The organism is Streptomyces sp. NPDC127092, from assembly GCF_042722475.1.
GTDB lineage: Bacteria > Actinomycetota > Actinomycetes > Streptomycetales > Streptomycetaceae > Streptomyces.
The window spans coordinates 1-54,012 of sequence record NZ_JBHXFE010000041.1; the positions used below are offsets into that span (position 1 = coordinate 1).

Annotated in this window: 60 protein-coding genes (1 of these 60 only partly in view); 26 read left to right on the forward strand and 34 right to left on the reverse strand. The window is 72.0% G+C overall.

All coding sequences use genetic code 11. The features are described from left to right. Positions 1–198, forward strand: a 198-nt coding sequence (locus ACFWJO_RS28495) for a hypothetical protein (protein WP_386869655.1), incomplete at its 5' end; no start/stop codon positions are given. 172 nt (positions 199–370) lie between these two features. Here the strand turns inward: ACFWJO_RS28495 and ACFWJO_RS28500 are convergent. Continuing rightward, positions 371–1,012 (reverse strand): DNA-3-methyladenine glycosylase, encoded by a 642-nt coding sequence (locus tag ACFWJO_RS28500; RefSeq protein ID WP_384413341.1) that lies wholly within the window; start codon positions 1,010–1,012, stop codon positions 371–373. 104 nt (positions 1,013–1,116) lie between these two features. On the opposite strand from ACFWJO_RS28500, the gene ACFWJO_RS28505 reads away from it, so the two are divergent. From ACFWJO_RS28505 to ACFWJO_RS28515, 3 genes are all read left to right on the forward strand, one after another. Next, entirely contained in the window at positions 1,117–1,899 is a 783-nt protein-coding gene (locus ACFWJO_RS28505; RefSeq protein WP_386869657.1) for a sporulation protein, read from the forward strand. A 42-nt stretch (positions 1,900–1,941) separates the two neighbouring features. Then, on the forward strand, positions 1,942–2,475 hold the full coding sequence (locus tag ACFWJO_RS28510; protein ID WP_386869659.1) for a YbhB/YbcL family Raf kinase inhibitor-like protein: 534 nt from the start codon (positions 1,942–1,944) through the stop codon (positions 2,473–2,475). A 160-nt stretch (positions 2,476–2,635) separates the two neighbouring features. Further along, positions 2,636–3,142, forward strand: a complete 507-nt coding sequence (locus ACFWJO_RS28515; protein ID WP_128976739.1) for an HNH endonuclease — start codon at positions 2,636–2,638, stop codon at positions 3,140–3,142. A gap of 87 nt (positions 3,143–3,229) precedes the next feature. Here ACFWJO_RS28515 and ACFWJO_RS28520 read toward each other — a convergent pair whose 3' ends face one another. The 4 genes from ACFWJO_RS28520 to ACFWJO_RS28535 all read right to left on the reverse strand — a co-directional run bounded on the left by ACFWJO_RS28520 (position 3,230) and on the right by ACFWJO_RS28535 (position 6,446). After that, entirely contained in the window at positions 3,230–4,003 is a 774-nt protein-coding gene (locus ACFWJO_RS28520) for a sulfite exporter TauE/SafE family protein (RefSeq protein WP_386869661.1), read from the reverse strand. 91 nt (positions 4,004–4,094) lie between these two features. Beyond that, positions 4,095–5,045 (reverse strand): SPFH domain-containing protein, encoded by a 951-nt coding sequence (locus ACFWJO_RS28525; RefSeq protein WP_384413326.1) that lies wholly within the window; start codon positions 5,043–5,045, stop codon positions 4,095–4,097. Between the two features lie 96 nt (positions 5,046–5,141). Beyond that, positions 5,142–5,570 (reverse strand): NfeD family protein, encoded by a 429-nt coding sequence (locus ACFWJO_RS28530; RefSeq protein WP_384413323.1) that lies wholly within the window; start codon positions 5,568–5,570, stop codon positions 5,142–5,144. Positions 5,571–5,648: 78 nt separating this feature from the next. Continuing rightward, positions 5,649–6,446, reverse strand: coding sequence for an ABC transporter ATP-binding protein (locus ACFWJO_RS28535; RefSeq protein ID WP_384413320.1), 798 nt, complete (start codon positions 6,444–6,446; stop codon positions 5,649–5,651). Positions 6,447–6,580: 134 nt separating this feature from the next. Between ACFWJO_RS28535 and ACFWJO_RS28540 the strand changes: the two genes are divergently transcribed. Continuing rightward, a complete protein-coding gene (locus ACFWJO_RS28540; protein WP_386869664.1) occupies positions 6,581–7,369 on the forward strand; it encodes a hypothetical protein in 789 nt (262 codons plus the stop codon). Positions 7,370–7,537: 168 nt separating this feature from the next. Here ACFWJO_RS28540 and ACFWJO_RS28545 read toward each other — a convergent pair whose 3' ends face one another. From ACFWJO_RS28545 to ACFWJO_RS28555, 3 genes are all read right to left on the reverse strand, one after another. Next, on the reverse strand, positions 7,538–7,783 hold the full coding sequence (locus ACFWJO_RS28545) for a chaplin (protein ID WP_386869665.1): 246 nt from the start codon (positions 7,781–7,783) through the stop codon (positions 7,538–7,540). Positions 7,784–7,912: 129 nt separating this feature from the next. Next, complete coding sequence (locus ACFWJO_RS28550; protein ID WP_384413312.1) at positions 7,913–8,563, reverse strand: response regulator; 651 nt, start codon at positions 8,561–8,563, stop codon at positions 7,913–7,915. Then, positions 8,556–9,701, reverse strand: coding sequence for a GAF domain-containing sensor histidine kinase (locus ACFWJO_RS28555; RefSeq protein ID WP_386869668.1), 1,146 nt, complete (start codon positions 9,699–9,701; stop codon positions 8,556–8,558). Before ACFWJO_RS28555 ends, ACFWJO_RS28550 begins: the two co-directional genes overlap by 8 nt. A gap of 243 nt (positions 9,702–9,944) precedes the next feature. Here ACFWJO_RS28555 and ACFWJO_RS28560 point away from each other — a divergent pair, with 243 nt between their 5' ends. The 3 genes from ACFWJO_RS28560 (at position 9,945) to ACFWJO_RS28570 (ending at position 12,759) form a co-directional block, all read left to right on the forward strand. Further along, positions 9,945–10,643, forward strand: a complete 699-nt coding sequence (locus ACFWJO_RS28560) for an SDR family NAD(P)-dependent oxidoreductase (RefSeq protein ID WP_386869669.1) — start codon at positions 9,945–9,947, stop codon at positions 10,641–10,643. Continuing rightward, entirely contained in the window at positions 10,640–11,716 is a 1,077-nt protein-coding gene (locus ACFWJO_RS28565; protein ID WP_386869671.1) for an S-adenosylmethionine:tRNA ribosyltransferase-isomerase, read from the forward strand. Before ACFWJO_RS28560 ends, ACFWJO_RS28565 begins: the two co-directional genes overlap by 4 nt. Positions 11,717–12,006: 290 nt before the next feature. After that, on the forward strand, positions 12,007–12,759 hold the full coding sequence (locus ACFWJO_RS28570; RefSeq protein ID WP_386869673.1) for a transglycosylase SLT domain-containing protein: 753 nt from the start codon (positions 12,007–12,009) through the stop codon (positions 12,757–12,759). Between the two features lie 83 nt (positions 12,760–12,842). Here ACFWJO_RS28570 and ACFWJO_RS28575 read toward each other — a convergent pair whose 3' ends face one another. Continuing rightward, positions 12,843–15,404 carry an FHA domain-containing protein gene (locus tag ACFWJO_RS28575; protein ID WP_386869675.1) on the reverse strand — a complete coding sequence of 854 codons (2,562 nt, stop codon included), beginning with the start codon at positions 15,402–15,404 and terminating at the stop codon, positions 12,843–12,845. Between the two features lie 341 nt (positions 15,405–15,745). On the opposite strand from ACFWJO_RS28575, the gene serB reads away from it, so the two are divergent. Continuing rightward, the gene (gene serB / locus ACFWJO_RS28580) at positions 15,746–16,993 is read left to right on the forward strand and encodes a phosphoserine phosphatase SerB (RefSeq protein ID WP_384413294.1); all 1,248 of its coding nucleotides are present in this window, start codon (positions 15,746–15,748) and stop codon (positions 16,991–16,993) included. Between the two features lie 154 nt (positions 16,994–17,147). On the opposite strand, the gene ACFWJO_RS28585 is transcribed toward serB, so the two are convergent. From ACFWJO_RS28585 to ACFWJO_RS28600, 4 genes are all read right to left on the reverse strand, one after another. Further along, positions 17,148–17,666 carry a SixA phosphatase family protein gene (locus tag ACFWJO_RS28585; protein ID WP_386869677.1) on the reverse strand — a complete coding sequence of 173 codons (519 nt, stop codon included), beginning with the start codon at positions 17,664–17,666 and terminating at the stop codon, positions 17,148–17,150. 35 nt (positions 17,667–17,701) lie between these two features. Continuing rightward, positions 17,702–17,905 (reverse strand): hypothetical protein, encoded by a 204-nt coding sequence (locus ACFWJO_RS28590; protein ID WP_386869679.1) that lies wholly within the window; start codon positions 17,903–17,905, stop codon positions 17,702–17,704. A gap of 157 nt (positions 17,906–18,062) precedes the next feature. Next, on the reverse strand, positions 18,063–18,179 hold the full coding sequence (locus ACFWJO_RS28595; protein ID WP_384413285.1) for an SGM_5486 family transporter-associated protein: 117 nt from the start codon (positions 18,177–18,179) through the stop codon (positions 18,063–18,065). A gap of 17 nt (positions 18,180–18,196) precedes the next feature. Next, positions 18,197–19,549 carry a CynX/NimT family MFS transporter gene (locus ACFWJO_RS28600; protein ID WP_386869681.1) on the reverse strand — a complete coding sequence of 451 codons (1,353 nt, stop codon included), beginning with the start codon at positions 19,547–19,549 and terminating at the stop codon, positions 18,197–18,199. A 63-nt stretch (positions 19,550–19,612) separates the two neighbouring features. Here ACFWJO_RS28600 and ACFWJO_RS28605 point away from each other — a divergent pair, with 63 nt between their 5' ends. Further along, complete coding sequence (locus tag ACFWJO_RS28605) at positions 19,613–20,308, forward strand: FadR/GntR family transcriptional regulator (protein WP_386869764.1); 696 nt, start codon at positions 19,613–19,615, stop codon at positions 20,306–20,308. Here the strand turns inward: ACFWJO_RS28605 and ACFWJO_RS28610 are convergent. The 3 genes from ACFWJO_RS28610 to fabG form a co-directional block, all read right to left on the reverse strand. Next, positions 20,296–20,694 carry a hypothetical protein gene (locus tag ACFWJO_RS28610; RefSeq protein WP_386869683.1) on the reverse strand — a complete coding sequence of 133 codons (399 nt, stop codon included), beginning with the start codon at positions 20,692–20,694 and terminating at the stop codon, positions 20,296–20,298. The two genes, ACFWJO_RS28605 and ACFWJO_RS28610, sit on opposite strands and share 13 nt — an antisense overlap. Positions 20,695–20,870: 176 nt before the next feature. After that, positions 20,871–21,647: an enoyl-ACP reductase FabI gene (gene fabI / locus ACFWJO_RS28615; RefSeq protein ID WP_386869685.1), complete on the reverse strand. Its 777-nt coding sequence runs from the start codon at positions 21,645–21,647 to the stop codon at positions 20,871–20,873. Positions 21,648–21,651: 4 nt separating this feature from the next. Continuing rightward, positions 21,652–22,368 carry a 3-oxoacyl-[acyl-carrier-protein] reductase gene (gene fabG, locus ACFWJO_RS28620; protein ID WP_386869686.1) on the reverse strand — a complete coding sequence of 239 codons (717 nt, stop codon included), beginning with the start codon at positions 22,366–22,368 and terminating at the stop codon, positions 21,652–21,654. Between the two features lie 186 nt (positions 22,369–22,554). Here fabG and ACFWJO_RS28625 point away from each other — a divergent pair, with 186 nt between their 5' ends. The 3 genes from ACFWJO_RS28625 (at position 22,555) to tyrS (ending at position 26,884) form a co-directional block, all read left to right on the forward strand. Next, a complete protein-coding gene (locus tag ACFWJO_RS28625; protein WP_386869688.1) occupies positions 22,555–24,087 on the forward strand; it encodes a TldD/PmbA family protein in 1,533 nt (510 codons plus the stop codon). Between the two features lie 82 nt (positions 24,088–24,169). Further along, positions 24,170–25,561 carry a metallopeptidase TldD-related protein gene (locus ACFWJO_RS28630; protein ID WP_386869690.1) on the forward strand — a complete coding sequence of 464 codons (1,392 nt, stop codon included), beginning with the start codon at positions 24,170–24,172 and terminating at the stop codon, positions 25,559–25,561. 54 nt (positions 25,562–25,615) lie between these two features. Beyond that, positions 25,616–26,884, forward strand: coding sequence for a tyrosine--tRNA ligase (tyrS, locus tag ACFWJO_RS28635; protein ID WP_386869692.1), 1,269 nt, complete (start codon positions 25,616–25,618; stop codon positions 26,882–26,884). A gap of 147 nt (positions 26,885–27,031) precedes the next feature. Here the strand turns inward: tyrS and ACFWJO_RS28640 are convergent, their stop codons facing one another. Beyond that, positions 27,032–27,307: a GlsB/YeaQ/YmgE family stress response membrane protein gene (locus tag ACFWJO_RS28640; protein WP_384413261.1), complete on the reverse strand. Its 276-nt coding sequence runs from the start codon at positions 27,305–27,307 to the stop codon at positions 27,032–27,034. Positions 27,308–27,476: 169 nt separating this feature from the next. Between ACFWJO_RS28640 and ACFWJO_RS28645 the strand changes: the two genes are divergently transcribed. Together ACFWJO_RS28645 and ACFWJO_RS28650 are read left to right on the forward strand one after the other, a co-directional pair. Beyond that, on the forward strand, positions 27,477–27,902 hold the full coding sequence (locus tag ACFWJO_RS28645) for a DUF3099 domain-containing protein (RefSeq protein ID WP_386869694.1): 426 nt from the start codon (positions 27,477–27,479) through the stop codon (positions 27,900–27,902). 195 nt (positions 27,903–28,097) lie between these two features. Next, complete coding sequence (locus ACFWJO_RS28650) at positions 28,098–28,319, forward strand: hypothetical protein (RefSeq protein WP_384413255.1); 222 nt, start codon at positions 28,098–28,100, stop codon at positions 28,317–28,319. Here ACFWJO_RS28650 and moaA read toward each other — a convergent pair. The 3 genes from moaA to ACFWJO_RS28665 all read right to left on the reverse strand — a co-directional run bounded on the left by moaA (position 28,302) and on the right by ACFWJO_RS28665 (position 31,485). Then, entirely contained in the window at positions 28,302–29,291 is a 990-nt protein-coding gene (gene moaA / locus ACFWJO_RS28655; protein ID WP_386869696.1) for a GTP 3',8-cyclase MoaA, read from the reverse strand. The genes ACFWJO_RS28650 and moaA overlap by 18 nt on opposite strands. 182 nt (positions 29,292–29,473) lie before the next feature. After that, complete coding sequence (locus tag ACFWJO_RS28660) at positions 29,474–31,114, reverse strand: cation acetate symporter (protein ID WP_386869698.1); 1,641 nt, start codon at positions 31,112–31,114, stop codon at positions 29,474–29,476. After that, the gene (locus ACFWJO_RS28665; RefSeq protein ID WP_386869700.1) at positions 31,111–31,485 is read right to left on the reverse strand and encodes a DUF485 domain-containing protein; all 375 of its coding nucleotides are present in this window, start codon (positions 31,483–31,485) and stop codon (positions 31,111–31,113) included. The genes ACFWJO_RS28660 and ACFWJO_RS28665 overlap by 4 nt, the downstream gene beginning before the upstream one ends. 270 nt (positions 31,486–31,755) lie before the next feature. On the opposite strand from ACFWJO_RS28665, the gene ACFWJO_RS28670 reads away from it, so the two are divergent. Together ACFWJO_RS28670 and ACFWJO_RS28675 are read left to right on the forward strand one after the other, a co-directional pair. Beyond that, positions 31,756–33,297, forward strand: coding sequence for a S8 family serine peptidase (locus ACFWJO_RS28670; RefSeq protein WP_386869702.1), 1,542 nt, complete (start codon positions 31,756–31,758; stop codon positions 33,295–33,297). A gap of 63 nt (positions 33,298–33,360) precedes the next feature. Continuing rightward, complete coding sequence (locus tag ACFWJO_RS28675; protein WP_386869704.1) at positions 33,361–34,662, forward strand: CoA transferase; 1,302 nt, start codon at positions 33,361–33,363, stop codon at positions 34,660–34,662. 13 nt (positions 34,663–34,675) lie between these two features. Here the strand turns inward: ACFWJO_RS28675 and ACFWJO_RS28680 are convergent, their stop codons facing one another. The 6 genes from ACFWJO_RS28680 to ACFWJO_RS28705 all read right to left on the reverse strand — a co-directional run bounded on the left by ACFWJO_RS28680 (position 34,676) and on the right by ACFWJO_RS28705 (position 40,830). Continuing rightward, positions 34,676–35,719 carry a zinc-dependent alcohol dehydrogenase family protein gene (locus tag ACFWJO_RS28680; RefSeq protein WP_386869706.1) on the reverse strand — a complete coding sequence of 348 codons (1,044 nt, stop codon included), beginning with the start codon at positions 35,717–35,719 and terminating at the stop codon, positions 34,676–34,678. Positions 35,720–35,869: 150 nt separating this feature from the next. Further along, on the reverse strand, positions 35,870–36,577 hold the full coding sequence (locus ACFWJO_RS28685) for a VIT family protein (protein WP_386869708.1): 708 nt from the start codon (positions 36,575–36,577) through the stop codon (positions 35,870–35,872). A gap of 24 nt (positions 36,578–36,601) precedes the next feature. Beyond that, on the reverse strand, positions 36,602–37,828 hold the full coding sequence (locus tag ACFWJO_RS28690) for an amidohydrolase family protein (RefSeq protein WP_386869710.1): 1,227 nt from the start codon (positions 37,826–37,828) through the stop codon (positions 36,602–36,604). Beyond that, positions 37,825–39,108: an amidohydrolase family protein gene (locus ACFWJO_RS28695; RefSeq protein WP_386869712.1), complete on the reverse strand. Its 1,284-nt coding sequence runs from the start codon at positions 39,106–39,108 to the stop codon at positions 37,825–37,827. Before ACFWJO_RS28695 ends, ACFWJO_RS28690 begins: the two co-directional genes overlap by 4 nt. A gap of 37 nt (positions 39,109–39,145) precedes the next feature. After that, positions 39,146–40,030 (reverse strand): SDR family NAD(P)-dependent oxidoreductase, encoded by an 885-nt coding sequence (locus ACFWJO_RS28700; protein ID WP_386869714.1) that lies wholly within the window; start codon positions 40,028–40,030, stop codon positions 39,146–39,148. Continuing rightward, positions 40,030–40,830 carry an acetoacetate decarboxylase family protein gene (locus ACFWJO_RS28705; protein ID WP_386869716.1) on the reverse strand — a complete coding sequence of 267 codons (801 nt, stop codon included), beginning with the start codon at positions 40,828–40,830 and terminating at the stop codon, positions 40,030–40,032. The genes ACFWJO_RS28700 and ACFWJO_RS28705 overlap by 1 nt, the downstream gene beginning before the upstream one ends. 103 nt (positions 40,831–40,933) lie before the next feature. Between ACFWJO_RS28705 and ACFWJO_RS28710 the strand changes: the two genes are divergently transcribed. The 6 genes from ACFWJO_RS28710 to ACFWJO_RS28735 all read left to right on the forward strand — a co-directional run bounded on the left by ACFWJO_RS28710 (position 40,934) and on the right by ACFWJO_RS28735 (position 46,443). Further along, positions 40,934–41,587, forward strand: coding sequence for a TetR/AcrR family transcriptional regulator (locus ACFWJO_RS28710; protein ID WP_386869718.1), 654 nt, complete (start codon positions 40,934–40,936; stop codon positions 41,585–41,587). Positions 41,588–41,633: 46 nt separating this feature from the next. Next, positions 41,634–42,608 (forward strand): DEDDh family exonuclease, encoded by a 975-nt coding sequence (locus ACFWJO_RS28715; RefSeq protein WP_384413219.1) that lies wholly within the window; start codon positions 41,634–41,636, stop codon positions 42,606–42,608. An 81-nt stretch (positions 42,609–42,689) separates the two neighbouring features. Beyond that, complete coding sequence (locus tag ACFWJO_RS28720; protein WP_384413216.1) at positions 42,690–42,923, forward strand: hypothetical protein; 234 nt, start codon at positions 42,690–42,692, stop codon at positions 42,921–42,923. Positions 42,924–43,016: 93 nt separating this feature from the next. Further along, a complete protein-coding gene (locus tag ACFWJO_RS28725) occupies positions 43,017–43,820 on the forward strand; it encodes an SURF1 family protein (protein ID WP_386869721.1) in 804 nt (267 codons plus the stop codon). Between the two features lie 72 nt (positions 43,821–43,892). Continuing rightward, positions 43,893–45,683: a glycoside hydrolase family 15 protein gene (locus ACFWJO_RS28730; RefSeq protein WP_386869723.1), complete on the forward strand. Its 1,791-nt coding sequence runs from the start codon at positions 43,893–43,895 to the stop codon at positions 45,681–45,683. Between the two features lie 4 nt (positions 45,684–45,687). Further along, a complete protein-coding gene (locus ACFWJO_RS28735) occupies positions 45,688–46,443 on the forward strand; it encodes an SDR family oxidoreductase (RefSeq protein ID WP_386869724.1) in 756 nt (251 codons plus the stop codon). A gap of 45 nt (positions 46,444–46,488) precedes the next feature. Here ACFWJO_RS28735 and amaP read toward each other — a convergent pair whose 3' ends face one another. Genes amaP through ACFWJO_RS28760 form a run of 5 tightly spaced genes read right to left on the reverse strand, consistent with a single transcriptional unit; the run spans position 46,489 to position 48,762 of the window. After that, positions 46,489–47,076 carry an alkaline shock response membrane anchor protein AmaP gene (amaP, locus tag ACFWJO_RS28740; protein WP_386869725.1) on the reverse strand — a complete coding sequence of 196 codons (588 nt, stop codon included), beginning with the start codon at positions 47,074–47,076 and terminating at the stop codon, positions 46,489–46,491. Positions 47,077–47,080: 4 nt separating this feature from the next. Beyond that, positions 47,081–47,713, reverse strand: coding sequence for a DUF6286 domain-containing protein (locus ACFWJO_RS28745; protein WP_386869727.1), 633 nt, complete (start codon positions 47,711–47,713; stop codon positions 47,081–47,083). Further along, the gene (locus ACFWJO_RS28750; protein WP_386869729.1) at positions 47,710–48,078 is read right to left on the reverse strand and encodes an Asp23/Gls24 family envelope stress response protein; all 369 of its coding nucleotides are present in this window, start codon (positions 48,076–48,078) and stop codon (positions 47,710–47,712) included. The genes ACFWJO_RS28745 and ACFWJO_RS28750 overlap by 4 nt, the downstream gene beginning before the upstream one ends. A 6-nt stretch (positions 48,079–48,084) precedes the next feature. Continuing rightward, positions 48,085–48,276, reverse strand: coding sequence for a hypothetical protein (locus ACFWJO_RS28755; RefSeq protein ID WP_384413197.1), 192 nt, complete (start codon positions 48,274–48,276; stop codon positions 48,085–48,087). 30 nt (positions 48,277–48,306) lie between these two features. Then, positions 48,307–48,762: an Asp23/Gls24 family envelope stress response protein gene (locus ACFWJO_RS28760; protein ID WP_384413195.1), complete on the reverse strand. Its 456-nt coding sequence runs from the start codon at positions 48,760–48,762 to the stop codon at positions 48,307–48,309. Between the two features lie 94 nt (positions 48,763–48,856). Here ACFWJO_RS28760 and ACFWJO_RS28765 point away from each other — a divergent pair, with 94 nt between their 5' ends. Next, positions 48,857–49,498: a hypothetical protein gene (locus ACFWJO_RS28765; protein WP_386869731.1), complete on the forward strand. Its 642-nt coding sequence runs from the start codon at positions 48,857–48,859 to the stop codon at positions 49,496–49,498. 115 nt (positions 49,499–49,613) lie between these two features. Here the strand turns inward: ACFWJO_RS28765 and ACFWJO_RS28770 are convergent, their stop codons facing one another. The 3 genes from ACFWJO_RS28770 to ACFWJO_RS28780 form a co-directional block, all read right to left on the reverse strand. Further along, the gene (locus tag ACFWJO_RS28770; protein ID WP_386869732.1) at positions 49,614–50,423 is read right to left on the reverse strand and encodes an enoyl-CoA hydratase/isomerase family protein; all 810 of its coding nucleotides are present in this window, start codon (positions 50,421–50,423) and stop codon (positions 49,614–49,616) included. Positions 50,424–50,564: 141 nt separating this feature from the next. Then, positions 50,565–50,786: a helix-turn-helix domain-containing protein gene (locus ACFWJO_RS28775; protein WP_006123601.1), complete on the reverse strand. Its 222-nt coding sequence runs from the start codon at positions 50,784–50,786 to the stop codon at positions 50,565–50,567. A gap of 353 nt (positions 50,787–51,139) precedes the next feature. Continuing rightward, positions 51,140–52,738, reverse strand: a complete 1,599-nt coding sequence (locus tag ACFWJO_RS28780; protein WP_386869734.1) for an ABC-F family ATP-binding cassette domain-containing protein — start codon at positions 52,736–52,738, stop codon at positions 51,140–51,142. A gap of 257 nt (positions 52,739–52,995) precedes the next feature. On the opposite strand from ACFWJO_RS28780, the gene ACFWJO_RS28785 reads away from it, so the two are divergent. Further along, on the forward strand, positions 52,996–53,886 hold the full coding sequence (locus ACFWJO_RS28785; RefSeq protein ID WP_386869736.1) for a neutral zinc metallopeptidase: 891 nt from the start codon (positions 52,996–52,998) through the stop codon (positions 53,884–53,886). 96 nt (positions 53,887–53,982) lie between these two features. Beyond that, positions 53,983–54,012, forward strand: the 5' end (the start) of a protein-coding gene (locus tag ACFWJO_RS28790; RefSeq protein ID WP_386869738.1) for a VOC family protein. It continues 372 nt past the right edge of the window; 30 of the gene's 402 nt are visible here — the first part of the coding sequence; its start codon is at positions 53,983–53,985; the stop codon falls past the right edge of the window.

The window sequence follows — 54,012 nt, forward strand, 5'->3', positions numbered from 1 at the left end:
GCGTTGATTTTTGGCACGCTGTTGAGTTCTCAAGGTGCGGACGCTTCCTTTGTACTCACCCTCGCGGGCTTTCCTCCGGGCGCTTCCTTCGTTCTCGCGTTTCCGACTCTATCAGATCTTTCCGATCCGATTTCCTCGGTGCTTTCCGGTCCCTTTCGCTTTCGCTTTCGGGCCCTTCCGGCGTGTCCACTACTTTAGCGGATTTCCCTGGCGGCTCATAATCGAGCCATTTGGAACAGATTTCGGCATGCCGAAACAGGCCCCGTTGGGAGATCGTTCTGAGTAGTTGGATGACCGCTCCCGGGAGGCTTCAGTGAGCACTGCCCGTCTCAAGCGGCTCGGGCTACATTACGCACCTCAGGAGGCCGAGTCAAGACGACCGCTTGCGTGGCACGTGAGCGCGGTACGGGCTCACCGTGTGGTCGCCGTCGATCCAGAAGCGCCAGGGGTGCGGGGCGCCTTCGCCGCCCACTCCCGTACGGGGGCCGGTGCGGATCTGTTCGGGTGCGGGCGGGGTGCCCGTGAGCACGGCAAGAGGGGCGTCGGGGCCGGCGCAGGCGTCGGTGCCGTTCATCGTGCGGGCCACGTCCAGGGCGGTGGCCAGACGGGCCGGGCCCTTGGCGAGCTCGGAGTCGTAGCGGGCGGAGAGCCGGCGCTTTCTGGCCTGCTCGGCTCCCGTGAGGATCTCCCCCGCGCGCAGGAGTACTCCGCTCGCCTCGCCCTCTGGGCCGCACACCAGGTTCAGGCAGTGCCACATGCCGTAGGTGAAGTAGACGTACGCGTGTCCGGGCGGTCCGAACATGACGGCGTTCCTGGGGGTGCGGCCGCGGAAGGCGTGGGAGCCCGGGTCGAAAGCGCCGGCGTACGCCTCCACCTCGGTGAGGCGCAGCTCCATGCGGCCCTCCGGGGAGTTCCGTACGAGGGTGCGGCCGAGCAGGTCGGGGGCCACCTCCAGGACGGGCCGGTCGAAGAAGCTCCGCGGGAGCGGCGTACGGTCGGGGCTCTCGCTCATGGCGTCCGAGCGTACTGGGGGTCCGTCGGGGACGGTCAGGAACCGGCTACGGTCGTCACGCGTATGTAGGGGTCAGGACAGCGCAGGACTGTAAGGAGTCGTCGATGGGGTTCAAGAAGCTGCTCGCGAGCCTTGGTGCGGGCGGAGCGTCGGTGGAGACCGTGCTCACCGAGGAGAACGTGGTTCCGGGCGGTGTCGTCCAGGGTGAGGTGCGGATCCAGGGCGGTTCGGTCGCCCAGCAGATCGAGGGTCTGTCCGTCGGGCTGCAGGCCCGGGTCGAGGTCGAGGGCAACGACCAGGAGTACAAGCAGGACATCGAGTTCCTGAAGGTGCGACTCGGCGGGGCCTTCGAGGTGCAGGCGGGGGCGGTGCACGTGGTGCCGTTCGGTCTGGAGATCCCGTGGGAGACGCCGGTCACCGCGATCGCGGGCCAGCAGCTGCGCGGGATGCACATCGGCGTGACCACGGAGCTGGAGATCGCCCGTGCGGTGGACTCGGGCGACCTGGACCCGATCAACGTGCACCCGCTGCCGGCGCAGCAGGCGATCCTGGACGCCTTCATCCAGCTGGGCTTCCGGTTCAAGAACGCGGACATGGAGCGCGGTCACATCCGGGGCACGCGGCAGAAGCTGCCCTTCTACCAGGAGATCGAGTTCTTCGCGCCGCCTCAGTACCGGGGTCTGAACCAGGTCGAGGTCAGCTTCGTCGCGGACGACCGGGAGATGGACGTCGTCCTGGAGATGGACAAGAAGCCGGGTCTGTTCGTCGAGGGCAGCGACTCGTACCGGGCGTTCACGGTGGGGCTGCACGACTTCCACACGACCGACTGGGCGGCGTATCTGAACCAGTGGCTCGCCGAGGTCGGCGGCCGTCGCAACTGGCTCTAGGCTCGGCCCGGTAAGGCCGGTCAGCGATACGGAGGTTCAGACGTGGCCGAGGGCAAGAGGGCACCGCTTCCCCATGACTTCCACCCGCCGGTGGCGTCGTTCACGGTGGTGAGCGACGACGTCGTCGAGGGCGGGGTGCTGAAGGACGCGCAGGTGTACGCGGCGGGGAACACGTCGCCGCAGCTGCGCTGGGAGGGCTTCCCGGCGGGGACGAAGAGCTTCGCCGTGACGTGCTTCGACCCGGACGCGCCGACCGGCAGCGGGTTCTGGCACTGGGTGCTGTTCGACATCCCGGCGTCGGTGACCGAGCTGCCCGCCGGTGCGGGTTCGGGCTCGTTCGAGGGACTGCCGGCGGGTGCCGTGCACGCGCGGAACGACTACGGCTCGAAGGACTTCGGCGGGGCCGCTCCGCCGAAGGGCGACGGGCCGCACCGGTACGTGTTCACGGTGTACGCCGTGGATCAGGAGAAGCTGGGTCCTGACGCGGACACCTCGCCCGCCGCGGTCGGCTTCAACCTGCGCTTCCACACCCTGGGGCGTGCGCAGCTGGTGGCGGAGTACGAGAACCCCGCGTAAGGCTGATCGTTCGCTTGTTGTTTGCCCGCTTCTGGTCTTGGAGAGATCAGAAGCGGGCATCTTTCTTTACGCGGATATTGCGTTGTCCTACCCGGCGCGCCCGGCCAGAGTTGATCCAAGCCCGCCACGGGGGTGGGCCGGCACACGGGAGGTGGGCAACATGCGGGACACGCTGGTACTGAACGCGAGCTTCGAGCCGCTTTCGACGGTCACACTCAACCGTGCGGTGGTGCTTGTCCTGCAGGACAAGGCCGTCGTGGAGCAGGAACACCCCGGTCTTCGTGTGCGGGCCGCGGCCGTGGACATGCCGGTGCCGAGGGTGATCAGGCTGTGCAGGTACGTACGGGTGCCGTTCCGAAGACAGGCCCCGTGGTCGAGGCGGGGTGTGCTGGTGCGGGACCAGCACCGGTGCGCGTACTGCGGGAAGCGCGCCACGACCGTGGACCACGTGGTGCCGCGGGCGCAGGGGGGCGGGGACCACTGGCTGAACACGGTCGCCTCGTGTGCGGAGGACAACCACCGCAAGGCGGACCGGACGCCGGAGCAGGCGGGGATGCCGCTGCTGCACCAGCCGTTCGTGCCGACGCCGCAGGACGCGATGCTGCTGGCGTTGAAGGCGGCCGAGCGGTCGGAGCTGCCGGACTGGCTGGCCGGGCAGGCCGCGTAGACCGCGTGGACCGCGCATGAGATCTTCGCGTGCGGCGTGAGGGCCCGTCCCCTGTCAGGGGGCGGGCCCTTCGTCATGCGGTCGTCGTCAGTTCAGGGTGAGTTGGAGGATGGCGACGATGCCGACGGCGATGATCACTCCGCGCAGGACGGTGGGCGGGAGGCGCCTGCCGACCTTGGCGCCGATCTGGCCGCCGATGGTGGAGCCGACGGCGATGAGGAGGACGGCGGTCCAGTCGAAGTCGGCGACGAAGAGGAAGAAGACGGCGGCGACTCCGTTGACGACGGCGCCGAGGATGTTCTTGACGGCGTTGATGCGCTGGAGGCTGTCGTGGAGCAGCAGGCCCATCAGCGAGATGTAGAGGACGCCTTGGGCGGCGCCGAAGTAGCCGCCGTAGATGCTGGCGAGGAAGAGTCCGACGAGGAGGGCGGCACCTCCGTCGGGGTGGGCCTCGGTGCCGCTGGCCTCGCGGCGGCGCTGGACGGCGGCGGCGATGCGGGGCTGGAAGAGGACGAGGACCAGGGCGATGCCGATGAGGACGGGGACGATCGCGTCGAAGGCCTCGGAGGGCAGGGCGAGGAGCAGGATCGCGCCGACGAGTCCGCCGAGGAGGGCGGCGCCGCCGAGGCGGAGGACGCGGGTTTTCTGGCCCTTGAGTTCGCTGCGGTAGCCGATGGCTCCGCTGATGGATCCGGGGACGAGGCCGAGGGCGTTGGAGACGTTCGCGGTGATGGGTGGGAGGCCGGTGGCGAGGAGGACCGGGAACGTGATGAGCGTTCCCGATCCGACGATGGTGTTGATGGTGCCTGCGGCGGTGCCGGCCGCGAAGACCGCGAGCATTTCCCAGATGGACAAAGCCATCTCCTAACGGGTTCGGTGAGTCGCCTCCCCGCTCCGGGGTCGCCGGGGTCGAGGGGCTCGCACCGATCATGCACGAGGTTACGTGTACGTGTCAGTCAACGGTGGGTTCTTCGCGGCGGGCGGGGATGTCGGCGGAGGGGGCGCCCTTGGTGTTGAAGCCGGGGACGCCGGGTGCGACGTTGCCGAAGGCGCCGGAGAGGCCCTTGAGGGCGTCGCCGATCTCGCTGGGCACGATCCAGAGCTTGTTGGCGTCGCCTTCGGCGATCTTCGGGAGCATCTGGAGGTACTGGTAGGAGAGCAGCTTCTGGTCGGGGTCGCCGGCGTGGATGGCCTCGAAGACCGTGCGGACGGCCTGGGCCTCGCCCTCGGCCTTGAGGGCGGCGGCCTTGGCCTCGCCCTCGGCGCGCAGGATGGCGGACTGCTTCTCGCCCTCGGCGGTGAGGATCTGCGACTGGCGGATGCCCTCGGCGGTGAGGATGGCGGCGCGCTTGTCGCGGTCGGCGCGCATCTGCTTCTCCATCGAGTCCTGGATGGAGGTGGGCGGTTCGATCGCCTTGAGCTCGACGCGGTTGACGCGGATGCCCCACTTGCCGGTGGCCTCGTCGAGGACTCCGCGGAGGGCGGCGTTGATCTCCTCGCGGGAGGTGAGGGTCCGCTCCAGGTCCATGCCGCCGATGATGTTGCGGAGGGTGGTGACGGTGAGCTGCTCGATGGCCTGGATGTAGCTGGCGACCTCGTAGGTCGCGGCGCGGGCGTCCGTCACCTGGTAGTAGATGACGGTGTCGATGTTGACGACCAGGTTGTCCTGGGTGATGACCGGCTGCGGCGGGAAGGGGACGACCTGTTCGCGCAGGTCGATCCGGTTGCGGATGCGGTCGATGAACGGGACGACGATGTTCAGTCCGGCGTTGAGCGTGCGGGTGTAGCGGCCGAAGCGCTCGACGATGGCGGCGCTCGCCTGCGGGATGACCTGGATCGTCTTGATCAGGGCGATGAAGACAAGCACCACCAGAATGATCAGGACGATGATGACTGCTGACATCGCGTTCCCTGTGCCCTTCGCTGCCGGTTGATAGACCAGATGATGATCTCGATGATCGAGTTTCCCAGACCGCGCGGGGTCATGGGCGAGGTTCGGTCACATCACGACGGCGGTCGCTCCGTCGATGTCGACGACGTCGACCTGTTCTCCGGGTTCGAAGCTGAGTCCGGAGTCGAGGGTGCGGGCGGACCAGACCTCGCCGGCCAGCTTGATGCGGCCTCCGTTGCCGTCCACCCGTTCCAGGACGACGGCTTGACGGCCTTTCAGGGCGTCGACGCCGGTGGCGAGTCCCGGTCGGCCGTCGCGGTGCCGGGCGGCGATGGGGCGCATCACGGCGATGAGGGCGACGGAGACGACGGCGAAGACGACCACCTGGGCGACGACACCGAAGCCGAGGGCCGCGGTCACCGCTCCGGCGACGGCGCCGACGGACAGCATGCCGAACTCGGGCATCGCGGTGAGGACCAGGGGAATGCCGAGCCCCACCGCGCCGATCAGCCACCAGATCCATGCGTCGATGTCCACATGGTCATGGTAGGGCGGTGGGGTCTCCGGTGACAGGGCGCGACTCTGTGCGGTAGTTGCGCCGGGTTGGCCGGTCGGCTACTTGAGCGGAAGACCCTGGGCGGTGTAGCGGTCGCCGACGTGCTCGACGATGAGCGGCAGGCCGAAGCAGCGGGAGAGGTTACGGGAGGTCAGCTCGGTCTCCATGGGACCGGCGGCGAGGACCTTGCCCTGACGGATCATCAGGACGTGGGTGAAGCCGGGCGCGATCTCCTCGACGTGGTGGGTCACCATGATCATGGAAGGCGCGAACTGGTCGCGGGCGAGCCGGCCGAGGCGGCGGACCAGGTCCTCGCGGCCGCCGAGGTCGAGCCCGGCGGCGGGCTCGTCGAGGAGCAGCAGCTCGGGGTCGGTCATCATCGCGCGGGCGATGAGGGTGCGCTTGCGCTCGCCCTCGGAGAGGGTGCCGAACCTGCGGTCCAGGTAGTCGCTCATGCCGAGGCGGTCGAGGAAGGCCTTGGCGCGCTCCTCGTCGACCGGGTCGTAGTCCTCGTGCCAGGTGGCGGTCATGCCGTACGCGGCGGTGAGGACGGTCTGGAGGACGGTCTGGCGCTTGGGCAGCTTCTCCGCCATGGCGATGCCGGCCATGCCGATGCGGGGGCGGAGGTCGAAGACGTCGGTGCCGACGCCGCCGAGGCGCTCGCCGAGGACGGTCGCGGTGCCCTTGGTCGGGAAGAGGTAGCTGGAGGCGATGTTGAGGAGGGTGGTCTTGCCCGCCCCGTTGGGGCCGAGGATGACCCAGCGCTCGCCCTCCTTGACCGACCAGGAGACCTCGTCCACCAGAGCGCGTCCGTCGCGGACCACGGATACGTCCACCAGCTCCAGTACATCGCTCATGAGCGCGTTGTCTCCCCTTGCGGTCGAGTCGTGTCGTCGCCTTCGCCTGTGGGCGCGGCGTCCAGGGAAAACCTACGCCACCGGTGGGCCGGGCCGGTCCCTAGGGCCTTCCTTTTGTCCCTACGCTGGGGGGCATGCTTTCGGAACCACGCTCAGGACGTCTCGCCGCCTGGGGCAATGCCCTGCTGGCCGGGGCGGTGTCGCCGGACGATGCGGCGCAGGCCATTGTCGGACAGGACGCGGTACACCGCGTCGAGGGACTGCCGGGCGAGGCGGGGCCGGTGGGGCTGACGCTGGCGCTGGGGCGGCTGCGGCGGCTCGGGGTGACCGGGTGGCGGGTGGCGCTGCCGGCGCCGGGGCATCCGCTGGGACTGAGCGGTCCGCCGGAGTTCAACGCGCGGGCGGTCGAGGCGGAGGAGGCGGTGGTCGGTTTCGGCGCGCCGTACGGTCTGGTGCCGGAGGTCTCGGAGGTGGGGCCGGCGGGCGATCTGCACGTGGAGGTGGTCTGGCACTGCCTCCCGGTGCGGGAGGCGCCGCCGGCGGACGTGCCGTCGCTGGGTGAGGCGGAGCGGGAGCTGGCGGAGGCGCTGCGCGAGGCGACGACGGTGCTGACCCGGCTCGACGTCGCCGCATCCGGCCCCGCGGCGGACGCGGCCCGCGACGCCTACCGGGCCCGCGCGGAGGCGGGCCGCGAGATCCTGGCCCCCGGCTATCCGCCCCGAGCGGTCCGCGTCCTGGAGCTGGCCCAGCGCGTCGGCCTCCTCGTCGACCTCGCGTACGACGGCCACGGCGGCGCGGTGAGCGCGGCGGAGATGTCGGCGCGGGGTGCGGCCCTGCGGCCGGTGGAGCGGGTGGCGCGGCGGGCGCAGGTCGCCGCTTACAACGCGTACGTGGAGGAACGGGAGCGGGAGCGGGGCTTCTAGCTTCCGGGCCCGGGCCGGCCGCCGCGGCGGGGCGAAGCCCGGGAGGCGCCGTGGCGCCGAGCGGTGCGAGCCGCGCGTCGAGGGGCAGGGGCGCAAAAGTCGAGGGGCAGGGATCGCAAAAGGCCCGGCCCCCGGGGGATCGTCCGGGGGCCGGGAGTGTTGCGGGCGTCAGTGGTTGACGGCGCCGTTGCCGAAGGCCGGGTTGAGCAGGCCGACCACGTTGACCGTGTTGCCGGAGACGTTCACGGGGACGTGGACCGGGGCCTGCACCAGGTTGCCGGAGGCGACGCCCGGCGAGTTGAGGGCCTGCCCGTGGGCGTGCGCACCGCCGTGGGCGGAGGCGACACCCGCACCGGCGGCGACGATGCCTCCGGCGACCATGGTCAGGGCGGCGGCCTTCTTGAGGTTGTTCACTTCGGGATCCTCCTGGTCATCGCTGCGGCCGGTCCGCCGCAGCACGCCTTGAAGAACGCCGCCGCCCCCGCCGGGTTGCGCCGAACGGGGGACATACACACGACGGTATGAAAAAGGGAACGGCCGTGCCTACGGGGTCAGGCCGTGCCGTACGGCCCAGAGCGCGGCCTGGGTCCGGTCGGCGAGGTCCAGCTTCATGAGGATGTTGGAGACGTGCGTCTTGACCGTCTTCTCGGAGAGGACGAGCGCGCGGGCGATCTCCCGGTTGGACCGGCCGTCCGCGATCAGGCCGAGGACCTCCCGCTCCCGCTCGGTCAGCGTGGAGCCGCGGCCCGTCCCGCCGCCTCCCTGCCCGTGCTCGTCCTGACTGAGGAGGGCCTCGGCGACCTCGGCCTGGAGCAGGACGTGCCCGGCGTGGACGGAGCGGATGGCGGCCGCCAGCGCGTCCGGGTCGATGTCCTTGTGGACGTAGCCCCGCGCGCCGGCGCGGAGCGCGGGCACGACCGTGCGCTGCTCGGTGAAGCTCGTGACGACGAGGACGCGGGCCGGGTTGGCCAGCTCGCGCAGCCGGCGCAGCGCCTCGATGCCGTCGGTGCCCGGCATCTTCACGTCCATGAGGACGACGTCCGGCCGCAGCTCCTCCGCGTGGGCGACGCCCTCGGCGCCGTCGGAGGCCTCCCCCACGACCTCTATGTCCTCCTGCACCTCCAGGAAGGTGCGCAGACCGCGGCGGACGACCTGGTGGTCGTCCACGAGCAGCACGCGGATCTTCTCAGCCACCGGGGACCTCCATCTCGATCGTGGTGCCCCGCCCCGGGGCCGATGTCACGGTGAGGCTGCCGCCCACGCCGCCGGCCCGGTCGCGCATGGACACGAGGCCGAGGTGGCGGCCGGCGCTGCGGACGGTCGCCGGGTCGAAGCCCGTGCCGTCGTCGGTGACGGTGAGCCGGGCGCCCTGGCCGCTGCGGGTGAGGGCGACGGTGACGAGCCCGGCGCCGGAGTGCCGCAGGGCGTTGTGCAGGGCCTCCTGGGCGACCCGGAGCAGCGCTTCCTCCTGGGCGGCGGGCAGGGCGCGGACGCCGGCGCCCTCGAAGGTGACGCGGGCGCTGTGCGCGCGGTCGAGGACCTGGATCTGGGTGCGCAGGGTGTGGACGAGGCCGTCCTCGTCGAGGGCGGCGGGCCGCAGCTCGACGACGGCGGCGCGCAGCTCGTCGGCGGCCTCGGCGGCGAGCGCGGCGACCTGCTGGAGCTCGCCCTTGGCGCGGTCGGGGTCGCGGTCCACGAGGGCGGCGGCGGCCTGGGCGGTGAGCCGCAGGGAGAACAGCTTCTGGCTGACGGCGTCGTGCAGCTCGTGGGCGAGCCGGGAGCGCTCCTCGGCGATGGTGAGCTCGCGGCTCCGCTCGTACAGCCGGGCGTTGGTGAGCGCGATGGCGGCGTGCTGGGCGAGGAGGGTGAGCAGCTCCTCGTCCTGTGCCGTGAAGCCGCAGCTGCCGCTCTCCTTGGGGCAGCGCTTGTTGGCGAGGAAGAGGGCGGCGAGGATCTCGTCGCCGTCGCGGACGGGCAGGCCGAGGAAGTCGGACATCTCGGGGTGGGCGGCGGGCCAGCCCTCGAAGCGCGGGTCCTTGCGGACGTCGGCGAGCCGCTCGGGCTCGGCCTTGTGCAGCATGGCGGCCAGGATGCCGTGCTGGCGGGGCAGCGGGCCGATGGCGCGCCACTGCTCGTCGGTGACGCCGTCGACGACGAACTGGGCGAAGCCCCCGTGGTCGTCGGGGACGCCGAGCGCCGCGTACTCGGCGTCGAGGAGCTCGCGCGCGGAGGCCACGATCGTCTTGAGGACGTCGCGGACCTCCATCTGGCGGTTCATCGCCAGCAGGGCGCTGCTCACGGCGGCGAGGCCGGAGCTCGGTCGATGGCTCATGTGTTTCACCGTACCGGTGGGATGTGACGGTCCGTATCCGCCTGTGGACGGCGGAGGACCGGGACCGGGGGCCTAGGTCCAAGTTCCCTGGCGGGTCGGGGCCCCGGGACGAGGCGGCGGGGCGGGGCGGGTCACGAGGCTGGAGGGCATCGGGCGCCGGATCGCGGCGCCCGGAAGCCGTGCCGAAGCCGGACCGTGCCGAAGCCGGACACCGTGCGGAAGCCGCAAGCAAAGGGGACGGACATGCCTGTCGCGATCGTCACGGGGGCTTCGAGGGGTCTGGGGCGCGCCCTGGCGGCGGGGCTCGCCGCGCGGGGCTGGGATCTGGTGCTCGACGCCCGCGGCGCCGCAGCGCTGGAGGAGAGCGCGGAGGCGGTGCGCGCGCTCGGCGCGCGGGTGCTGGCCGTGCCTGGGGACGTGACGGATCCCGGGCACCGGGCGGAGCTGGTGGCGGCGGCGCGGCAGCTCGGTGGTCTCGATCTTCTGGTGAACAACGCGGCGGTCCTGGGTGCCGCGCCGCTGGTGCCGCTGGGCAGCCACTCCCTGGACGGCTTCCGCGCGGCCCTGGAGGTGAACGTGGTGGCGCCGCTGGGGCTGCTGCAGGAAGCGCTGCTGTCGCTGCGCGAGGCGCCGGCCGGGGCGGTGGTCAACCTGAGCTCGGACGCCGCGGCGGAGCCGTACCGCACGTGGGGCGCGTACGGGGCGACGAAGGCGGCGCTCGACCAGTTGTCGGCGGTCCTGGCGGTGGAGGAGCCGGGGCTGCGGGTCTGGTGGGTGGACCCGGGCTCGATGCGGACGGACATGCTGGCCGCGGCGGAGCCCGACGAGGACCTGTCGGGCACGCCCACGCCGGACGAGGTCGTTCCGGTCTTCCTGCGGCTGCTCGACGAGCGGCCCGCTAGCGGCCGGTACGCGGCGCCTGCCTTCCTGGAGGTGCGATGACGCTGATGACGCGGGTGCCCGCGGAGCTGTCGGCCCGGGTGCCGGCCGAGCAGCGGGGTCCGGGGCGGGGCCGGGACGACGTACGACTGCTCGTGTCGCGGGGCACCGAGGTGACGCACCGGGCGTTCCGGGAGCTGCCGGGGCTGCTGCGGGCGGGGGACGTGCTGGTGGTGAACACGTCGGCGACGCTGGCGGCGGCGGTGGACGGGCGGCTGGGGCCCGAGCCGGGAGGTGTGCCGGTGGTCGTGCACTTCTCGACGGAGGGTGACGACGGCCGGTGGGCGGTGGAGCTGCGGGAGCCGGACGGGGCGGGGACGACCCGGCCGCGGGCGGGCGGGCCCGCGGGGGCGGTGGTGCGGCTGCCGGGCGGCTCCCGGCTCGTGCTCGACGAGCCGCTCGTGGCGGGGGCGGCGCGGCTGTGGTGGGCGCGGCCGGACGCGGACGTGCCGGCGCTGCTGTCGGGGTACGGGCGGCCGATCCGGTACGGGTACACGGAGCGGGACCAGTCCCTGGCCGCGTACCAGACGGTGTTCGCGCTGCCGTCGCCCGACGGGCGGGGTTCGGCGGAGATGCCGAGTGCGGGCCGGCCGTTCACGGCGCGGCTGGTGGCGGAGCTGGTGAGCCGGGGGGTGCAGTTCGCTCCGGTCGTCCTTCATACGGGGGTGGCGTCGGCGGAGGCGCACGAGCCGCCGTACCCGGAGCGCTTCGAGGTGCCCGCGTCGACGGCGTGGCTGGTGAACGCGGCCAGGGCCGGCGGGGGCCGGATCGTCGCGGTGGGCACCACGGCGGTCCGGGCGCTGGAGTCGGCCGTGGCGGAGGGCGTGGTGCGCGGTGCGGCGGGGTGGACGGATCTCGTCGTGACGCCCGAGCGCGGGGTGCGGGTCGTGGACGGGCTGCTGACCGGGCTGCACGAGCCGGAGGCCTCGCATCTGCTGATGCTGGAGGCGGTGGCGGGGCGGCCCGCGCTGCGGCGGGCGTACGCCGCCGCGGTGGGCGCGCGCTACCTGTGGCACGAGTTCGGGGACGTCCATCTCCTCCTCCCGGAGGAGGGCCCTCACCGTGTGCATTGCTGATGCAACTCGCGGTGAGGTTGTTACATGACCGATGTGAGCCCGCGCATAGGACCCACATCACTTACGACTCGCCCTAGTGGATACCTAAAGGCGAGATGAGCGCCGCCGGAACTGGTCCTGGACCGGTCCGGCGGCCCGCGCGTGGGGGCCCTGATCCACTACCCGGGATCGTACGTCACACCTTTGCCACGAGATTTTGCTGCCGCTAAGAATTGCGTCCGTCGCCGCCGAGCAGGCGCAGCGCCGCCCCGGCCCGAGCGACCCCCAGCGATTCGAAGAGGTAGTCCTGCATGTCTGCGAACACCCCTGGCCACAGTCGTGGTCTGAAGAAGACCCACAAGGCCGCGATCGCCGGCGTCGCCGCTCTGAGCGCCGCGGCGCTCGGCCTCTCCCTCGTCCAGGGCAACGGCGGTTCCACCGAGGTGGAGCCCCAGGCCCTGGCCCACACCCAGCAGGTCGCGTGGGCGTACGACGCGAACAGCCCGCAGGCGAAGGCGCTCGCCGCCAGCCTGGACCAGCAGACCTCGGCCTTCGCCCTCAAGGCGAAGCAGGAGGCCGACGCCAAGGCCAAGGCCGCCGCCGAGGCCGCGAAGAAGCAGGCCGCCGCGAAGGCCGCCGCCGCCAAGGCCGCCGCCGCGAAGAAGAAGGCCGAGGCCGAGGCGAAGAAGCGCGCCGCCGAGAAGGCCGCCGCCAGCCGCGCCGCCGCCCGCAAGCCGGTCTTCGCGAACAACCTCGACGGCTGGATCCGCGAGGCGCTGTTCATCATGGACAAGCACAACATCCCGGGCACGTACAACGGCATCTACAAGAACGTGATGCGCGAGTCCAGCGGCAACCCGCGGGCCATCAACAACTGGGACATCAACGCCATCAACGGCGTGCCGTCCAAGGGTCTGCTGCAGGTCATCTACCCGACCTTCAAGGCGTACCACATCCCCGGCACCAAGTTCGACCAGTACGACCCGGTCGCCAACATCGTCGCCGCCTGCAACTACGCGGCCGACCGCTACGGCACCATCGACAACGTCAACAGCGCGTACTGATCCGGCCACGACCGGTCCGGCGCAGACATGCCGAAGGGCGGCACCCGTGCGGGTGCCGCCCTTCGGGCGTGGGCCGGGAGGCCTTACTTGCGCATGACCTCGGGCTCGTGGCGGCGCAGCAGCCGCGCGACGAGGAAGCAGCAGACGGTGGCCATGAGCAGCTGGATGCCGAGGTCCAGGCTCCACTGGCCGACCGTGTGCTCCCACAGCGGGTCGGTGTTCAGGGGGTCCTTGTGGTCCCACGGCGGCATCAGGTGCGCCAGGTCGAGCGTGGTGCCGGCGCCGGCGATGCCCCAGCGCGAGGGCATCAGCCAGGCGAACTGCTCCAGGCCGGGCGAGCCGTAGACCTGGAAGAGGATGCCGGTGAACACGACCTGGATGATCGCGAACATGACGAGCAGCGGCATGGTCTTCTCGGCGGTCTTCACCAGCGAGGAGATGACCAGGCCGACCATCATCGAGGTCAGGCCGAGCGCGATGACCTGGACGCAGAGCTCGACGGCCGGCGGCATGAACAGGCCCTCCTCCGGCAGCTCGCGGGTGGAGAAGCCGATGCCGCAGATGATCACGCCCTGGAAGGCGGTGATCAGGCCGAGCACGATGACCTTGGACATCAGGTACGCGGAGCGGGACAGGCCGGTGGCGCGCTCCCGCTCGTAGATGACCCGTTCCTTGATCAGTTCTCGTACGGAGTTGGCGGCGCCCGAGAAGCACATGCCGACCGCGAGGATCAGCATGATGGTGCCGGCGTCGCCGTTGAAGCGGGACGGCGGCTTGGGCTTGCCGAGGCCGAAGTCGGCCGGGATGACCACGGACACCGCGCCGAGCACGGCCGGGAGGATCACCATGAGGGCCAGGAAGCCCTTGTCGGAGGCGATCACCGACACGTAGCGGCGGATCAGCGTCCACAGCTGGGAGCCCCAGCCCTGCGGCTTGGGCGGGCGGGCGAGCGCCTGCTGCGCCTGGTGCGGCAGCTGGACCGGCTGCGCGGCGACGGCGTCGATCTCCGCCGCGTACATCTGGTAGTGCTGCGAGCCCTTCCAGCGGCCCGCCCAGTCGTAGTCGCGGTAGTTCTCGAAGGCCGAGAAGACGTCGGCCCAGGTGGAGTAGCCGAAGAAGTTCAGCGCCTCCTCCGGCGGGCCGAAGTACGCCACCGAGCCGCCGGGCGCCATCACGAGCAGCTTGTCGCACAGGCCGAGCTCGGCCACCGAGTGGGTGACGACGAGGACCGTGCGGCCGTCGTCGGCGAGGCCGCGCAGCAGCTGCATGACATCGCGGTCCATGCCCGGGTCGAGGCCGGAGGTCGGCTCGTCCAGGAAGATCAGCGAGGGCTTGGTGAGGAGCTCCAGCGCGACGGAGACGCGCTTGCGCTGGCCACCGGAGAGGGAGGTGACCTTCTTCTCCTTGTGGATGTCGAGCTTGAGCTCGCGCAGCACCTCGTCGATCCGGGCCTCGCGCTCGGCCTCGGCGGTGTCGCCGGGGAAGCGGAGCTTGGCCGCGTAGCGCAGCGCCTTCTGGACGGTCAGCTCCTTGTGCAGGATGTCGTCCTGCGGGACCAGACCGATGCGCTGGCGCAGCTCGGCGAACTGCTTGTAGAGGCTGCGGTTGTCGTAGAGGACGTCGCCCTGGTCGGCGGGCCGGTAGCCGGTGAGCGCCTTGAGGAGGGTCGACTTGCCGGAGCCGGAGGGGCCGATGACGCCGATGAGCGACTTCTCGGGGACGCCGAAGGTGACGTCCTTGAGGATCTGCTTGCCGCCTTCGACCGTCACCGTGAGGTGGCGGGCCGAGAAGGAGACCTCGCCGGTGTCGACGAACTCCTCGAGCTGGTTGCCGACGATCCGGAAGGTCGAGTGACCGACGCCCACGATGTCGTTGGGGCCGATGAGGACCGTGCTGCCCTTGGCGATCGGCTGACCGTTGACGTACGTGCCGTTGTGCGAGCCGAGGTCGCGGATCTGGAAGCGCCCGTCGGGCGTCGCGTGGAACTCGGCGTGCAGGCGCGAGACCTGGAGGTCGGAGACGACCAGCTCGTTCTCCAGCGCACGACCGATGCGCATCACCCGGCCGAGGTTGAGCTCGTGGAAGGTCGTGGGGCTGCGGTCGCCGTGCATCGGCGACGCGCCCTGCGGGCCCGCCTGCGGCACGGCCTGCTGGTGCGGGACCTGCGGCGGCGCCTGGTGCGGCTGCTGCTGCCAGCCCTGCTGCGGGGCGTGCTGCGGCGGCGCCTGGTGCTGCGGCGGGGCCTGGTGGGTCATCTCCTGATGCAGCCCGTGGTGGGCGGGCTGCTGCGCGGCGTGCGGCGCCGCCTGCTGGTGCGGCACCTGCTGCTGGGCCGGCGCGCCGGCGGCGGCGAGGTTCAGCCGCGGGCCGTCGGTGGCGTTGCCGAGGTTGACGGCCGAGCCGGGCCCGATCTCCACCTGGTGGATCCGCTGGCCCTGGACGAACGTGCCGTTGGTGGAGCCGTGGTCCTCGATGACCCAACTCCGGCCGCCCCAGCTGATGGTGGCGTGTCGCCACGAGACCCTGGCGTCGTCGATCACCAGGTCGCCCTGGGGATCACGGCCAAGGGTGTACGACCTGGACGGATCGAGGGTCCAGGTCCTTCCATTCAATTCCAGTACGAGTTCTGGCACTCCATGCCCCACTACTTGTCCCCCGATGCACCCCCGTCGTCGGGAGCCCAGGGATGGTGAACATCCTGGGGAACTATTTCAGGCCCCGGCCCGTATTCGAAAGTCGGGCCGCGTGAAGAGCTTGCGCATGCCGGACAGATCACGTACGCCCGACCGCCGCCGGACTCCGGACACGGCAGCCGGCACGGCCGTCGGCGCTGCCCGGGGCGCACCGCCCGTCCGCCGGAAGCGCCGACCGCGGCGCTCGCCCGTGTCCTGGAGGCGCGCCTGTGGCCGGTCTGCGGCCAGGCGGGTGTCCGGCAGGCGGGACGGGGGGTGGAGTGGCACCCGGTGCCCGATACGGTGGAAGCACCATGAGCGCATCGCAGACCCCAGACGTTCCCACCACGGGCGTGCCCGCCTCGGACGTTCCGACTCTCCTCGTCAAGATCTTCGGGAAGGACCGTCCCGGGATCACGGCAGGACTCTTCGACACCCTCGCCGCTTACTCCGTCGACGTCGTGGACATCGAACAGGTCGTGTCCCGCGGCCGGCTCGTCCTGTGCGCGCTCGTCACCGAGCCGACCGTCGCAAGCCAGGGCGAGCTGCGGGCGACCGTGCACAGCTGGGCCGAGTCCATGAAGCTGCAGGCCGAGATCATCTCCGGCACCGGTGACAACCGGCCGCGCGGCGAGGGCCGCTCGCACGTCACGGTGCTCGGCCACCCGCTGACCGCCGAGCAGACGGCGGCCATAGCGGCCAGGATCGCGGAGGCCGGCGGCAACATCGACCGCATCTTCCGGCTCGCCAAGTACCCGGTGACGGCGGTCGAGTTCGCCGTCTCCGGCTGTGAGACGGAGCCGCTGCGCACCGCGCTCGCCACCGAGGCCCACTCGGTCGGCGTCGACGTGGCCGTGGTCTCCGCCGGGCTGCACCGCCGGGCCCAGCGGCTCGTGGTCATGGACGTCGACTCGACGCTGATCCAGGACGAGGTCATCGAGCTGTTCGCGGCGCACGCCGGCTGCGAGGACAAGGTCGCCGAGGTGACGGCGGCGGCGATGCGCGGCGAGCTGGACTTCGAGCAGTCGCTGCACGCCCGTGTGGAGCTGCTCGCCGGTCTCGACGCGTCCGTGGTGGACAAGGTCCGCGACGAGGTACGGCTGACGCCCGGGGCCCGGACCCTGATCCGCACCCTCAAGCGGCTCGGCTACCAGGTGGGCGTCGTCTCCGGCGGCTTCACCCAGGTCACTGACGACCTCAAGGAGAAGCTGGGCCTCGACTTCGCCCAGGCGAACACCCTGGAGATCGTGGACGGCAAGCTGACCGGCCGGGTGACCGGGATGATCGTGGACCGGGCGGGCAAGGCGCGGCTGCTGCGCCGGTTCGCCGAGGAGGCCGGTGTGCCGCTGGCACAGACGGTCGCGATCGGTGACGGTGCGAACGACCTGGACATGCTGAACGCGGCCGGGCTCGGCGTGGCCTTCAACGCGAAGCCGGTGGTGCGCCGGGCCGCGGACACCGCCGTCAACGTGCCGTTCCTGGACACCGTGCTGTACCTCCTGGGCATCACCCGCGAGGAGGTCGAGGCGGCCGACGGCGGGACGGGCGAGCTGCTGCACTAGGGCCCGTCCGGCTGGACCAGGGCCTGTCTGCTGCACCAGGGCCTTGTCCGGCCCTGATCCGCCGGGCTGGCCCTGGCCCGGTACCCCCGGTACGGAGAGGGGCCCGGTCGTCGGAGGACGGCCGGGCCCCTTCGCGTACGGGCGAGAGGGTTGCTCAGTCGTGCGGCGTCCAGAAGTCGACCAGGGCGGCCACGCCGGGCTCGACGGACTTCCAGGTGCCGTCGAAGGCGAGGACGGCGAAGGCGGAGGTCGGGAAGCCGGAGCGGTTCATACGGGCCTGGGCGTCGCCCTCGGCCTCGCCGGCGAGGATCTCCGCGAGGCCGTGCATCCCGGGGTTGTGACCGATGAGCAGCAGGTCGTTGACGCTGTCCGGGGTCTCGTTGATCACGGCGATCAGCTCGCCGGGCGAGGCCTCGTAGATCCGCTCCTCGTACACCGTCTTCGGGCGCTCGGGCAGCTCCTGGACGGCGAGCTTCCAGGTCTCCCGGGTCCGCACGGCGGTCGAGCAGAGGGCGAGGTCGAAACCGATGCCGGTGTCGGCGAGTCTGCGGCCCGCGACGGGGGCGTCGGTGCGGCCACGCTCGGCGAGCGGGCGCTCGTGGTCGGAGGTCTGGGGCCAGTCCGCCTTGGCGTGTCGGAGCAGCACGATCCTGCGGGGTGTGTCGACGCTCATGCTGGACAGCTTCGCATGAAACGGCCCGGGTTGACTCAGGGAGAGAGCGTCTGCTGGAGGTGCTGCAGGATGCCGCCGATGCCCGGGTCACCGCCCGCCGCCTGGGCGTCTCCCGACCCGGTGATGAGCAGGAAGAGGGCGACGAACGCGGCCACGGGAAGAGCGAGTGCCCACCAGGGCAGCCGGGTGTCGACGCCGGTCCGCCGGACCTGTGCACCGGTGTGGGTTCGCGCCGTCATGGCCGCCTCCGTGGGATGGGATCGCCGCGTTTTCCGCGGTGACACCAACGTACGGAGCGGAACGGCTCCGGCCCATCAGGTGATCCACCCACTTGACCCTGACACTCACCCCCTAGGGGATGGGGGGACAGCCCTACCCCCGGGAGGGAACTGGAGGTCAGGGGGAGGCGATGGACGCGATGACGGCGATGACGACGGTGATGCCGATCATCGCGCCGAAGACCATGAGGAGCTTCTTCTGGCCGTTCGGGGGGTTCGGTTCGAGTACGGGCATGGGATCAGTCTCGCATCTCAGCATTCGTCCTCGACGGTCCGGTCCCTGCCCGCGAGGGAGCCGACGATCATCTGCGGGATCATCAGGCCGCCCATGAGCGCGACGGGCAGGCCCCAGCCGCCGCTGTGCTGGTAGAGGACGCCGACGAGGAGCGGGCCGGGGATGGAGATGAGGTAGCCGACGCTCTGGGCGAAGGCGGAGAGCCGCACGACGCCCGCGCCGGTGCGCGAGCGCATGCCGATCATGGTGAGGGCCAGCGGGAAGGCGCAGTTGGAGACGCCGAGGAGCAGGGCCCAGAGCCAGGCGCCGCCGGCCGGGGCGAAGTAGAGGCCGGTGTAGCCGCCGAGGCCGCACAGGCCGAGGGCGACGACGATGGGGCCCTGGTTACGCATCCGGGTCGCGAGGCCGGGGATGACGAACGCGAGCGGCACGCCCATGACCATGGTGACCGCGAGGAGCACGCCCGCCGTGGAGGCGGGGACGCCGGCGTCGCGGAAGATCTGCGGCATCCAGCCCATGGTGATGTACGCGCCGGTGGCCTGGAGGCCGAAGAAGCAGGCGAGGGCCCAGGCGGTGCGGCTGCGGGTGATGCGGGGCGCGGGCTCGGCGGCACCGCGTGCCCCGTCGCCGCGCTGCGCCGGGACGGCGCCGCCACCCTGCGCCGAGACCTTGTCGCCGCCGCCCTGCGCAGGGCTGCCGCCGGCCGGCGCCGCTCCGGTGGCGCGGGAGCGCAGCAGCGGGAGCCAGGGCAGGACGGCGAACGCCGCGAGGACCGCCCAGACGCCCAGGCCGAGGCGCCAGTCGCCGCCGAGCAGATCGGTCACCGGCACGGTCGCGGCGGCGGCCAGGGAGGTGCCCAGGGCGAGGGCCATGGAGTAGAGGCCGGTCATGCTGCCGATGCGGTCCGGGAAGTACGTCTTGACGAGGACCGGCATGAGGACGTTGCTGAGCGCGATGCCCATGAGGGCGAGGGCGCTCGCGGCGAGGAAGGCCGGGGTGCCGCCGGCGAAGGAGCGCAGCACCAGGCCCGTGAGGATCGCGGCCATGCCGGCGCACACCACGGCCACGGGGCCGAAGCGGCGGGCGAGGCGCGGGGCGGCGATGCCGAAGACGGCGAAGCACAGCGGCGGTACGGAGGTGAGGACGCCGGCCACGGTGCCGCTCATGTGGAGGCCCGCGCTGACCTCCTCGAGCAGCGCGCCCAGGCTGGTGATGGCCGGGCGGAGGTTGAGGGCGGCGAGGACGAGCCCGACGGCGACCAGCCGGGTCACCCAGCGGGCGGGGCCGGAGGCTGCGGGAGAATCGGCGGCGCCCGTGGCGCGCGGCTGCTTCCCGGCGGTCGGGGTGAGGGTCTGGGGCTCGTCACGCATGGGCCCATCATAGAATCATGGGATGATTGGTTGTCCAATCTCGAACGAATGGGTAGGTGCAGCATGGCCCTCGGCCATCCCCGGCGCAGCGGGCTCTCCGACCAGGTGATCTCCCAGCTGCGGAACCAGATCACCTCGGGCGAGTGGCCGGTCGGCACCCGGATCCCGACCGAGCCCGAGCTGGTGGAGCAGCTCGGGGTGGCGCGCAACACCGTCCGCGAGGCGGTGCGGGCCCTCGCCCACAACGGACTGCTCGACATCCGCCAGGGCTCGGGCACCTATGTGGTGGCGACCAGCGAGCTCGCCGGGGTGATGCACCGCAGGTTCGCCGGCTCCGACCCCCGGGACGTGGCCGAGCTGCGCTCCACCCTGGAGTCCTCGGCCGCCCGGCTCGCCGCGCGGCGCCGCACCGACCGGGACCTGAAGCAGATCGACGCACTGCTGCTGCGCCGCGAGGCGGTGTGGGCCACCGGCGACGCCGAGGAGTTCGTGACGGTGGACGCGGCGTTCCACCACGCCGTCGTGGTGGCCTCGCACAACGAGGTGCTGACCGAGCTCTACGCGGACCTGGGACACGTGCTGCGTGACTGGCTGCGCGGCGACGTGGGCCGGGAGCTGCGGCCGGAGAACCACATGGACCACGCGCGTCTGGTGGAGGCGATCCGCGAGGGCGACGCCGAGCGGGCGGCGGCGGAGGCGGCGAGCTATCCGTTCCTGTGCCTCAGGAGCCCGGCGCCGGCCGCGCCTCAGGAGCCCTGAGCGGCCGGCTCGTGGGTGATCCAGGCCGAGCGGACCTCCTTCCAGCAGCGGCCGGTCACCTGGGCGTAGTCGGCGGGGCCGACCTCGACGGGGGCGCTGTCGGAGTCCACGTCCCACCAGCGGTCGCACTCCACGTGGAGCCGGACGCGGTCGGTGCGCGGATAGGGGTTCTGGCAGTGGGCGGTGACGGTCGAGCCCTGGACGAGGGTGCGGCAGGAGGCGCCGAAGTTCTCGGGTTCCGCGGCCGCCGGGGCGGTGGCGGGGACGTCCTCCCGGGGAGCGGGTGCCGCACGGACCTCGGCGGCGACGCCGAGAGCGGTGAGGCCCGCGAGGAGTGCGGCGGCCGAGGCGACTGCGGCGAACGGGTGGTGCTGCGACCCGCGCATGTCCGCACCTCCTCCCCATCAGTAGCCGGAACATCACGCTCTGACCCAGTCTGATGCGATTCGCCCGACTTTTCGACTCGGGGCGCCGGAAGCCCCGTACAAAGCCACGAGGGCCGTGCCACCGCTCCCCCGAGGAGCAGGCGCACGGCCCTCGCGAGCCCTACGGAAGACGGGCGTCAGGCGCCGATGGCGTGCAGGCCGCCGTCGACGTGGACGATCTCGCCGGTCGTCTTCGGGAACCAGTCGGAGAGCAGCGCCACGATGGCGCGGCCGGCCGGCTCCGGGTCGGACAGGTCCCACGTGAGCGGGGAACGGCTGTCCCAGACGCTGGCCAGGTCCGAGAAGCCCGGGATGGACTTCGCGGCCATCGAGCCGAGCGGGCCGGCCGAGACCAGGTTGCAGCGGATGTCCTGCTTGCCGAGGTCGCGCGCCATGTACCGGCTGGTGGCCTCCAGGGCGGCCTTGGCCGGGCCCATCCAGTCGTACTGCGGCCAGGCGAACTTCGCGTCGAAGGTGAGGCCGACGACCGAGCCGCCCTCGCTCATCAGCGGCAGCAGCGCCATGGTCAGGGACTTCAGGGAGAAGGCCGAGACGTGCATGGCGGTGGCCACGGACTCGAACGGCGTGTTGAGGAAGTTGCCGCCGAGCGCGTCCTGCGGGGCGAAACCGATGGAGTGGACGATGCCGTCCAGACGGTCGCCGAGGTGCTCGCGGACCTGGCCCTCCAGACGCGCCAGGTGCTCGTCGTTGGAGACGTCGAGCTCCAGGACCTTCACCTTGTCGGGCTGGGGCAGCTTCTTGGCGATGCGCTCGGTGAGCGTCGGCCGCGGCCACGCGGTGAGGATGATCTCCGCGCCCTGCTCCTGAGCCAGCTTGGCGGCGTGGAAGGCGATGGAGGACTCCATCAGCACACCGGTGATCAGGATGCGCTTGCCCTCGAGAATTCCGCTCATGTGATCAGTGACCCATGCCCAATCCGCCGTCAACCGGGATGACGGCTCCAGTGATGTACGAGGCGTCGTCCGAGGCGAGGAACTTCACCGTGGCGGCGATCTCCTCCGGCTGCGCGTAGCGGCCCAGCGGAACCTGGGAGACGATGCCGGCGCGCTGCTCATCGGTGAGCACCGCGGTCATGTCGGTGTCGACGAAACCGGGCGCGACGACGTTGAAGGTGATGTTGCGCGAGCCGAGCTCCCGGGCGAGGGACCGCGCGAAACCGACCAGACCCGCCTTGGAGGCGGCGTAGTTCGCCTGGCCCGCCGAGCCGAGCAGGCCGACGACGGAGGAGATCAGCACGACGCGGCCCTTCTTGGCGCGCAGCATGCCGCGGTTGGCGCGCTTCACGACCCGGAAGGTGCCGGTGAGGTTGGTGTCGAGGACGGACGTGAAGTCCTCCTCGGACATGCGCATGAGGAGCTGGTCCTTGGTCACGCCGGCGTTGGCCACGAGGACCTCGACCGGGCCGTGCTTCTCCTCGATCTCCTTGTAGGCCTGCTCCACCTGCTCGGAGTCGGTGATGTCGCACTTGACGGCGAGGAAACCGGCCTTCTCGAGCTCCGCCGGGTCGCCCGAGCGGTACGTGATCGCGACCTTGTCGCCGGCCTCGGCGAACGCGCGGGCGATGGCGAGGCCGATGCCCCGGTTGCCTCCGGTGACGAGAACCGAGCGGCTCAACGGATCACCCTTTCGATAGCGGTCTGGTATGCCGAAAACCTATCGGTCCCTTCCGGGATACGGAGAATCGGGCCCTGACAGTGGCGTCCGGGCGTCGCTGTCGGGTCCCTACAGAAAGGCCTGGGCATCACGCCCGAAAGCACGACATGATCGGAGGCGACCGGTCTCACACGACAGGAGACAGCTGTGCAATCTGGGACCCATTCCCTCGACGAAGCCTTCACCCAGCTTCCGTTGCGGGCGCTGGCCGACGCGGCGCTCGCGCGGGCTCGGGCGCTCGGCGCCGAGCACGCCGACTTCCGCCTGGAGCGGGTGCGCAGCGCCGCGTGGCGGCTGCGGGACGCCAAGCCCTCGGGCTCGTCGGACACCACGGACCTCGGCTACGCGGTGCGGGTGGTGCACGGCGGCGCGTGGGGCTTCGCGTCCGGGGTGGACCTGACCATGGACGGGGCCGCGCGCGTCGCCTCGCAGGCGGTCGCCATGGCGAAGCTGTCGGCGAAGGTGATCGCGGCGGCCGGATCGGACGAGCGGGTCGAGCTCGCCGACGAGCCGGTGCACGCGGACAAGGTGTGGATCTCCTCGTACGAGATCGACCCGTTCACCATCTCCTCCGAGGAGAAGACCGGGCTGCTCGCCGAGTGGAGCGCCCGGCTGCTGCGCGCGGACGGCGTGGCGCACGTGGACGCCTCGCTGCTCACCGTCTTCGAGAACAAGTTCTACGCGGACACGGCGGGCACCGTCACCACCCAGCAGCGGGTCCGGCTGCACCCGCACCTCACGGCCGTCGCCGTGGACCCCACCAGCGGCGAGTTCGACTCGATGCGGACGATCGCGCCGCCGGTCGGCCGGGGCTGGGAGTACCTGACGGGGACCGGCTGGGACTGGGACAAGGAGCTGGACGAGATCCCCGAGCTGCTCGCGGAGAAGATGCGGGCGCCGAGCGTCGAGGCCGGCCGCTACGACCTGGTCGTGGACCCGTCCAACCTGTGGCTGACCATCCACGAGTCGATCGGCCACGCCACCGAGCTGGACCGGGCCCTCGGCTACGAGGCGGCGTACGCGGGCACCTCCTTCGCCACCTTCGACCAGCTGGGCAAGCTGGCGTACGGCTCCTCGATCATGAACGTGACCGGTGACCGGACCGCCGAGCACGGGCTGGCGACCATCGGCTACGACGACGAGGGCGTCGAGGCGCAGTCCTGGGACCTGGTGAAGGACGGCACGCTCGTCGGCTACCAGCTCGACCGCCGCATCGCGAAGCTGACCGGCCTCGGCCGCTCCAACGGCTGCGCCTTCGCCGACTCGCCCGCCCACGTGCCGGTGCAGCGGATGGCCAACGTGTCGCTCCAGCCGGACCCGGGCGGTCTGTCGACGGAGGACCTGATCGGCGGCGTGGAGCGCGGCATCTACGTGGTCGGCGACCGCTCCTGGTCGATCGACATGCAGCGCTACAACTTCCAGTTCACCGGGCAGCGCTTCTTCCGCATCGAGAACGGCCGCCTGGCGGGCCAGCTGCGGGACGTCGCGTACCAGGCGACGACCACCGACTTCTGGGGCTCCATGGAGCAGGTCGGCGGCCCCCAGACGTACGTCCTCGGCGGCGCGTTCAACTGCGGCAAGGCCCAGCCGGGCCAGGTCGCCGCGGTCTCCCACGGCTGCCCGTCCGCCCTGTTCCGGGGTGTGAACATCCTCAACACGACGCAGGAGGCCGGTCGATGAACGCGCGCCACAACCTTTGCTGGGGGTCCGGGGGTCGTCCCCCGGGTAAGCACAGCCTCAACACGACGCAGGAGGCCGGTCGATGAGCCGCGTCAGCAAGCCGTACGAGATCGTCGAGCGGGCCCTGGAGCTGTCCCGCGCCGACGGGTGTGTCGTCATCGCCGACGAGCAGTCCTCGGCGAACCTGCGCTGGGCCGGGAACGCGCTCACCACCAACGGCGTCACCCGGGGCCGCACGCTGACCGTGGTCGCCACCGTGGACGGCGGCCAGGGCACCGCCTCCGGTGTGGTGTCGCGCTCGGCGGTGACCGCCGACGACCTGGAGCCGCTGGTGCGGGCCGCCGAGGCGGCCGCGCGGGCGGCCGGTCCGGCCGAGGACGCGCAGCCGCTGGTGGAGGGCGTGCCCGCGTCGCCCGACTTCACCGACGACCCGGCCGAGACCGCCTCCGCGGTCTTCGACGCCTTCGCGCCGGCACTGGGCGAGGCCTTCGCCCGCGCCCGGGCGGGCGGCCGGGAGCTGTACGGCTTCGCCAACCACGAGCTGACCTCCACCTACGTGGGCACCTCCACGGGCCTGCGGCTGCGCCACGACCAGCCGAACGGCACCCTCGAGCTCAACGCCAAGTCTCCGGACCGCACCCGCTCCGCGTGGGCCGGGCGCGCGACCCGGGACTTCACGGACGTGGACCCGGCGGCGCTGGACGCCGAGCTCGCCACCCGGCTCGGCTGGGCGGAGCGCCGGATCGACCTGCCGGCCGGGCGCTACGAGACGCTGCTGCCGCCGACCGCCGTGGCCGACCTGATGATCTACCAGCTGTGGTCCTCGGCGGCCCGGGACGCGGTGGAGGGCCGGACGGTCTTCTCCAAGCCCGGCGGCGGCACCCGGATCGGCGAGACGCTGTCGCCGCTGCCGCTGACCCTGCGCAGCGACCCGCACGCGCCGGGCCTGGAGTCCGCGCCGTTCGTGATCTCCCACGCCTCGGGCGACGAATCCTCGGTCTTCGACAACGGTCTGCCGGTGCCGCAGGTGGACTGGGTACGGGACGGGAAGCTGCACCGGCTGCTCACCACCCGGCACACCTCGGAGCTCACGAAGCTGCCGATGGCGCCCACGGCCGGGAACCTGATCCTGGACGGCGGCGGCGAGCGCTCCCTGGACGAGATGGTCGCCGCCACCGGGCGCGGACTGCTGCTGACCTGCCTCTGGTACATCCGCGAGGTCGACCCGGCGACGCTGCTGCTCACCGGCCTCACCCGGGACGGCGTCTACCTGGTCGAGAACGGCGAGGTGGTCGGCGAGGTGAACAACTTCCGGTTCAACGAGTCGCCGGTCGACCTGCTGTCGCGGGCCACCGAGGCGGGCCGGACGGAGAACACCCTGCCGCGCGAGTGGAGCGACTGGTTCACCCGGGCCGCGATGCCCGCGCTGCGGGTGCCGGACTTCAACATGAGCTCGGTCAGCAAGGGCGTCTGACCCGCCTAGACTGGCTGATGAGATTGTCCCCATGAGCATGAGGAGACGGACGACGTGACCGACATCGTCGACGAGCTGAAGTGGCGCGGGCTCTTCGCCCAGTCCACCGACGAAGAGGCCCTGCGCAAGGCGCTCGCGGACGGTCCCGTCACGTTCTATTGCGGCTTCGACCCGACCGCGGCCAGTCTCCACGTCGGCCACCTGGTCCAGGTGCTCACCGTCCGCCGGCTCCAGCAGGCCGGGCACCGGCCGCTGGCGCTGGTGGGCGGGGCCACGGGTCAGATCGGTGACCCGCGGCCGACCGCCGAGCGCACCCTGAACGACCCGGAGACGGTCGCGAACTGGGTGAACCGGCTGCGGTCGCAGATCGAGCCGTTCCTGTCCTTCGAGGGCGAGAACGCCGCGATCATGGTGAACAACCTGGACTGGACCGCCGGTCTGTCGGCGATCGAGTTCCTGCGGGACATCGGCAAGCACTTCCGGGTCAACAAGATGCTGACCAAGGACTCCGTCGCCCGCCGTCTGGAGTCCGAGCAGGGCATCAGCTACACCGAGTTCAGCTACCAGCTGCTCCAGGGCATGGACTTCCTGGAGCTGTACCGGCGCTACGGCTGCACGCTGCAGCAGGGCGGCTCCGACCAGTGGGGCAACCTGGTGGCGGGGCTCGACCTGATCCACAAGCTGGAGCCGGAGGCGCACGTCCACGCGCTCGCGACGCCGCTGATGGTGAAGGCCGACGGGACCAAGTTCGGCAAGACCGAGAGCGGCGCCGTCTGGCTGGACCCGGAGATGACCACGCCGTACGCGTTCTACCAGTTCTGGCTGAACGTGGACGACCGTGACATCTCCACGTACATGCGGATCCTGTCCTTCAAGTCCCGCGAGGAGCTGGAGGAGCTGGAGAAGCTGACGGCCGAGCGGCCGCAGGCCCGTGCGGCCCAGCGGGCGCTCGCCGAGGAGCTCACCACCCTGGTGCACGGCGCGGACCAGTGCCGGGCCGTGATCGACGCCTCCAAGGCGCTGTTCGGTCAGGGCGAGCTCGCCGAGCTCGACGAGGCGACGCTGGCCGCGGCGCTCTCCGAGCTGCCGCACGCGCGCGTGACGGAGCTGGGTCAGGTCGTGGACCTGTTCGCCGAGGTGGGCCTGGTGGCGAGCAAGTCGGCGGCCCGCCGCACCGTGAAGGAGGGCGGCGCCTACGTGAACAACGTCAAGGTGACCGCCGAGGACGCCGAGGTGTCGGCGGACGACCTGCTGCACGGGCGCTGGCTGGTGCTGCGCCGCGGCAAGAAGAACCTGGCGGCGATCGAGGTCGTCGCCGGCTGATCCCGTACGGCCCGAGCTCGTACGGCCCGGGTACGGGAATCCCGTACGGGACCGGGTACGGCATGACCGGAGGCCCGGTACGCGCGCTCTGCGCCGTACCGGGCCTCCGGTGTGTCGTGCGTCGGGGCGGGTGCCCCGGTCAGGCCCTCAGGCCCGCTGTCTGGTGCCCTTGATCGAGGCCCACAGCATGTCGCCGACCCCGACGACGGCGACCGCGCCGATGAGCTGGAAGAGGTGACGGGTCCAGTCGATGCCCTTGGTGTCGTTGACTCCGATCCAGGTCGCCACCGCGTTGCCGAGCACGCTGCCCAGAATGCCGAACACGGTCGTCAGCCAGAGTGGGATCTGCTGCTTGCCCGGCAGGATCGCCTTCGCGATCAGGCCGAGGACCAGGCCCACAATGATCGCCCACAACCAACCCATCGTCGCCTCCTCGTGCGGGTGTGTGCCCAGTCTCGGCCCCTCGGCCATACGGCGCATGTCGGACGGCGCCATACGTGCCCCGGCCTCCTGCGGCCGGGACGGCGGGCGTACCGTGGAAGGAGGTCCGGACCGGGGAGGGTCCGGCACGGCCGTCGGGTGGTGGAATGTGATGCGGAAGCGTGGCGGGACCGAGGTCTTCCGGATCACCGGTGCCCGGCAGGGCCTCGCCGACGACGTGCGGGGCCGGCAGCGTCGTTACGTCGTCTCGATGTCGATCCGTACCCTGTCCGTGATCGCCGCCGCCTCGTTGTGGAACGTGGAGCGGCACGTCGCGATCGTCGCGCTGGTGCTCGGAGCTGTGCTCCCGTACATCGCCGTGGTGATCGCCAACGCCGGCCGGGAGAGCGCGCCCTCCCTCCCGTCGACCTTCATCCCCACGCCGGTGCTGCCGGCGCTCGGCCCCGGCGAGCGGGCCGCGCAGGGCCCGGAGGGCGAGGAGAAGGCGGAATCGCGGGCGAATATGACGGCGGAAACGGAAGCCGGAGCGGAATCGCGGGCGGAAAGCCCGTGCATCCGCAATGATCACGCAGGGTGAAGCAATGGCCAGCGGAATGCTCAGGAAAAGCTCAGATCAATCATGAAGTTCCGCTGCACCGCACCCCATTTCCCGTGACATACTGCCTACGCGCTCCGCATCCCCCGTCGGAGCGACGGACCGATGCCGGGCAGCTCCCCCCGTGGCTGCTCGGCATCGCCCTTGCTGGACAATGATCAGGTGATTCTGGGTCCAGTGAGCGAAGAGAAGCCGATCTGTTCCGCGAAGGGCTGCCGGGCGGATGCCGTCTGGGTCCTCGCCTGGAACAACCCCAAGCTGCACACGCCGGAGCGGCGCAAGACCTGGCTCGCGTGCGAGGAGCACCGCGAGCACCTCTCCCAGTTCCTGGGCGTACGGGGTTTCCTGAAGGACGTCGTGCCGCTCGCCGAGTGGGACGAGTCAGCCGCCGATCGCTGACATCGGACGCTCGGGCTGGAGGAAGCTCGGGTCGTCCAGACCCGAGCCGGCCTTCTTGCCCCACATGGCCTTCCGCCAGATCTCGGCGATCACGGCGTCCGGCGCGTCCGAGCGCAGCGCCGCCCGCAGGTCCGTCTCCTCGGTGGCGAACAGGCAGGTGCGCACCTGGCCGTCGGCGGTGAGCCGGGTCCGGTCGCAGGCCCGGCAGAACGGGCGGGTGACGGAGGCGATGACGCCGACGGTGTGCGGGCCGCCGTCGACGACCCAGCGCTCGGCCGGCGCGGAACCGCGCTCCTCGGACCCCTCGGGAGTCAGCTCGAAGCGGGTGCGGAGCGACTCCAGGATGTCGCCGGCGGTGATCATGCCGTCGCGCTTCCAGCCGTGCTGGGCGTCCAGCGGCATCTGCTCGATGAAGCGCAGCTCGTAGTCCTGCTCGATCGCCCAGGCCAGGAGGTCGGGGGCCTCGTCGTCGTTGAGCCCCGGCATGAGGACCGCGTTGACCTTGACCGGCGTGAGGCCGGCGTCGCGGGCGGCGGCCATGCCGTCGATCACGTCGTGGTGGCGGTCGCGGCGGGTGAGGGTCTTGAAGACCTCGGGGCGCAGGGTGTCGAGGGAGACGTTGACCCGGTCGAGGCCGGCCGCCTTGAGGGCGGCGGCGGTGCGCTTGAGCCCGATGCCGTTGGTGGTCAGGGACATCTTGGGCCGGGGCTCCAGCGCGGCGCAGCGCTCGACGATGCCGACGAGGCCGGGGCGGAGCAGCGGCTCACCACCGGTGAAGCGGACCTCGGTGACGCCGAGGTCGGTGACGGCGATGCGGATCAGGCGGACGATCTCGTCGTCGGTGAGCAGGTCGGGCTTGGCCAGCCACTGCAGGCCCTCTTCCGGCATGCAGTACGTGCAGCGCAGGTTGCACCGGTCGGTGAGGGAAACACGCAGGTCGGTGGCGACTCGGCCGTAGGTGTCGATGAGCACTGGGCCCCTCCCCCTTCTTCCGGTGGGCTTTCCGTCCGCCGGTCGGCGTTCCGGTTCGCTTCTCGTTCGAGCCTACGTGACCCCTATGACATCGGGCACGGGCCGATTGTCACGAGGACCGGGACGGCCGCGTCGTAGAACTCTACGACGCGGCCGCCGGACGGAAGCGGAACGTATACGACTCAGTGCGCTCCGACGCCGGTGAGGGACTTGACCTCGAGTTCCGCGTACTTGCCCTTGTCCGGCTCCTCCTTGGAGAGGACCGAGCCGAGCCAGCCGAGCAGGAAGCCGAGCGGGATGGAGACCAGGCCCGGGTTCTCCAGCGGGAACCAGTAGAAGTCGACGGTCTTGAACATGGAGGTCGGCTTGCCGGAGACGACCGGCGAGAACAGCACCAGGACGACCGCGGAGATCAGACCGCCGTAGATCGACCAGAGCGCTCCGGTGGTGGTGAACCGCTTCCAGAAGAGGCTGTAGAGGATCGTCGGCAGGTTGGCGGAGGCGGCGACGGCGAAGGCGAGCGCGACCAGGCCGGCGACGTTGAGGTCGCGGGCGAGGGCGCCGAGCGCGATCGAGACGACGCCGATGAGGACGGTGGCCCAGCGGGCGGCCCGTACCTCCTCCTGCTCGGTGGCCTTGCCGCGCCGGATGACGTTGGCGTAGATGTCGTGCGCGAACGACGAGGACGAGGCCAGGGTGAGGCCGGCGACGACGGCGAGGATGGTCGCGAAGGCCACGGCGGAGATGACCGCGAGCAGGATCGCGCCGCCGGTCGAGCCGGCGCCGCCGCCGATCTCCAGGGCGGCGAGCGGGGCCGCGGTGTTGCCGGCCTTGTTGGAGGCGATGATGTCGCTGTTCTTGAGCAGGGCTGCGGCACCGAAGCCGAGGACGATCGTCATCAGGTAGAAGGCGCCGATGATGCCGATGGCCCAGTTGACGGACTTACGGGCGGCCTTGGCGGTCGGCACCGTGTAGAAGCGGATGAGGATGTGCGGCAGGCCGGCCGTGCCGAGGACGAGCGCGATGCCGAGCGACAAGAAGTCCAGCTTCGAGGTGGCGGTGGCGCCGTACTTGAGGCCGGGCTCCAGGAAGGCGTCGCCCTTGCCGCTGTTGGTGGCGGCCGCGCCGAGCAGCTCCGAGACGTTGAAGTGGAACTTCCACAGGATGAGGAAGGTGATCAGGAGCGTGCCGGCGATGAGCAGCACGGCCTTGACCATCTGCACCCAGGTGGTGCCCTTCATGCCGCCGATCGTCACGTACACGATCATCAGGACGCCGACGAGGGCGACGATGGCGACCTTGCCGCCGTCGCTGGTGATGCCGAGCAGCAGCGAGACGAGGACGCCGGCGCCGGCCATCTGGGCGAGCAGGTAGAAGATCGAGACGACGATGGTGGAGGTGCCGGCGGCGGTGCGGACGGGCCGCTGGCGCATCCGGTACGCGAGGACGTCGCCCATGGTGAACCGGCCGGAGTTGCGCAGCGGTTCGGCGACCAGGAGCAGCGCGACCAGCCAGGCGACGAGGAAGCCGATCGAGTAGAGGAAGCCGTCGTAGCCGAACAGGGCGATGGCGCCGGCGATGCCGAGGAAGGACGCGGCGGACATGTAGTCGCCGGAGATCGCCAGGCCGTTCTGGAAGCCGGTGAACTGCCGGCCGCCCGCGTAGAAGTCGGCGGCGCTGCGGGTCTGCCGGCCGGCCCAGACGGTGATGACGAGGGTGGCGACGACGAAGGCCGCGAAGAGCGTGATGATCAGCGGGCGGTGCTCGCTGGTGGCGCTGCCCGCGGCGAGGGGGACGGCCACCGCCTGGAGGGTGCTGCTCATGCGTCGGCCTCCATGCGGTCCTTGATGGCCTCGGCCTTCGGGTCGAGCCGGTCGGCGGCGTGGCGGGAGTAGAGCCACGCGATGAGGAACGTGGTGGCGAACTGGCCGAGGCCGAGGACCAGGGCCATGTTGACGTTGCCGAACACCTTGGTGCCCATGAAGCCGCCCGCGTAGTTCGAGAGCAGCACGTAGAGCAGGTACCAGGCGATGAAGGCGATGGTCAGAGGAAAGGCGAAGGAACGGTACGTACGGCGCAGTTCGCCGAATTCCGCGCTTTCCTGGACCTCGACGAACTGTTCCGTCGTGGGCTGGACGGGACCGCTGTGGGTCCCGCCTCCGTCTCTCGGCGGCGGCGGTGCTTCGGTAGCCACGGACTCTCCTCGTGACGCGGGGGCGGACGACTGGGTCAAGGGGGCCTCACCAGGGGTGCGGAACCGGGGCTCCGATCGGAGCTCCTCCCCTGCTCAACGGCACGGAACGCACCGCGAAGTGGTTCACGAGAGTGGTTTTCTCTTCCATGATCTTCATCAAGTCCTCTCAACTCATTGAAGGCCGGGGAAGATCGGCGATAACTTCACTCGTCATGCCTGCCCGCGCGCAATCGGCGCCCGGGCGGTACATACGGATGATGTGGAGAACCCATGGCTCATCTGGGATCGAGGCGCGGCCGAGTACTCGCTCTGCCGGCCGGCCTCGCGCTCACGGCCTCGCTCGGCTTCCTGCCCGCCGGCGCCGCGTCCGCCGCGGAGCTGAGCGACCTCCCGACGGCCGCCGTCGTCACGAACGGCCCGAAGCTGTCGTACGTCGTCAACATCGACAACAGCCCCTGGACGGGCGCGTCGGTGAAGAAGGCGATAGCCGCCGCCGGCGGCGAGGTGGTCGTGTCGTACGACCGGATCGGCGTGATCGTCGTCCACTCGCAGAACCCGGAGTTCGCGCAGACGATCCGCACGGTGCGCGGCGTGGTGTCGGCCGGCGCGACCCGTACGGCGCCGCTGTCCGCCGCGACGGACACCTCCGTGGACGAGGGCTCGCAGGAGCTCACCCCGGCCGAGGTGAAGGCCGCCGCTGCCGCCGCCACGGACGGTCAGGACCCGATGGAGCCCCTGCAGTGGGACCTGCCGGCCATCAAGGCCGACCAGGCCCACAAGAAGACCCTCGGCAGCAAGAACGTCACGGTCGCCATCATCGACACCGGTGTCGACGACACCCACCCGGACCTGGCGCCGAACTTCGACGCCGCCGCCTCCGCCAACTGCGTGAGCGGCAAGGCCGACACGACGCCCGGCTCGTGGCGCCCCATGAAGGGCGAGAGCGACCACGGCACGCACGTCGCGGGCACCATCGGCGCCGCCAAGAACGGCATCGGCGTCACCGGTGTCGCGCCGGGCGTGAAGCTGGCCGGCATCAAGGTGTCGACGCCCGACGGCTTCTTCTACACCGAGGCCGTGGTCTGCGGCTTCGTGTGGGCGGCCGAGCACGGCATCGACATCACGAACAACAGCTACTACACCGACCCGTGGATGTTCGCCTGCAAGAACGACGAGGACCAGAAGGCCCTCGTCGAGGCGGTCACCCGCGCGACCCGCTACGCGGAGAAGAAGGGCACCGTCAACGTGGCGGCGGCCGGCAACTCCAAGTTCGACCTGGCGGCCGACACGATCAGGGACACGACCAGCCCGAACGACACCACGGCGGTCACCCGTGACATCGACCCGCGGGAGTGCTTCGACTACCCGGCGATGCTGCCGGGCGTGGTGACGGTCTCCGCGACCGGCGCCAAGGACCTGAAGGCGTCCTACTCCAACTACGGTGCCGACGTCATCGACGTCGCGGCACCGGGCGGCGACCGCACCGAGTACCAGACCCCCGACGCGCCGGCGGTCAACGGCCGCATCCTGTCGACCACGGTCAACGGCGGCTACAACTACAAGGCCGGCACGTCGATGGCCTCGCCGCACGCGGCGGGCGTCCTGGCGCTGCTGAAGTCGACCCACCCGTACGCGAGCCCGGCGGCGCTGAAGGCGCTGCTGTACGCGCAGGCGGACGAGCACGCGTGCACCAACCCGTACGACATCAACGGCGACGGCACCGTCGACGCCGTGTGCGAGGAGGGCGCGGACAAGAAGAACGGCTTCTACGGAGCCGGCATCGTGGACGCGCTGGACGCCGTCCGGAAGTAAGCGGACAGGTCTTGGACGAACCGCCCGTGGCACTGAGTGCCACGGGCGGTTCATAGTTTCCCCATGGACAGCACAGTGCGTACGGGTACGGAGTCGTTGTGGTCGGCCCTGGGCGGCGATCCCGCCCTGCTCGACCGGGTGGACTACGGCGGGGTCTCGGGACTGCTGCCGGCCCGCCTGCCGGTGATGGACCTGGCGCGGGCGACGGTCGCGGTCTGCTCGCTGGCCGCGGTGGAACGGGCCGGGCTGCCGGGCCGGGTCCGGGTGGACGACGGGGCGGTGGCGACGGCCTTCGTGAGCGAGCGGCACCTGCGGGTGGACGGCCGGGTGCCGGTGTCCTTCGCGCCGCTCTCGCGTTTCTGGCGGGCGGCCGACGGCTGGGTGCGCACCCACGCCAACTACCCGTATCACCAGGCGGCGTTGCAGGCCGCGCTGGGCACGGACGACTCCGTGGAGGCGGTGGCGGCGGCGATCGCCGAGCGGAAGGCGGTCGAGGTCGAGACGGCGGTGTACGCGGCCGGAGGCCTGGCGGTCGCCCTGCGCACGCCCGCGGAGTGGGCGGCGCACGAGCAGGGCCGGGCGGTGGCGGCGCGCCCGCCGGTGAGCCGGGAACGGCTCGACGAGGCGGCGCCGAGGCGGCGTTCCGGCGGGCCGCTGCGGGTGCTCGACCTCACGCGGGTCATCGCGGGCCCGGTGGCCACCCGGACGCTCGCCCTGCTGGGCGCGGACGTGCTGCGGATCGACCCGCCGGGCCGTCCCGAACTGCCCGACGCGCACGCGGACACCGATGTCGGGAAGCGGACGGCGGCCCTCGACCTGGACAGCCCGTCCGACCGGCGCACCTTCGGCGAACTCCTCGACGCGGCGGACGTGCTGGTGACCGGCTACCGCCCGGGCGCGCTCGACCGCTTCGACCTGCACCGGCCCGGCCTGGTCGTCGCCCGGCTCTCGGCCTGGGGCGACTACGGGCCCTGGGGGGAGCGGCGCGGCTTCGACAGCCTGGTGCAGGTGGCGACGGGCATCGCGGCCGTGGAGGGCTCGGCGGCCGAGCCGGGCGCGCTGCCCGCGCAGGCCCTGGACCACGGCACCGGCTATCTGCTCGCGGCGGCGGTGCTGCGCGCGCTGACCGAGCAGGACCGGGACGGCGGCACCCGCCTCGTACGCCTGGCGCTCGCGCAGACCGGGCACTGGCTGACGCACGGCCTGCCCCGGTACGAGCCGGAGCACCACCTCCGGGAGTCGGACGGCCCGCTGGGCCGGCTGCGGTACGCGCTCTCCCCCGTCTCGTACGAGGGCGGCCCGGCGGACTGGTCGCGCCCGCCGGGCGTGGCGGGCGCGGACGCCCCGGAGTGGACCACGGCGTGAACCGCGGCCCGGGTCACGGCGTGACGAGGACCTTCAGGGCGGTGCGCTCGTCCATCGCCTTGTAGCCGCCGGGGACGCCGTCGAGGCCGACGGTGAGGTCGAACACCGGGGAGGGGTCGATCGTGCCGTCGAGGACGTCCGGCAGCAGCTCGGGGATGTAGGCGCGGACCGGGGCGACGCCGCCGCGCAGGGCGATGTTGCGGTCGAACATGACGGACAGGTCGAGGCCGGTGTGGCTGCCGTGCGGGACGCCGACGTAGCCGACGGAGCCGCCGTCGCGGGTGATGTTCACGGCGGTGCGCATGGACTGCTCGGTGCCGACGGCCTCGATCACGGCGTGGGCGCCGTGGCCGCCGGTGAGCTCGCGCACGGCGGCCTCGGCTGCCTCGCCGCGCTCGGCGACGACGTCGGTGGCGCCGAAGGCCCGGGCGATGTCGGTGCGGGCGGTGTGGCGGCCGAGGGCGATGATCCGCTCGGCGCCGAGCCGCCGGGCGGCGAGGACGCCGCACAGGCCGACCGCGCCGTCACCGACGACGGCGACGGTGACGCCCTCGCGCACGCCGGCGCCGAGGGCGGCGTGGTGGCCGGTGCCCATGACGTCGGAGAGCGCGAGCAGCGCGGTGAGCAGGTGGTCGTCGGAGGCGGCGTCGGCGGGCAGCTTCACGAGGGTGCCGTCGGCGAAGGGCACCCGTACGGCCTCGCCCTGCCCGCCGTCGGAGCCGACGGAGCCCCAGAAGCCGCCGTTCGGGCAGGAGGTCTGCAGGCCCTCGGCGCAGTAGTCGCAGGTGCCGTCGGACCACACGAAGGGCGCGACGACGAGGTCGCCCCTGGCGAAGCCGCGGACGTCGGCGCCCGTCTCCTCCACGATCCCGAGGAACTCGTGGCCGATCCGCTGTCCGGGCTTCCGAGCGGACTCGCCGCGGTAGGCCCACAGGTCACTGCCGCAGATGCAGGCGCGCACGACGCGGACGACGACGTCCGTGGCCTCCTGGACCACGGGGTCGGGCACGTCCTCCACGCGCATGTCGAAGGGGGCGTGAATGGTGGTGGCGCGCATGGGTCCTCGCTGGCTCAGCTCTTCGTACGACGTTCACCGTACATCGCGCCGAGAACTCCGCCGGCCGGCGGGCACCGCACCGCGACACAGGCCAGCATGCCCCGGAAACGGAGCGGGGGCAGCCGGAGCGGTTCCAGGGCCGGACAGGCCCTAGACCCCCGCCGCCCCCAGCAGTGATCCCGCCGCGTACGTCACCGCCATCGCGAGGGCGCCGCCGCAGGCGTTGCGGAGGATGGCGGGGGTGGTGGGGGCGGCGCCGAGGCGGGCGGAGGACCAGCCGGTGAGGGTCAGGGCAGCCAGGACGGAGAGGACCGTGATCCACAGGCGGTGGGCGGCCGGGGGCAGGACGATCGCCAGGAGCGGGAGGAGCGCGCCGGCGGTGAAGGCGAGGAAGCTGGCGCCGGCCGCGTGCCAGGGGTTGGTGAGTTCGTCGGGGTCGATGCCCAGTTCGACGCGGGCGTGGGCGCGCAGGGCGTCGCGTTCGGTGAGCTGCTCGGCGGCCTCGCGGGCGACGTCCGGGGACAGGCCGCGGCGGGCGAGGAGCTGGGTGAGTTCGGCGAGTTCGACCTCGGGCTGCTCGCGCAGCTCGCGGCGTTCCTGGGCGAGCGCGGCCTTCTCGGAGTCGCGCTGGGTGGAGACGGAGACGTACTCCCCCGCCGCCATGGACATGGAGCCGGCAAGGAGACCGGCGAGGCCGGCGGTGAGGAGGGCGGACCGGGACTCGGTCGCGCCCGCCACGCCGACGACGAGGCCCGCGGTGGAGACGACTCCGTCGTTGGCTCCGAGCACGGCGGCCCGGAGCCAGTTGAGCCGGGAGCCGAGGCCGTGGGCCTCGTCGTGTGCGGGGGCTTCAGTCACCCCTGGAGGGTCGCACCCGGTGCGTCACCAGACGCGGACCGACCCGCCCGGGGCGAAGGCGGGGCTGGTCGCGCCTTCGGGGACCTTCTCCAGCGGCCGGGCGATCTCCTCGACGGACGGGCCGTGGACGGCGGCCAGGCCGTCGAGGAGGGTGAGGTCGAAGCCGTAGACGCGGGCCGCGTTGCCGCCGACCATGGCGGCGACCTCGTCGCGCGGCAGCCCGGCGTAGGCGATGCGCAGGCCCTCGCGGGAGTACGGGGTGGTGCCCTCGTCGTGCGGGTAGTCGCTGCCCCACATGATCTTGTCGAGGCCGATCCGCTCGCGCAGCGGCACCTCGTGCGGGCGCATGAAGCTCGCGCCGACGAAGCAGTTGTCCCGCCACACCTCGCTGGGGCCCTTGCCCATGGACTCGGCGAGTCCGGCGCCGAACTTGGACTCCGCGGTGGCGGCCCGGGCCGAGGCCGCGACGAGGCGTCCGTGGTAGTAGTCCAGCATGTCGAGCACGCCCGGGATCCAGCCCGAGCCCTGCTCGGTGAGGACCAGCTTCAGGCCCGGGTGGCGGCGGAAGGCCCCGCCGAAGATCAGGTGCCACAGGGCCCGGTGCGAGAACCAGGTGGTCTCCACCATGAACACCGCCCGCGCGGCGGGTTCGTCGCCGAGCGGCGGTGAGGCGGAGCCGCCGTGGTGGTTGACCGGGACGTCGAGTTCCGCGCAGACCGCCCAGATCGGGTCGTACGCCCGCGAGTGCAGCTCCGGTACGGGCGAGCCGGGCGGCGCGCCGGGGAGCATGATGCCGCCGGTGAGCCCGGCCTCGCGGGTCCGGCGGATCTCGGCGACCGCCGCGTCCACGTCGTTGAGGAGGATCTGCGCCACGCCCGCCCGCCGCCCCGGCGCGTCCGCGCAGAAGTCGGCGAGCCAGCGGTTGTGCGCCTGGAGGCCGGCCCAGCGCTGCTCGAAGTCGGCGCGGCTCGGCGGCTGCGCCATCAGCGAGGCCTTGGGGAAGAACGGCGGGATGGTGTTGGGGAAGACGACCTCGGCGACGATGCCGTCCGCCTCCAGTTCGCGCAGCCTGCGCCGCGAGTTCCAGTTGCGGTCGGCGGTGTCGGCGAGAAGGTCCTCGTACGGGTTGACGTAGGTCGCCGCCCAGGCGTCGAAGTCGTCGTGGTGCTTCTTCGCCAGGTACGGCTTGTAGTCGAGCAGGTCCGCGCCGGCGTGGCAGTCGGCGGAGATGACGGTGTAACGGTCGGTCATGAGGTGACTCCGATCGCCGGGAAGTCGTGCTCGGTGAGCCAGTGCCGCCCGACCTCGCGGGACCGGGCCCAGGACGCCTCGACGGCGGACTGGTCGGCGCTCTGGCCGAGTTCGGCGGGCGTGGGGCCGATGCGCCGGGCGATCGGGTCCAGCTTCGCGACGTCGAAGCCGAAGACCTCGGCGGCGGCCAGGCCGAGGATCCGCCGGGTCTCCGCCACCGGGATGTCGTGGAAGGTGTTCCGCAGCCAGGCGCGCGTGCTGGGCCAGGTGCCCTCGGGGTGCGGGAAGTCGGAGCCCCACAGGATGTTGTCGACGCCGATCTCGTAGCGCTGGGCGAGCTCGCGCCGCTTGGTGTTGGTGGCGCAGACGAAGACCTGCCGGTCGAGGTACTCGCTCGGCGGGCGCTTCAGCTCGGCGAACGGCGACAGCTTCTTGCCGCCGTGCGCGCCCAGGTAGAGCCGGTCCATGAACCACAGCAGGTTCGGCAGCCACCAGCAGCCGGACTCGGCGACGCCGAAGCGCAGCCCGGGGTGGCGTTCGAAGACGCCGGACCAGAGCAGGAACCACAGCGGCCGGGCCGGCCACCAGGTGACCTCGGAGACGTAGATGCCGAGGTGGTCGCCGTACTCCTCGCGCGGCGCCGCTCCCGAGTGGGTGACCAGCGGCATGCCGGTCTCGGCCGCGGCGGCCCACACCGGGTCGTAACGCCGGTCGTGGTAAGGCGCCTTGTCCACCCACATGGAGGGGATCATCAGCGCGCCGAGCCCGGACTCCCTGGCCCGGTGGATCTCGGCGACCACGACGGCCGGTTCGGCGGTGACCGGCAGCAGGGCGACGCCGCAGTGCCGCTCGGGATGCCGGGACACGAACTCGGCGAGCCAGCGGTTGTGCGCCTGCGCGCCCGCCATGCCGAGCTCCGGGTCCTGGTCGCCGGAGAGGCCGAGGCCGACGCCGAAGGGCGCGGCGGTCCGGCTGTCGACGGCGTCCGCGTCCGGGAAGACGACCTCGGCGGCCACGCCGTCGCCGTCGAGCTCCTTGATGCGCTGCGCGGCGTCCCAGCCGCCCCGCAGCCCTTCCTCGTTGTCGTGGAACCACTTGTCAGCGAAGGCCTCGTTGCGCACCCCGAGCCGGGTCATGGCCTCGCGGCGGGCGTCCCGGCCGGCCAGGAACTCGTCGAAGTCGCGGTGGAAGCGGGAGTCGAGATAGGGCCGGTACTCCTCGGTGGGAAGCCCGGCGTGGCAGTCGGACGAGATGATCAGATACGGATCCTCGTAGCTCATCGTGCAGCCCCCTCGGGCCGGTCAGTCGCCGGCCCAGTCAGTCGAGGATGAAGCTCTCCAGGTAGGACGGGTCGGCGCGGTCGAGCATCGACTGCGAGCGCGCCCTGATCTGCCGGTCGCTGTGCTCGCTCGCCGGCAGCATCCAGAACCGGTCGGCCCTGATCCCGTCGACGACGTGCCCGGCGACCTCCTCGACCGGCGTGAAGGCGACCTCGTGCCCGGCCTCCTTCATCGCGGCCTCCCACTGGTCGAGGCTGCGGTACGGGGTCCTGCGCGGGCGCTCCTTGGCGAAGCGCGCGGGCCGGTTGCGGTGCGACTCCCACAGGCCGGTGCGCAGCATGTGCGGGCCGGGGAAGAGGACCGAGGCGCCGACGCGGGCCCGTTCGGCCTTCAGGTGCGCGTAGAGCGACTCGGTCATGGTGACGACGGCGGACTTGGTGACGGCGTAGACGGAGGCCGTGGGCAGCGGGGCGATGCCGCCGTCGCCGGAGGAGGTGTTGACGACGTGGCCCGGCTCGCCGCCGGCGAGCATGCGCGGCACGAAGGCCTGGATGCCGTGGAAGACGCCCCACACGTTGACGGCGAAGGCCCACTTCCAGTCGTTCGGCTCGTGCTCCCACATGCGGCCCTCGGCGCCGGAGCCGACGCCCGCGTTGTTGCACAGCACGTGGACGGCGCCGAAGGTCTCGTACGCGGCGTCGGCGAAGGCGCGTACGGAGTCGGGCTCGCTGACGTCGACGGTGCGGGCGAGGATCTGCGCCCCTTCCTCCATCAGCTCCTCGGCGGCCCTGGCGAGCGGCGCCTCCTCGATGTCGCCGAGGACCACCGCGAGGCCCTCGGCGGCGAAGCGGCGGGCCATGGCGAGGCCGATGCCGCTCGCCGCGCCGGTGACGACGGCGACCTGTCCCTCGCGGAGTTCCATCAGCCGGCGCTCCCTTCCGGCGGCGCGTCGAGCGCCTGCCGCGGGTCGTCGTAGCGCTGGTGGAGGTAGGGCAGGAGGTCCTGGGCGCTGACGCGTTCGACGACCCGGCCCTTCTGGTCGGTGGTCTTCTCGCCGATGGTGATCTCGACGAGCCGGTGCACCGCGAGGTCGGCGACCGGGTCGTACATCGACTCGCGCAGCACGACGTCGCCGGTGATCCTCTCCAGTTTCCGCACCTTCTCGTTGCGCACGCAGTGGACGAGGACGGGGTCGCCGTCGAAGCCGGAACCGTCCACGGCGGGCAGGAACTTGAAGTAGAAGTCGGTCTTCTCGGCGGGCTCGGGCGGCGGCAGTTCGCCGGAGACCGCGCCGCGCACCTCGACGAAGGCGATGCCGTGCCGGGCGAGCGAGGCGCGGACCACCAGGCCGTCGCGTTCGACGAGGACCTCGCCGAGCTTCTTCGGCTCGCCGAAGACCTCGCGCCCGCCGGTGAGGGCGCGCTCGTGGGTCATCGGCATGACCAGCGGGTACCAGCCCTCCTGGTCGCCGTGGGCGGCGGCGACGGCGACGGATCCGGCGCCGAGCGGGTAGCCGGGCAGGTCGACCTTGCTGACGCTGACGCGGACCAGCGGGCGTCCGGTGGGTTTGAGCGGCGGCGGCAGCACGGCCGCCACGACGTCCGGGTCGGTCTCCCAGACGGCGACGACCCCGGTGGACCAGATGTCGGGAAGCCCGGCGCTGCGTGCACGGGTCGCGGCGATCTCCGCCTCGGTGCGCGCCCCGTACCGTACTCGTGCCATGACGTACCACCCTTCGGGAAGGCATCGGCCTGTAACACAGTTACACCGGGGTGCCGGAAGGGTAAAGGCCCGTGCACACAGGAGAGTTGGGGGACCAGAACCGATGGCACGCAGCGCGCTGACCCGCGACGAGGTCCTGGACGCGGCCGCCGCCCTGGTCAGGGAGCACGGCCCGGCCGCCCTCACGATGCGCCGCCTCGCCGCCGAGCTCGGCACCGCCGTCACCTCGATCTACTGGCACGTCGGCAACCGCGAGTCGCTGCTCGACGCCCTCGTCGAGCGCACCGTCGCCGACCTCGGCACCCTCCGCCCGCACGGCGCCGACCCGGCCGAGCGGATCGTCTCGGTGGCCGTCCTGCTGCGCCGCGCGCTGCGCGAGCGCCCGCACCTGGTCGCGATGGTCCACGAACGCGGGCTGACGGAGCGCATGTTCCTGCCCGCCCAGCGCGCCCTGGTGCACGAGGCCCACGCGGCCGGACTGCGCGGCGCCCGGGCCGCCGAACTGGTCCGCGCGGTCCAGTTCCAGGTCGTCGGCCACGTCCTGGTCGAGCGCAACCGCGAGCGCTCCCCCGCCCAGTCGCCCGCCGAGACGGAGCTGTGGGCGGCACAGACCACCGCCGGCACCGACGGGCCGGAGGACCCGGCCCTGGCCCGCGCGCTCGCGGCCCCGGTCGACACCGAGCAGCTGTTCCCGGTGGCGGTACGGGCGCTGGTGACGGGTCTTCTGCGCAACGGGACCGAGCGGATCCGGCCATGAAACCGGACACCGGGGGCGGCGCTGTCGGTCGCGGGCCGTATTCTCAGTGACCATGCTCGACGACCGTACGACAGCAGCGACCTGGCCGGCCGCGTACCCACAGGGGTACGCGGTCGTCGACGTGGAGACCACCGGCCTCGCCCGCGACGACCGGATAGTGTCGGCTGCCGTCTACCGGCTGGACGCCCAGGGGAACGTGGAGGACCACTGGTACACGCTGGTCAACCCCGAGCGCGACCCGGGGCCGGTGTGGATCCACGGACTCACCAGCGACGTCCTCGAAGGCGCGCCGCTCTTCCCGGAGATCGCGGAGGAGTTCTCGGCGCGGCTGGACGGGCGGGTGCTCGTCGCGCACAACGCGATGTTCGACTGGCAGATGATCGCCCGCGAGTACGCGCGGGCGGAGAGCGCCGCACCCGTGCGGCAGCGGCTGTGCACCATCGCCCTGTCGAAGGAGCTGTCGCTGCCGCTGCCGAACCACAAGCTGGAGTCGCTGGCCGCGCACTTCGGCGTCGTGCAGCAGCGGGCGCACAACGCGCTCGACGACGCCCGGGTGCTCGCGGAGGCGTTCCGGCCGAGCCTGCACGCCGCCGCCGAGCGGAACGTGCGGCTGCCGCTGCTCGAGTGCCGGCCGCTGACCGAGTGGGCGCCGGCCCCGGAGCGGCCGCGGATCGGGTACCAGGCCTCGTACCGGGCGAACACCTGGCGGCCCTCGCGGAAGCGGCCGCCGTGCCCGTATCCGAACCCCGGACGTTACGAGTCGGACAAACCGCTCAAGCAGGGCATGAGGGTGGCGTTCTCGGGCGACACCTCGATCGACCGCGAACTCCTGGAGGACCGGGCCGTCGAGGCGGGCCTGCACGTGGCGAGCAGTGTGTCGCGGCTCACCAGCCTCCTCGTCACCAACGATCCGGACTCGGCCACCGGCAAGACCCTGAAGGCGAAGTCGTACGGCACTCCGGTCGTCGACGAGGCGGCCTTCACCCAGCTGCTGCGCGACGTGGCCCCGGCAGACGAGTGACGACGGCAGACGAGTGACGGGCCGGCGCGGGCCGGGCGCGCCGCCCGGCCTTCGCCCGCCCGTGGCCCCACCCTGTGGCGCATGGCACGTTGTGAGGTCTGCGGAAACGATTACGGCATGTCCTTCGAGGTGCACGCGCAGGGCGCGGTGCACGTCTTCGACTGCTTCGCCTGCGCCATCCACCGCATGGCGCCCATCTGCGAGCACTGCCGGGTCCAGATCATCGGCCAGGGCGTCGAGGTCCAGGGCAGCTGGTACTGCGGCGGCCACTGCGCTCGCGCGGAGGGGAGGGTGGGCATCGTCGACAAGGTGTGACGAAACGATCCTCTGCATGATCCTCCGGTCACCGGCCCCGGTGACCGGAACCCCCGTGCGGTCACCCCGTGGCCCGAGTTGTACGGTCATGGGGTGTACCGCTTCCTGTTGTCCCGGCAGTGGGTGATCCTCACCCTCGTGGCCCTCGTCCTCATCCCCGTGATGATCGAGCTGGGCTTCTGGCAGTTCCACCGGCACGAGCGCCGGGTCGCCCAGAACACCCTGATCGCGGACAACCTCGCGGCCGAGCCCGTCCCCGTCGAGAAGCTCACCTCGCCCGGGCACACCGTCCCGCGCGCCGACTACTGGCGGCACGTGACCGCCACCGGCACCTTCGACACCGCGCACGAGGTCGTCGTGCGCCGCCGTGTCTCGTCGGACGAGCGGGTCGGCTTCCACGTCCTGACCCCGCTGGTCCTGAAGGACGGCAAGGTGGTCATGGTCAACCGCGGCTGGATCCCGGCCGCGGACGACCAGCGCGCCTACCCGGAGGTGCCGCCCGCGCCGAAGGGCGAGGTCACCGTCACGGGCCGGCTGATGGCGGACGAGACCACCGGTGCCAGCGGCATCAAGGACCTGAAGGGCCTGCCGGACCGTCAGGTCATGCTGATCAACAGCGGGCAGCAGGCGGCGCTGCTCGGCCGGAGCGTGGTCGGCGGCTACATCGAGCAGACCGCTCCGGCGCCGGCCGGCGACACCCCCGAGCAGATCCCCGACCCCGACCACGACTCGATCGGCGCGCACATGGCGTACGCGATCCAGTGGTGGCTGTTCACCGCCGGCGTCCCGGTCGGCTGGGTGATCCTGGTCCGCCGCGAGAAGCGCGACCGGGAGGCGGCGGCCCGCACGGCGGACGAGGCGGAAGGGACGCCCGAGCCCGCCGGGGCGACGGCCTGAGAACCGCGCCGGCCCCGCGCGGCGGGAGCCCGGGCTGATTGACCGTCGCCGCTTCCGGGAACAGCCCAAAGCGTGACGCAACGTATCGACGACTACGCCCTCATCGGCGATCTCCAGACCGCCGCGCTCGTCGGCCGCGACGGGTCGATCGACTGGCTGTGTCTCCCCCGCTTCGACTCCGCCGCCTGCTTCGCCGCCCTCCTCGGCGACGAGAACAACGGCCACTGGCGGCTCGCGCCCAAGGGCGCCACGACCTGTTCGAGCCGCCGGTACGCCGAGGACAGCCTGGTCCTGGAGACCGTCTGGGAGACCCGCACCGGCACGGTCAAGGTCGTCGACTTCATGCCGCAGCGGGACAAGGCGCCCGACGTCGTCCGGATCGTCGAGGGCCTCGGCGGGACCGTCGAGATGAGCGCCGTGCTGCGGCTGCGCTTCGACTACGGCTCGATCGTGCCGTGGGTGCGCAGGGCCGACGGCCACCGGGTGGCCGTCGCCGGGCCCGACTCGGTGTGGCTGCGCAGCGAGCCGCCGGTGAAGACCTGGGGCCAGCAGTACGCGACCTGCTCCTCGTTCAGCGTCCGGGCGGGCGAGCAGGTCGCGTTCGTCCTCACCTGGCACCCCTCGCACGAACCGCGGCCGGAGCTCGTCGACCCGTTCGAGGCCCTGGAGCACTCGCTCGCCGACTGGCGCGAGTGGGCCGCCCGCTGCACGTACACGGGCCCCTACCGGGAGACCGTCGTCCGCTCCCTGATCACCCTGAAGGCGCTCACCTACGCACCGACCGGCGGCATCGTCGCCGCGCCCACCACCTCCCTGCCGGAGGAGCTCGGCGGCGTCCGCAACTGGGACTACCGGGCCTGCTGGCTGCGGGACTCCTCGCTGACGCTCGGCGCGCTGCTGTCCGCCGGCTACGTCGAGGAGGCGGCGGCCTGGCGCGACTGGCTGCTGCGCGCGGTGGCCGGCGACCCGGCCGACCTCCAGATCATGTACGGGCCCGCCGGAGAGCGCCGGCTGCCCGAGACGACGCTGCCCTGGCTCCGCGGCTACGCGGACTCGGCACCCGTACGGATCGGGAACGCGGCCGTCGAGCAGCTCCAGCTCGACGTCTACGGCGAGGTCATGGACTCGCTGTTCCGGGCGCGGAAGGCCGGGATCCCGCCGGAGCGGCACGCCTGGAACCTCCAGCTGAGCCTGCTGGGCTTCCTGGAGTCGACCTGGCGGGAGCCCGACGAGGGACTGTGGGAGGTCCGCGGGCCGCGCCGGCACTTCGTGCACTCCAAGGTGATGGCCTGGGTGGCGGCGGACCGGGCGGTGCGCACCCTCGAGGAGGATCCCTCGCTGCCGGGCGACGCGGCGCGCTGGCGGGCGATGCGGGACGAGATCCACGCGGAGGTGTGCGCGAAGGGCTACGACCCGGACCGGAACACCTTCACGCAGGCGTACGGCTCGCGCGAGCTGGACGCGGCGACGCTGCTGATCCCGCTGGTGGGCTTCCTGCCGCCGGACGACCCGTGGGTGAAGGGGACGATCGACGCGGTGCGGGCCGAGCTGATGCACGGCGGCTTCCTGCGCCGCTACTCGACGGAGGGCGTCTCCGTCGACGGACTGCCGGGGCAGGAGGGCACGTTCCTGGTGTGCTCGTTCTGGCTGGCGGACGCGCTGCGGCTGACCGGCCGGACGGAGGAGGCGCGGGAGCTGTTCGAGCGCCTCGCCGGGCTGTGCAGCGACGTGGGTCTGCTGGCCGAGGAGTACGACCCGGTGACGGGCCGCCAGCTGGGGAACTTCCCGCAGGCCTTCAGCCACATCGGGCTGGTGGGCACCGCGCTCGCGCTGGCCGCCGAGGACGGCGACGCGGCAGGATAGGCCCATGGATCTTGGACTGAAGGACCGTGTGTACGTGGTGACCGGCGCGACCCGCGGGCTCGGCCGGGCCTCGGCGGAGGCGCTGCTCGCGGAGGGCGCGAAGGTGCTGCTCACCGGGCGCGAGGAGAAGACGGCCGCCGAGGCGGCGGCCGCGCTCGGGCCGGACGCGGCGGGCGTCGCCGCCGACAACGCCGACCCCGGGACGCCTGCCCGGCTGATCGCGGAGGCCCGGTCCCGGTTCGGCGGCTTCGACGGCATCCTGATCAGCGTGGGCGGTCCGGCGCCGGGCTTCGCCGCCGACAACACCGACGAGGAGTGGGCGGCCGCCTTCGACACGGTCTTCCTGGGTGCGGTGCGGCTGGCCAGGGCGGCGGCCGAGGCACTGCCGGAGGGCGGCGTCATCGGGTTCGTGCTGTCCGGTTCGGTGCACGAGCCGATCCCCGGCCTGACGATCTCCAACGGCCTGCGGCCGGGCCTGGCCGGCTTCGCCAAGTCCCTCGCCAACGACCTGGGTCCGCGCGGCGTCCGGGTCGTGGGCCTGCTCCCGAGCCGGATCGACACGGACCGGGTCCGCCAGCTCGACGCCCTGTCGGGCGACGCGGAGGCCTCCCGCGCGGCGAACGAGGCGGCGATCCCGCTGCGCCGCTACGGCACCCCGGAGGAGTTCGGCCGCACGGCCGCGTTCCTGCTCTCCCCCGCCGCCTCCTACCTGACGGGCGTGATGCTCCCGGTGGACGGCGGCGCGCGCAGCGGCTTCTGACCCGGGGCCGGGGCGGAGGCGGAGGCCGCCAGGGCCTGTCCGGCCCTAGGTCACCCGGCGGGCGCGGTGCTTGACGGCGCGCAGCCGGGCCTCGGTGGGCAGGGCGGAGAGACCGGCGGACGTACGGGCGTTGCCGAGGGCCTGGGCCGACAGCGTGGTCAGGGCGTCGGCCGGGGAGGCATAGGGCTCCAGCTGCAGGGCGACGCGGGTCCGGGGCGCGGTGCGGCGGCCGGTGAGCGCGACGCGGGCCCGGGCCACGCCCTCCTGGGCCGCCGCGTCGGCCTCCAGGACGCCCTCCAGGGCCCGGCCGCGCACCACGGCCTCCTCGCCGTCGCCGCTGTCGACCAGGACCTCGCGGAGCCGGGCCCGCCGGAACTGGGCGATCAGCCACCACAGGGCGAGCAGCACGACGAGTCCGAGCACGGCGATGACGACCGGCCACCACCAGCCCTCGTCGCGCCAGCGCTGGCGCTGGGAACGGGTCAGCAGCACGTCGTCGGGGCCCGACCAGGGCCACCAGGACGGTACGGACAGGTCGAGGCCGGCCGCGAGCACCGCGCCGCCGACGACGAGCAGCAGCAGTCCGGCGAGGGCCAGCACGATCCGGTTGACGCGCCGGAGCACCCGGGTCACCGCGTCACCCCTTCCTGGGCGGCCGGGCCACCCGTACGGTCAGGGCCGGCGGGTGTGCGAGCCCCAGTTCGTCGATGCCACCGGCGAGGACGGTCTCCAGGTCGGCGCGGACCTCGTCGAGTTCGCGGAAGTGGGAGACGGCCCGGACGCGCACCTTGGCCCGGCCGGTCCTGACCTTGACCGACTGGACGCCGGACACCTCCATGGCGCGGTCGCGCAGCGCGAGACCGGCGGCCTCGCGGTCGAGCCCGGCGCGGACGTCGGCGTGCTCGCGCCGCATGGGCAGCACGGACCGCAGTCCCGGCGTGAGCGCCAGGACCAGCAGCCAGATCCCGAGCACGGCCGCGACCGCGGCTCCGGTGAGCACCCAGACGTCGTCGAGCGGCCGGGTGGCGAGGCCGTCGGCGAGGGAGCGGCGCCAGGCCATGGCGCGGTGCTCGGCCCGTACGGCCGCCACGTCGTACAGCAGCAGTCCGGCGCCGCCGAGGACGACCACGGCGAGGATCGCGGCCGGAATCCGCCGCACGGCCCAGAAACGGCGCACGGGCTTGCCCGGGGCCTCGGCGGGCTCGTCCTTCGCGAGCACGGGCACCGGCTCCGGTTCGGGTGGGGTTCCCGTCTCGGGCTGGGTGGTCATGTCAAACGTCCCCGCTTCCGGTCGTGGGCCGTGTGCGCCGAATGCAGGCGTTCGACGTGGACGGCGACCTCGTGGACCTCGATGCCGGTCAGGGTCTCCACCCGTTGCCGGACCCGGCCGCGCACCGCGCCGCACTGGCGGCCGATGTCGGCCGGATAGTCCAGCTCGACGCTGACCGAGACCCGGGCGACGTCCCGGTGGACGACCACCGACGCCTGCGGCGGGTGGCCGTCCTTCGGGACGGCGTCCATGGCCTCGCGGGCCGCCCGGGCCGCGATCTTGGCGACCACCCGGTCGGCGATCGTCGTCGCTCCCCGGGCGGCCGGACCGACCCGCTCCTCGCGTTGTGCCACCAGCTCGGGCACCGCGGGTCACCGCCGCCGGTCGCCGCGCTCGCGGCCCCGGAACAGGTCGCCGGGTTCGAGGTCGCCGTCGAGGAACCGCCCGACGACGAAGCCGACCGCGCCCAGCGCCGCGATCAGCAGGAAGGCGCCGAAGCCGCCGAAGTACCCGGCGAAGCCGAGCGCCATGCCGGCCAGAAGGCCGACCACCGCCATGCTCATGTTGAGCCCTTTCCGCCGGCCGGTCAGCAGCTACTGGAGCCGCGACTCCGGCTCTTCTTCCTCTTCGTCCGGCAGCTTGACGTCGCTGACCGCGATGTTGACCTCGACGACCTCGAGGCCGGTCATCCGCTCGACGGCGGCGATGACGTTCTCGCGGACCGCGCCCGCGACCTCGGAGATGGAGACTCCGTAGTCGACGACGATCTCCAGGTCGAGCGCGGTCTGCACCTCGCCGACCTCGGCCTTGACACCCCTGGTGACACCGGACTTCGCACCGCCGCCGCCGGGTACGCGTTCGCGGACCGCACCCAGGGTGCGGGAGAGACCGCTGCCCATGGCGTGGACGCCGACGACGTCGCGGGCGGCCATGCCCGCGATCTTCTCGACGACGCCGTCGGCGATCGTGGTACGGCCCCGGGACGCGGGATCGCCGCCGCCGCGCTTCGTCACCGGGTTCTGCTGGTCGGACTGCGCGCTGTCAGCCATCGCCATCCGTCCTTCCGTGAGGCTTTTGCCCTTGTTCGACCCACACTAAGGTCGCTTGCCCCGTCTTGCGCCGGGAATGCGGCAGGCTGGAGCAATGACGACGGACCGGTTGTTGCCGCTCGGCGAGGCGGCGGACGGCGCGTGGATCGCGGAACGGACGGTAGGGACGGCGCTGCTGGCAGCGGCCCGTGGGGTAGGAGGCGTGGCGCCGGAGCGCCCGCGCTTCCGGCTCGCGGAGGGCAGCGCCCCGCAGGGCGGCGCCGCGCCCTTCCCCGTGCCACCGAGCGGGCTGCCGCCCGCCCCGCTGCGCATCACGCTGGAATTCGCGGCCCTGGCGGGCCGCCCGCTGCCGGAGCTCGCGGACCGGGTGCGGGCCGCGCTGCTCGAGACGGCGGAGGGCGCGCTGGGCCTTTCGGTGGCGGAGGTGGACCTGCGGGTGACGGACGTCCTGGAGGCGCTTCCGGATTTCCCCGCCCCCGCTGGGCCGCCCGGGGGAATCTCGCCGCCCGCTCCCGACGATCCCGCCGCGCTCGCGGCCCTCGCGGTGCCGGGCGTGGCCGGCCTGACCGACACGTTCGGCGGCCCGGTCACGCGGACGGACCGGGGGGTGCGCGTCGAGGTGGCGGTGACGGCGGGCCGGCGGCCGCTCGACGTGGCCCGGGCCCTCCGTACGGCCGTGACCGCCGCCGCCCCGGGGGCGACGACGGTCACGGTGGTGGTGTCGGAGGTGCGGTGAGGGCCGCTCTCATACGGCCGGCGGCCGCTCTCGTACGGCCGGCGGCCGACCTCATACGGCCGGCGGCCGGTTCCTCACGGCCGGCTGGCGACCGCTCGGGGCCGGCGGCCGGTCCTCAGTCGCCGAGGCCCGCGAGGTCGCGCAGCCGGCGGGCCTGGGCGGCGCGCTCGGCGGCGCGCTGCTCCTCGTACGAGCGGCCGGAGACGCCCTGGAGCAGGGCCTTGGTCTCGATGACGGCGGAGCGCGGCGCGGCGAGCAGCGCGGTGCTCAGGTCCCGTACAGCGCCGTCGAGTTCGGCCGCGGGCACGGCGAGGTTGGCGAGGCCGATGCGCTCGGCCTCCTCGGCGTGGACGAAGCGTCCGGTCGCGCAGATCTCCAGGGCGCGGGCGTAGCCCACGAGGGAGACGAGCGGGTGCGTGCCGGTGAGGTCCGGCACGAGGCCCAGGCTGGTCTCGCGCATGGCGAACTGCACGTCGTCGGCGACGACCCGCAGGTCGCAGGCCAGGGCCAGCTGGAAGCCGGCGCCGATGGCGTGTCCCTGGACGGCCGCGATCGACACGATGTCGCTGCGGCGCCACCAGGTGAAAGCCTCCTGGTACTCGGCGATGAGCGCGTCGAGCTCCGCGTCGGGCCCGTGCGCCATCTCCAGGAAGGACGGCTCTCCGTCGAAGCCCTCGGGCGTGAACGCCTGCCGGTCGAGCCCGGCGGAGAAGGACTTGCCCTCACCGCGCAGGACCACGATCCGCACGCTGCCCGGCAGTGACCGGCCGGCCTCCGTCAACGCCCGCCACAGAGCGGGAGACTGGGCGTTGCGCTTCGCCGGGTTGGTCAGGGTCACCGTGGCAACGGCGTCCTCGACGGTGAGCCGTACACCGTCCTTGTCGAAAACGATCTCTCCGTGCTCGGAGTCGTCGAGCGTAGTCATGGGGCGCCTCCCGGTTACGGTGCAGCACTGCAGCACTGGTGTGTCAGATGCTAAGTGACTGCACAGTAACCACCCGGTCGACCGCACGGTCGACCGGGTGGCCACCGAAAGACCCGGTGGACCGACCAAGCCGCCCCGATGTCAGGCCGAGGCCGCCTTCTTGCCCCGTGTCGCTCCGCCGCGTCCGCGCAGCGTGACTCCGGACTCGCTGAGCATCCGGTGGACGAATCCGTAGGAGCGGCCGGTTTCCTCGGCCAGCGCCCGGATGCTCGCACCGGAGTCGTACTTCTTCTTCAGGTCTGCCGCGAGCTTGTCGCGCGCGGCGCCGGTCACCCGGCTGCCCTTCTTCAGAGTCTCGGCCACCCGTGCCTCCTCATGGGAAGTGCGCTCTGGACTTCTCATGATCACCCCTCCCGGACGTCCTGGCCACCCATTCGACAAGGTCCGTGCGGACAGCTTGGCGCGGGCGGAAGCGACCGACACGACCGGAATTGATCGTTCCGCAGGCTGCGGAACCGGCTCCGGAGCCACCTCCGCCGGGAAGTCCCAGGTCAGCGCCATCGTCGGCGGACGAGTGCGGCGCGAGGCCTGGCGGAAGGATTCCGCAGGCCTCGCTCCGGGGGTACGAGATGCTCTCACTCAGATGAAGGATCACCCATGAGCCGAATGATCCAGCCCGGCATGATCAACCGGACCGTCGCACCACGCCGGCCGGATCAGGCCAGGGCCACGAGGTCGGCGTAGTCCGCGCCCCACAGGTCCTCGACGCCGTCCGGGAGCAGGATGATCCGCTCCGGGTCGAGCGCCTCGACGGCGCCCTCGTCGTGGGTGACGAGCACGACCGCGCCCTTGTACGTGCGCAGCGCGCCGAGGATCTCCTCGCGGCTGGCCGGGTCGAGGTTGTTCGTGGGCTCGTCGAGCAGCAGCACGTTCGCCGAGGAGACGACCAGGGTCGCGAGCGCGAGCCGGGTCTTCTCGCCGCCGGAGAGGACCCCGGCCGGCTTGTCGACGTCGTCGCCGGAGAAGAGGAAGGAGCCGAGCACCTTGCGGACCTCGACCAGGTCGAGGTCGGGCGCGGCGGAGCGCATGTTCTCCAGGACCGTGCGCTCCGGGTCGAGGGTCTCGTGCTCCTGGGCGTAGTAGCCGAGCTTGAGGCCGTGACCGGGGGTGACCTCGCCGGTGTCGGGCTTCTCGACGCCGCCGAGCAGCCGGAGCAGGGTGGTCTTGCCGGCGCCGTTGAGGCCGAGGATGACCACGCGCGAGCCCTTGTCGATCGCGAGGTTCACATCGGTGAAGATTTCGAGCGACCCGTAGGACTTGGACAGGCCCTCCGCGGTGAGCGGGGTCTTGCCGCAGGGCGCGGGCTCGGGGAAGCGCAGCTTGGCGACCTTGTCGGAGACCCGGACCGCCTCCAGGCCGGAGAGCAGCCGCTCGGCGCGCTTGGCCATGTTCTGGGCGGCGACGGTCTTGGTGGCCTTGGCGCGCATCTTGTCGGCCTGCGAGTTGAGCGCGGCGGCCTTCTTCTCGGCGTTCTGGCGTTCGCGCTTGCGGCGCTTCTCGTCGGCCTCGCGCTGCTGCTGGTAGAGCTTCCAGCCCATGTTGTAGACGTCGATCGTCGAGCGGTTGGCGTCGAGGTAGAAGACCTTGTTGACGACGGTCTCGACGAGGTCGACGTCGTGGGAGATCACGATGAAGCCGCCGCGGTACGTCTTCAGGTAGTCGCGCAGCCAGACGATCGAGTCGGCGTCGAGGTGGTTGGTGGGCTCGTCGAGGAGCAGGGTGTCGGCGTCCGAGAACAGGATGCGGGCGAGCTCGATCCGGCGGCGCTGACCACCGGAGAGGGTGTGCAGCGGCTGGCCGAGGACCCGGTCGGGCAGGCCGAGGGCGGCGGCGATCGTGGAGGCCTCGGCCTCGGCCGCGTAACCGCCCTTGGTGAGGAACTCGGTCTCCTGGCGCTCGTACTGCTTGAGGGCCTTCTCCCGGGTCGCGCCGCTGCCGTTCGCGATGCGCTCCTCGTTCTGCCGCATCTTGCGGATGAGGACGTCGAGGCCGCGGGCGGAGAGGATGCGGTCGCGGGCGAGCACGTCGAGGTCGCCGGTGCGCGGGTCCTGCGGCAGGTAGCCGACCTCGCCGGAGCGGGTGATGGTGCCGCCGGCCGGCTGGCCCTCGCCCGCGAGGCACTTGGTGAGGGTGGTCTTTCCCGCTCCGTTGCGGCCGACGAGGCCGATGCGGTCGCCCTTGGCGACGCGGAAGGAAGCGGACTCGATGAGGACGCGGGCGCCGGCGCGCAGCTCGATGCCGGAAGCGGTGATCACGGACAGACTCCAGGGCGGTGGGAAACGGCGGAAAGACGGCTGAAAAGGGCTTCGACGCCGCTAATGCACGGGGAGAATGGCCATGCGGCCAGTCTAACGGGCGCTTGCAACTGCTTTTAGGCCACAGATCACAGGTGACGTAACCCACACTCATCCGCACAGAAGCCCGCTTGCCCGACTTACCGCGCATGCCACGCAAAAGGGGTGAAGCACTCCGCGCCGCCCGATACTCGGCACAGACGCGGAGGGCGGTGGCCATGCAGTTCGACGACGACGCCAACCTGGACACCTCGGAGGTCAAGGACGTCCGGGGCAGCCGGGTCCCGGGCGGCAGGGCCACCGTCGGCGGCGGGATCATCGGGCTGATCGCCCTGGTCCTGGGCGTGCTCTTCGGGGTCGGCCCGGACCAGCTGGGCCTCTCCTCCGGCGGTGACGAACCGGCCGCCACCTCCTCGTCCGCCGCCCAGGTGGCACAGACCTGCAGGAAGGGCTCGGACGCCAACACCCGCGAGGACTGCCGGATCGTGGCGGTCGTCAACAGCGTGCAGGACTACTGGCGGTCCGAGTACGCGCGGCGCGGCGGGCGGTACGGCGCCGCGTCCACCGTGATGTTCAGCCGGAGCGTGCCGACCGCCTGCGGCACGGCGAGCTCGGCGGTCGGGCCCTTCTACTGCCCCGGCGACCGGCAGGTCTATCTGGACCTCGGCTTCTTCGACGAGCTGCGCACCAGGTTCGGCTCGACCGGCGGACCCTTCGCCCAGGCGTACGTGGTGGCGCACGAGTACGGGCACCACGTGCAGAACCTGATGGGCACCCTGGCCCGCGCCCAGGACGGGCGGACCGGGCCCGGCTCCAACGCGGTGAAGGTGGAGCTCCAGGCCGACTGCTACGCGGGCGTGTGGGCGCGGCACGCGACGAGCACGCCCGACGACCGTACCGGCCGCCCGCTGCTCACCCGCCTCACGGACCAGGACATCCGCGACGGCCTCGACGCGGCGGCCGCGGTGGGCGACGACCGGATCCAGGAGCGCTTCCAGGGCCGGGTCACCCCGGAGAACTGGACGCACGGCTCGGCGGCGCAGCGCCAGCAGTGGTTCTACGAGGGCTACCGGACGGGCGACATGGCGCGGTGCAACACCTTCCGGTGAGCCTTCCGCCGCCTCCCCCGGGTCGCCGGTCCCGGCTGCCAGACTGAGACCCGGCTCACACGGACGATCCGGGTCCCACGAGAGGAAGTGATCGGGATGGCCGAGGCCCCCGACATCTGTCCGGCA

Excerpts from the sequence above, each read along its gene's own strand:
- ACFWJO_RS28500 (WP_384413341.1), bottom strand. The coding sequence starts at position 1,012 with ATGAGCGAGAGCCCCGACCGTACGCCGCTCCCGCGGAGCTTCTTCGAC.
- ACFWJO_RS28505 (WP_386869657.1), top strand. The coding sequence starts at position 1,117 with ATGGGGTTCAAGAAGCTGCTCGCGAGCCTTGGTGCGGGCGGAGCGTCG.
- ACFWJO_RS28515 (WP_128976739.1), top strand. The coding sequence starts at position 2,636 with ATGCGGGACACGCTGGTACTGAACGCGAGCTTCGAGCCGCTTTCGACG.
- ACFWJO_RS28520 (WP_386869661.1), bottom strand. The coding sequence starts at position 4,003 with ATGGCTTTGTCCATCTGGGAAATGCTCGCGGTCTTCGCGGCCGGCACC.
- ACFWJO_RS28525 (WP_384413326.1), bottom strand. The coding sequence starts at position 5,045 with ATGTCAGCAGTCATCATCGTCCTGATCATTCTGGTGGTGCTTGTCTTC.
- ACFWJO_RS28535 (WP_384413320.1), bottom strand. The coding sequence starts at position 6,446 with ATGAGCGATGTACTGGAGCTGGTGGACGTATCCGTGGTCCGCGACGGA.
- ACFWJO_RS28540 (WP_386869664.1), top strand. The coding sequence starts at position 6,581 with ATGCTTTCGGAACCACGCTCAGGACGTCTCGCCGCCTGGGGCAATGCC.
- ACFWJO_RS28555 (WP_386869668.1), bottom strand. The coding sequence starts at position 9,701 with ATGAGCCATCGACCGAGCTCCGGCCTCGCCGCCGTGAGCAGCGCCCTG.
- ACFWJO_RS28560 (WP_386869669.1), top strand. The coding sequence starts at position 9,945 with ATGCCTGTCGCGATCGTCACGGGGGCTTCGAGGGGTCTGGGGCGCGCC.
- ACFWJO_RS28565 (WP_386869671.1), top strand. The coding sequence starts at position 10,640 with ATGACGCTGATGACGCGGGTGCCCGCGGAGCTGTCGGCCCGGGTGCCG.
- ACFWJO_RS28570 (WP_386869673.1), top strand. The coding sequence starts at position 12,007 with ATGTCTGCGAACACCCCTGGCCACAGTCGTGGTCTGAAGAAGACCCAC.
- serB (WP_384413294.1), top strand. The coding sequence starts at position 15,746 with ATGAGCGCATCGCAGACCCCAGACGTTCCCACCACGGGCGTGCCCGCC.
- ACFWJO_RS28585 (WP_386869677.1), bottom strand. The coding sequence starts at position 17,666 with ATGAGCGTCGACACACCCCGCAGGATCGTGCTGCTCCGACACGCCAAG.
- ACFWJO_RS28590 (WP_386869679.1), bottom strand. The coding sequence starts at position 17,905 with ATGACGGCGCGAACCCACACCGGTGCACAGGTCCGGCGGACCGGCGTC.
- ACFWJO_RS28595 (WP_384413285.1), bottom strand. The coding sequence starts at position 18,179 with ATGCCCGTACTCGAACCGAACCCCCCGAACGGCCAGAAGAAGCTCCTC.
- ACFWJO_RS28600 (WP_386869681.1), bottom strand. The coding sequence starts at position 19,549 with ATGCGTGACGAGCCCCAGACCCTCACCCCGACCGCCGGGAAGCAGCCG.
- ACFWJO_RS28605 (WP_386869764.1), top strand. The coding sequence starts at position 19,613 with ATGGCCCTCGGCCATCCCCGGCGCAGCGGGCTCTCCGACCAGGTGATC.
- ACFWJO_RS28610 (WP_386869683.1), bottom strand. The coding sequence starts at position 20,694 with ATGCGCGGGTCGCAGCACCACCCGTTCGCCGCAGTCGCCTCGGCCGCC.
- fabI (WP_386869685.1), bottom strand. The coding sequence starts at position 21,647 with ATGAGCGGAATTCTCGAGGGCAAGCGCATCCTGATCACCGGTGTGCTG.
- ACFWJO_RS28630 (WP_386869690.1), top strand. The coding sequence starts at position 24,170 with ATGAGCCGCGTCAGCAAGCCGTACGAGATCGTCGAGCGGGCCCTGGAG.
- ACFWJO_RS28640 (WP_384413261.1), bottom strand. The coding sequence starts at position 27,307 with ATGGGTTGGTTGTGGGCGATCATTGTGGGCCTGGTCCTCGGCCTGATC.
- ACFWJO_RS28645 (WP_386869694.1), top strand. The coding sequence starts at position 27,477 with ATGCGGAAGCGTGGCGGGACCGAGGTCTTCCGGATCACCGGTGCCCGG.
- ACFWJO_RS28660 (WP_386869698.1), bottom strand. The coding sequence starts at position 31,114 with ATGAGCAGCACCCTCCAGGCGGTGGCCGTCCCCCTCGCCGCGGGCAGC.
- ACFWJO_RS28670 (WP_386869702.1), top strand. The coding sequence starts at position 31,756 with ATGGCTCATCTGGGATCGAGGCGCGGCCGAGTACTCGCTCTGCCGGCC.
- ACFWJO_RS28675 (WP_386869704.1), top strand. The coding sequence starts at position 33,361 with ATGGACAGCACAGTGCGTACGGGTACGGAGTCGTTGTGGTCGGCCCTG.
- ACFWJO_RS28680 (WP_386869706.1), bottom strand. The coding sequence starts at position 35,719 with ATGCGCGCCACCACCATTCACGCCCCCTTCGACATGCGCGTGGAGGAC.
- ACFWJO_RS28690 (WP_386869710.1), bottom strand. The coding sequence starts at position 37,828 with ATGACCGACCGTTACACCGTCATCTCCGCCGACTGCCACGCCGGCGCG.
- ACFWJO_RS28695 (WP_386869712.1), bottom strand. The coding sequence starts at position 39,108 with ATGAGCTACGAGGATCCGTATCTGATCATCTCGTCCGACTGCCACGCC.
- ACFWJO_RS28700 (WP_386869714.1), bottom strand. The coding sequence starts at position 40,030 with ATGGAACTCCGCGAGGGACAGGTCGCCGTCGTCACCGGCGCGGCGAGC.
- ACFWJO_RS28705 (WP_386869716.1), bottom strand. The coding sequence starts at position 40,830 with ATGGCACGAGTACGGTACGGGGCGCGCACCGAGGCGGAGATCGCCGCG.
- ACFWJO_RS28710 (WP_386869718.1), top strand. The coding sequence starts at position 40,934 with ATGGCACGCAGCGCGCTGACCCGCGACGAGGTCCTGGACGCGGCCGCC.
- ACFWJO_RS28720 (WP_384413216.1), top strand. The coding sequence starts at position 42,690 with ATGGCACGTTGTGAGGTCTGCGGAAACGATTACGGCATGTCCTTCGAG.
- ACFWJO_RS28735 (WP_386869724.1), top strand. The coding sequence starts at position 45,688 with ATGGATCTTGGACTGAAGGACCGTGTGTACGTGGTGACCGGCGCGACC.
- ACFWJO_RS28745 (WP_386869727.1), bottom strand. The coding sequence starts at position 47,713 with ATGACCACCCAGCCCGAGACGGGAACCCCACCCGAACCGGAGCCGGTG.
- ACFWJO_RS28755 (WP_384413197.1), bottom strand. The coding sequence starts at position 48,276 with ATGAGCATGGCGGTGGTCGGCCTTCTGGCCGGCATGGCGCTCGGCTTC.
- ACFWJO_RS28760 (WP_384413195.1), bottom strand. The coding sequence starts at position 48,762 with ATGGCTGACAGCGCGCAGTCCGACCAGCAGAACCCGGTGACGAAGCGC.
- ACFWJO_RS28765 (WP_386869731.1), top strand. The coding sequence starts at position 48,857 with ATGACGACGGACCGGTTGTTGCCGCTCGGCGAGGCGGCGGACGGCGCG.
- ACFWJO_RS28770 (WP_386869732.1), bottom strand. The coding sequence starts at position 50,423 with ATGACTACGCTCGACGACTCCGAGCACGGAGAGATCGTTTTCGACAAG.
- ACFWJO_RS28785 (WP_386869736.1), top strand. The coding sequence starts at position 52,996 with ATGCAGTTCGACGACGACGCCAACCTGGACACCTCGGAGGTCAAGGAC.